We start from the raw sequence: 55,821 nt of genomic DNA on the forward strand, positions 1-55,821 counted from the left end.
GCGGAACGGGGCGGCGAACCCGCCTTCCCGTCGTCGTCGCCGTCCCCGCTCCGGCGCATCCGGTGCCGGCCAGGGCGGAGGCTACTCCACGCAGAGCGGCCAGTCCCGTCAGGGCGGCGGCCGGGGGCGCTGACGCGTCCCGCTCCACCCCTTTTCACGTCGAGGCCCCCTCAGCGCGTCGACGCCCCCTCTGACAGTCGTCAGTGTGAGGGGGCGTCGGCGGGCAGAGGGGGCCTCGACCGCTTACGGCCGCGCGCGGCCGAGACTCAGCGGGTCGGGAAAGAGCGCTCCGAGGATCCGGTGTACAGCTGCTGCGGGCGGCCGATCTTGGTCTGCGGGTCGAGCTGCAGCTCACGCCACTGCGCGAGCCAGCCGGGCAGACGTCCGATCGCGAAGAGCACGGTGAACATCCGCGTGGGGAAGCCCATCGCCTTGTAGATCACACCCGTGTAGAAGTCGACGTTCGGGTACAGGCGACGCTCGCGGAAGTAGTCGTCGGCGAGCGCGAGCTCCTCGAGCTCCTTGGCCAGGTCGAGGAGGGGGTCAGTGACGCCCAGCGAGGAGAGCACCTCGTCGGCCGCGTCCTTGACGAGCTTGGCGCGCGGATCGTAGTTCTTGTAGACCCGGTGCCCGAAGCCCATCAGCTTCACGCCCTCTTCCTTGTTCTTCACCCGCTCGACGAAGCGCGAAACGCTCTGACCGGAGTCACGGATCTGCCCGAGCATGGTCAGCACAGCCTCGTTCGCACCGCCGTGAAGGGGGCCGGAGAGAGCCTGGATGCCGGCGGAGATCGATGCGAACTGGTTCGCACCGGTGGAGCCCACGAGGCGGACGGTCGAGGTCGAGGCGTTCTGCTCGTGGTCTTCGTGCAGGATGAGGAGCAGCTCGAGAGCCTTCGACATCACCGGGTTGACCTCGTACTCCTCGCTGTGCACACCGAAGTTCAGCTTCAGGAAGTTGTCCACGAAGCTCAGCGAGTTGTCGGGGTAGAGGAAGGCCTGGCCGACGCTCTTCTTGTGCGCGTACGCCGCGATCACCGGAAGCTTGGCGAGCATGCGCACCATGTTGAGTTCGACGTGCTCGGGGTTGTGCGGGTCGGTCTGACCTTCGTAGTAGGTCGAGAGCGCCGCGACCGCCGACGACAGCACCGACATCGGGTGCGCCGTGTGCGGCAGGGCGGAGAAGAAGCGCTTGAGGTCTTCGTGCAGCAGCGTGTGGCGGCGGATCTTCTCGTCGAACTCCGCGAGCTCGGATGCCGAGGGCAGTTCGCCGTAGATCAGGAGCCAGGCGACCTCGAGATAGCTGGTCGATCCCGCCAGCTGTTCGATCGGGTATCCGCGATAGCGCAGGATGCCCTTGTCGCCGTCGATGAAGGTGATCTCGGACTTCGTCGACGCGGTGTTCACGAAGCCGTAGTCGAGGCCGGTGTAGCCGGTCTGACGGGTCAGCGTCGAGAAGTCGATGCTGTCGTGCCCCGCCGTGCCGCGCAGTACCGGGAATTCGGCGGTCGTCTCACCGATCGTCAGCTTCGCCGTCTGGTCTGCCGCTGCACTCACGCGGACCTCCTCCTGGTGTCCGCCCCCGCTCGTCGCGGTGGAGTCGGACATGATCTTGATCAAGTCGGAACTGGCGATCTCACGGCGCTGAGGCACCAGGTCGGGTCACGACCGAATCGCTTTTACAGCCTAGTAGGCACTCCGGCCTACTGTGACATCCGCCAAACAGACGGCCACTTCAAGGGGATAACCTACAGAGCTTCGACAGTGAGGCGTCGCGCCGCCTCGAGGATGCGCTCGGTCGGGGCGGTGAGGGCGAGCCGGACATGCTGCGCGGCGTCAGCACCGTAGAACGGCCCCGGGCCCGCGAGGATGCCGAGCTCAGCGAGCCTCGCCATCGAATCCCAGGCATCCCGTCCCTCCGTCGCCCACAGGTACAGCCCCGCTTCTGAACCATCGATACGGAAGCCGGCCGCTGCGAGCGCAGGACGCAGCGCATCCCGCCGAGCGCGATAGAGCTCCTTCTGCGCCGCGACGTGCGCGTCGTCGCCGAGGGCCACCGCCATGGCGTGCTGCACCGGAGCGGGCGGCATCAGGCCGAGATGCTTGCGCGCCGTGAGGAGGTCGCCGACCACGCGCGCACAGCCGGCGACGAACGCGGCGCGGTAGCCGGCGAGGTTCGACTGCTTGCTCAAGGAATACACGCTGAGCAGATTCGCGCGGCTGCCACCGGTCACCCGCGGGTCGAGGATCGACGGAATCGGCGAGGCGGCCCATTCGCCATCCCACCCGAGTTCGGCATAGCACTCGTCGCTCGCGAGCACGGCGCCGAGTTCACGGGCGCGACGCACGGCCGCGGCGAGCTCGTCCACCGTCCAGGTGCGGCCGTCCGGGTTGCCCGGGGTGTTGATCCAGATGAGCTTCGTGCCCTCCGGCCAGTCCGCGGGGTCGTCGGCGGGGAGCGGTGTCGCGCCGACGACGCGGGCGCCGACCTCGTAGGTCGGGTACGCCACTCGGGGGTGCACGACGATGTCGCCCTCCCCCAGACCGAGCAGCGTGGGCAGCAGCGCGACGAATTCCTTGGAGCCGATCGTGGGCAGGACGTTGTCGACGCGGAGGTCGGGCACACCGCGGCGGCGCGCGTACCAGTCGACGATCGCCTCGCGCAGGGTCGGCGTGCCGACCGTCTGCGGATAGGCGTGGGCGTCGGTCGCCTCGGCGAGAGCGCGCCGGATGATGTCGGGAGTCGGATCCACCGGCGAGCCGATGGAGAGATCCACGATCCCTTCCGGGTGGCGGGCCGCACGCTCGCGGAACGGGACGACGGCATCCCAGGGGTAGTCGTCGAGGTCTCGGACGCTCACAGCGCGCGCCTACTCGCCCTGCGGCGGGAGCGCGGCGACGATCGGGTGATCGAACGCGTAGACGCCGACCTTCGCCGCGCCTCCGGGAGATCCGATCTCGTCGAAGAACTCGACATTGGCCTTGTAGTAGTCCTGCCACTCGTCGGGCAGGTCATCCTCGTAGTAGATGGCTTCCACCGGACACACCGGCTCACAGGCGCCGCAGTCCACACACTCGTCGGGATGGATGTACAGCGAGCGTTCGCCCTCGTAGATGCAGTCAACGGGGCACTCGTCGATGCAGGCTCGATCCTTGACATCGACGCACGGGAGGGCGATCACATACGTCACCGCTCCAGTCTACGACTCGCGCGCCTCGGATTCCTGCGCGGCGGGTGCCTCCGTGCGCACCGGGACCCGCGAGAAGGAGGGCCAGGCGACGACCAGGAGCACGATTCCCGCGACCACGTACGTCCAGATCTGACCGCTCAGCGAGTCCGGCACGACCACGGACCCGCCGGGACCCACGCCGGAGATCAGCACCAGCATCCCGATCATCCCCAGTCCGGCGGCGACCGCTGCCCCTCGGTCGTGGGTGAGCGCGCGCACGGCGACGAGGATCGCTGCGCACGCGATCGCAGCGACGATCAGTCCGATCGGGATGGGCCCCCACATCACACTGTGGGCGATGGTGCCCGCCACGCCGTAGACGCCGCCCACCAGGGCTGCAGCCACCCAGGACAGCACTCTCGACAACCAGCTCACGCGCACCCGTTGAGCTTACCGGCGCCGGCGGTGTGCCGACGAGATCCGGGGTTCACGATGCGAGGCCGAAGACGCGCAGCAGGGCCGCCACCAGTGCAGCAGCCACCACGACGACGAGGAACGACTGCCGCAACCACAGGAGTCCCCCGGCGACCAGCAGAGCGGGCACACGCGCATCGACCATGATGGCCTGTCCGTCACCGAGGGTCTGCACGGCGACGAGCGCCGCGAGGAGGGCCACGGTCAGCAGATCGGAGATCCGGGCGACGCGGGGCTCTTCGAGTACCGAAGACGGCACGAGATAGCCGGCCGCCTTCATGGCGAGACAGATCACCGCCGCGAGGAGGATCGCGCTCCAGAGGCTCATGAGGGGGCCTCCGCGCCATCCAGCGGCTCCTCGGCCGGCGACACGGGTCGTCCGAGCCAGTTGAACCAGCCGACGGCGATCGCGACCACGGCCGCGACGAGCACCGGAAGGCCCGGCATGAGGAACGGAGTGAACGCGGCGGCGACCACGGCGGCCGCCACCCCCACCGCGATGGCCTGCCGCTGCCGGAGCCGCGGCCACAGCAGCGCGAGGAACGCCGCGGCGGCTGCAGCGTCCAGCCCCCACGTCTTCGGATCCCCCAGCACGTCACCCACGAGCGCGCCGACGAGGGTGGTGATGTTCCAGCCGACGAAGATACCGACGCCGGTCACCCAGAAGCCGATCTGCCGCAGCCGCGGGTCGCTCTGCGAGATCGCCACCGCCGTCGATTCGTCGATCGTGAAGTGCGCGGCCATCGCTTTGCGCCCGGGCCCTCCCCCGACGATCGGCGACATCCGCATTCCATAGGCGACGTTGCGCACCCCGAGAAGGGCCGCCGACGCGATGGCCGAAGGCAGGGCAGCGAGACCGCCGGCCGTGAAGACGCCGACGAACGCGAACTGCGAGCCGCCGGTGAACATCAGCAGGCTCAGGACGCAGGTCTGCCAGACATCCAGGCCGGATGCCACGGCCAACGCACCGAAGGAGACCCCATAGGCACTGGTCGCGAGCACGACACCGAGCGCCTCTCGCCAGACCTCACGCTCCGCGGTCATGGCGCCGATCGCATCGAGGTGTTCGCTTCAGTGAACGCATGACCATCATTCTGAACATTTCTGGATGCATAGTCAAGCGAACGATCGTTTGACATGATGAACACATGGAGGATCTCCGCACACGTCTCGCTCGAACCCTGCGCCGCGAAAGGGAGGCCGCGAGCCTGTCGGTCTCAGAGCTCGCCCGGCGAGCCGGGGTGTCCAAGGCCACTGTCTCGCAGCTCGAGAGCGGCTCCGGGAACCCCAGCGTCGAGACGCTGTGGGCACTCGGAGTGGCACTCGGCGTGCCGTTCGCGGTGCTCGTCGACCAGCAGGCCAACGCCCCGACCCTGATCCGTGCCGACGACCTGGCCGGCGTTCCCTCCTCCGCCGCGGCCTACAGTGCGACCCTGCTCTCTGCCAGCCCTCCGGGAGCACGCCGCGATGTGTACCTGATCCAGGCCGACCCGGGCGATCCCCGCCTATCGGACCCTCACCACCCGGGCACGATCGAGCACGTGATCCTGGTCGCCGGCGAGGCGCGGGTCGGACCCGCGGGCGAACCCGTGGCCCTCCACCCCGGCGACTACCTCACCTATGCCGGCGATGCCCCGCACATCTTCGAGGCGACGAAGCCCAACACGAGCGCCGTGCTCATCTCCGAATTGCGCTGAACGAGGGGCGACCGCGCCGGGTCAGTACCAGTTCACGGCCTGGGAATGCCCCCACGCGCTGCACGGGGTGCCGTACACCGAGGAGATGTACCCGAGCCCCCAGGCGACCTGGGTGGCGGCGTTGGTCTGCCAATCGGAACCGGCTGACGCCATCTTGCTACCGGGGAGCGCCTGCGGGATCCCGGTGGCGCCGCTCGGGTTGTACGCCTGGTAGTTCCACCCGGATTCCTTGTTCCACAGGGAGTCCAGGCAGGAGAACTGGTCACCACCCCATCCGTAGGTGCTCGACATGAGCTGCCGTGCGGTGGCCTTGGCACCCTCCGGCGTGTTGGCTGCGGCCAGGGCGGCCGCCGCCTGCTTCTCCGCCGCGGCCCGAGCGGCGGCCTCCTCTGCGGCGATCCTGGCCGCCTCTTCCGCTGCGCGCTTCTGCTCTGCAGCATCGAGCGCACTGCGCAGCTCTGCGGTCTCGGCGACGACATCTGCCGTCTCCCGCTTCGCCTCCTCGGCGACGGGGACGACCAGGAGCACCGGAGTCACGTCGAGCTCTTCGAGCTTGTCGATGTCGCTCTCCAGATCGGAGGTGTCGACGGACGACGTGGTCTCGAGGTCGAGGCCCGAGCTGACGACCTCGCCGTTCAGCGTCTCCGCCGCGACGACCGCGACCTTCGCCTGCGTCAGCGTCGCGGACGCGACCTTCGTGATCTGCGCCAGGGGCTCCGCACCGGAACGGACAGCCGAGGTGACGGCGGAGGGGATGTCCACCGCACCCGACGCGGGCACGGACGCGAGACCGACGCTCACGGTGATGCCGACGAGAGCGGCCGCCGCCACTCCGAGGACGGACAGGGGACGGTGGATCGCTGTGCGGGCTGAGGCCGCTGCGGAGGCGCGCCGAAGCGCACGAGTCTTCTGAAGCATGGGGTCGACTTTCGGGTTGTCGTACGCCGTTGCAGGAGACTCATCGGGAGCTCGTCCCCGGCGCAGTGAACCACCCTGACTCACGAACCTGAACGAAAACCATCCCTCACCTGGGATTTACATGAGAAGAGGGTCTCGCACGCGCCATCCGGCGGTGCGAGACCCTCTCACTCGGAGCGTGTCCGAGGCTGGTGTCAGACGTTCGCGTCCTGACGCTTCAGGCGAGCCGTCTCCCGTGCACGGGTGTTCGCATCGAGGTTCACCTTGCGGATGCGGACGACCTCCGGGGTCACCTCGACGCACTCGTCATCGCGGGCGAACTCCAGGCTCTCCTCGAGCGTCAGCTGACGCGGGGGCGTCATCGACTCGAACGTGTCGGAGCTGGCCGCACGCATGTTGGTGAGCTTCTTCTCCTTGGTGATGTTCACGTCCATGTCGTCGGCGCGCGAGTTCTCGCCGATGACCATGCCCTCGTAGACCTCCTGCGTGGGCTGCACGAAGAACGACATGCGCTCCTGCAGGGCGATCATCGCGAACGGGGTGACCACGCCCTGGCGATCGGCGACGATCGAGCCGTTCTGACGCGTCGTGATGGAGCCCGCCCACGGCTCGTAGCCGTGCGAGATCGCGTTCGCGATGCCGGTGCCGCGCGTGGTGGTGAGGAACTCGCTGCGGAAGCCGATCAGGCCGCGCGACGGGACGATGAACTCCATGCGCACCCAGCCGGTGCCGTGGTTGGTCATGTTCTCCATGCGACCCTTGCGGTTCGCGAGCAGCTGGGTGATCGCACCGAGGTGCTCTTCCGGGGTGTCGATGGTGAGGTGCTCGAAAGGCTCGTAGGTCTTGCCGTCGATCTTCTTCGTGACCACCTGCGGCTTGCCGACCGTGAGCTCGAAGCCCTCGCGACGCATGTTCTCGACGAGGATGGCGAGGGCCAGCTCTCCACGGCCCTGCACCTCCCAGGCGTCCGGGCGTCCGATGTCGACGACCTTGAGCGAGACGTTACCGATCAGCTCCTTGTCGAGACGGTCCTTGACCATGCGAGCGGTGAGCTTGTGGCCCTTGACCTTGCCCATGAGCGGCGAGGTGTTGGTGCCGATCGTCATCGAGATGGCGGGGTCGTCGACCGTGATGGCCGGCAGCGGACGCACATCCTCGGGGTCGGCGATGGTCTCACCGATCGTGATGTTCTCGAATCCGGCGATGGCGACGATGTCGCCGGGGCCGGCGGAGTCGGCCGGGTAGCGCTCGAGAGCACGGGTCTTCAAGAGCTCCGTGATGCGCGCGTTGCTGGTGGTGCCGTCGGCACGGACCCAGGCCACGGTCTGGCCCTTCTTCAGCGTGCCGTTGAAGACGCGGAGCAGAGCGAGACGACCGAGGAAGGGGCTGGAGTCGAGGTTCGTGACCCAGGCCTGCAGCGGGTGCTCGTCATCGTACTCCGGAGCAGGAACGTGCTCGAGGATCGCCTCGAACAGCGGCTCGAGGTCGTCGTTGTCCGGCAGCGAGCCGTCGGCGGGACGATTCTGCGATGCGGCACCGGCGCGACCGGAAGCGTAGACGACAGGCACGTCGAGCAGTGCGTCGACATCGAGGTCGGGCACGTCGTCGACCAGGTCGGAGGCGAGACCCAGGAGCAGGTCGTGTGCCTCCTCTTCGACCTCCGCGATACGGGCGTCGGGACGATCGGTCTTGTTGACCAGGAGGATCACGGGAAGCTTGGCCTCGAGCGCCTTGCGCAGCACGAAGCGCGTCTGCGGCAGCGGGCCCTCACTCGCGTCGACGAGCAGGACGACACCGTCGACCATGGACAGGCCACGCTCGACCTCGCCCCCGAAGTCGGCGTGACCGGGGGTGTCGATCACGTTGATCGTGATCTCCTCGCCGCCTGCGTGCTTGCCCTTGTACGTGATCGCCGTGTTCTTGGCGAGGATCGTGATGCCCTTCTCACGTTCCAGATCGTTCGAGTCCATGGCGCGCTCATCGACGTGGGCGTGTTCACCGAAGGAGCCCGTCTGACGCAACATGGCGTCGACGAGAGTGGTCTTGCCGTGGTCGACGTGCGCGACGATCGCGACGTTGCGGAGGTCAGAGCGAAGGGCGTGCGCCATGCAGGTGTCCTAAAAGATGTGGGGTTTCGCCGGGAAGCCGACGTTCCAGGATAACGCAAGCACAGAGCTTGTTCCTGAAAGCAGGTCGTAGCATCGAGATCGTGACCAGACCGCAGGCTCCGTGGGACCTCCCCGACCTCTCCCCCGCCCCGTCCCGTGCGCGACTGTGGTGGGAGATCGCGATCGTCCTGGCGCTCGGCCTCGGACAGTCCGCCGTGTATGCGATCGTGCAGCTCGTCTACCGGCTCACGGATGAGGTCCCGATCGCCGACCAGGTCGCGAAGCTGAACCCGTCCCGGAGCGACCGCGAGATCTTCGACCTCATCTACCAGGTGCTCGCGATCGGGTTCTCCCTGATCCCGGTGGTGCTGGTGTGCTTCCTGCTCTGGCAGTCACGGCGCCCGCATCTGGCACGGCTGGGTCTGGACGGCACCAGGTCAGGACGCGATGTCGGTCGCGGCATCCTGCTCGTCCTGGCGATCGGCATCCCCGGCCTCGGTCTCTACCTCGCCGGTCGCGCTCTGGGACTCACCGTGGCCATCGACCCCGCGGGGGTCGACGCGTATTGGTGGACCGTTCCCGTCCTGCTGCTGGCCGCGGCCCGCGCATCGCTGCAGGAGGAGTTCGTCCTGCTCGGCTATCTCTTCACCCGGCTCCGCCAACTCGGCTGGAGTCCGTGGACGATCATCGTCTCCACGGCGGTGCTGCGGGCGAGCTACCACCTCTATCAGGGGTATCCGGCGTTCCTCGGCAACCTGGCGATGGGCCTGCTCTTCGGCTGGCTGTATCAACGCAGCGGACGCCTCCTGCCGTTCCTGGTCGCACACTTCGTGATCGACGCCGCCGCATTCGTGGGGTACCCCTGGGCGGCGGCGACGTGGCCCGCACTGTTCGGGCTTCCCGGCTGAGTCGATCAGACCGAAGCGGAACCGGCGAGGAGGATCGCGACGACCGCCCAGATCACGATCACCACGAGCGCGATGACCGCCGGCCGATCCCACTCGCGTCGGATCGGCGCATCGGACGCGGGCGCGGCGTCCCAGAGGTCGCGGATGTCCGTGAGTGCGTGAAGGCCGGATGACGGCTTGGGTTCGGCGTCCTCCCCGCGACCGGGGCGGGGTGGCCGGGCGCGGGCGGGTCCGCCGTAACAGCTGACCTCGCGCCCGTCATCCAGGGAGAACAGCAGCTGCCACCGCAGGCCGACGTCGCGCACGCGACTCCAGTCGAAGCGCGTGCGGCGGAGCATGTTCTGGACGACGACACCGTGGGCATCCACGCGGACATGCGAGACGTAGCTGATCTCGTACACGATCCAGAGGGCGAGCAGCACCCACGGAGCGACGAGCAGCATCTGCCCCCAGCTTCCCCGAACGGCGGTGTCGCCGAGCAGGAACAAGGCCAGGAGGGCACTGAAGACGAGGACGACCACGCCCGAGGGCGCGCGGTATGTGCGCGCGCCCTCGGGTTGTTGCGATGAGGTCACGCTCCGGCGCCTCCGAGCGTGAGGGACGCACCCGGGATCGCCTGGAGGAGGCGCTCGGTGTACTCCTCCTGCGGATTCGCGAAGATCTCGTCGACGGTGCCCTGCTCGACGATCTTCCCCTTCTCCATGACGCAGACGAGGTCGCTCGACACGCGGACGACGGCGAGGTCGTGCGTGATGAACAGATACGTCAGGCCCAGCTCGGACTGGAGGTCCGCCAGGAGTTTCAGGATCTGATCCTGCACCAGCACGTCCAGCGCGGACACGGCCTCGTCGAGGACGATGATGTCCGGCTTGAGCGCCAGGGCCCTGGCGATCGCCACGCGCTGGCGCTGTCCGCCCGAGAGCTCGTTCGGATAGCGACTCGCAAGGGCCTGCGGGAGGGCGACCTGCTCCAGCAGTTCCTTGACACGAGCCCGCTGCGACGCCTTATCGCCGACACCGTGGATCTGCATGGGTTCGGCGATCGTGCTGCCGATGTTGCGCAGCGGATCGAGCGAGCCGTACGGGTCCTGGAAGACCGGCTGCATCCGACGACGGAGACCGAAGGACTGCGCGCGCGACAGGTTGGACACGTCGCGGCCGTCGATCTCGATCGTGCCGCTGGTGGGATCCTCCAGCTTGAGCACCATCTTCGCCACGGTCGACTTGCCCGAACCGGACTCGCCCACCAGCGCGAGGGTCTTGCCACGCGGGATCTCGAAGGACACATCGTCCACTGCACGGAAGGCTTCACTGCGGAAGTTCCCCTGGCGGATCTTGTAGTCCTTGGTCAGCCCTGCGACGCGAACGGTCGGCGGGATCGCGGCGAGGTCGTCGCGCGTCTCGATGCCGCGGTCCGCGACCACGGCCTGGATCCGCTTCGACGCCACACTCGGTGCCGCCGCGACCAGCCGCTTCGTGTACGGGTGCTGCGGATCCTCGAGGATCTGTCGGCTCGGACCCGCCTCGACGATGTTGCCGCCGTTCATCACGATGATCTTCTCGGCGCGTTCCGCCGCGAGTCCCAGATCGTGGGTGATCAGCAGCACCGAGGTGCCCTTGTCCCGCGTGAGCGTTGCCATGTGGTCCAGGATCACGCGCTGCACCGTCACATCGAGAGCCGATGTCGGCTCATCGGCGATCAGCAGCTTCGGATTGGCCGCGAGCCCGATCCCGATCAGCGCCCGCTGGCGCATGCCGCCGGAGAACTGATGCGGATACTGGTGCAGTCGGCGCTCAGCATCTGCGAGCCCCGCCTGCTGCAGCACCTCGACGGTCCGCGCCTTGACCGCGGCACGGCCCTGGGCGATGCCGTTGGCTCGGACGGCCTCCTTCACCTGGAAACCGATGCTCCACACCGGGTTCAGGCTCGACATCGGGTCCTGCGGCACGAATCCGATGTCGCGCCCACGCACCGACTCGATCTCCCGGCGGCCGAGGCTCGTGAGTTCACGTCCCTCCAGCGTGACGGATCCCTTCGTCACCACGCCGGTGCCGGGAAGCAGGTTCACGATGGCCGTGGCGGTGGTCGACTTGCCGGAGCCCGACTCACCGACGATCGCGACGGTCTCGCCGGGCATGACGTCGAAGCTCACGCCGTGGAGGACCTCGCGCATCCCCTCCTGAGAGCGGAAGGCGACCGTGAGGTCGCGCACGCTCAGCAGCGGGGTCTGATCAGCAATACGATCGCTCATCGCCGAGCCCTCGCCTTCGGGTCGAGGGCGTCTCGGATGAGCTCACCCAGAGTCACGAACGCGAGCACCGCCAGGGTGAGCGCGATCGACGGATAGATGAGCGCCATCGGAGCGACGCGCAACGAGGCCTGCGCCTTGCCGATGTCGAGGCCCCAGGACATCACATCACTGCCGAGACCGACACCGAGGTACGACAGGGTCGCCTCGGCGACGATCGCCGCCGCGAGCCCGAGGGTCGATACCACGAGCAGCGGCGCGAGGGCGTTCGGGATGACGTGGCTCACGAGGATCCGGAACTTCGACTGCCCCACGGCCTGTGACGCCATGACGAAGTCCGCTTGGCGGACCCTCAGCACTTCTGCGCGGACCACACGGGCTGTGGAAGCCCAGGCGAACCCGCCGATCGCGAAGGCGAGCGTCCACACGGAACGGGAGTCCCGGAAGACGGTCATCACGACCACGGCGGCGAGGATGTAGGGGATCGCGAAGAAGATGTCCCCGACGCGCGAGAGCACCGAGTCGAGCCATCCTCCGTAGAACCCCGCGAGCGCCCCCATGATGAGGCCGAGGATCGACGCGATCACCGTGGCGATCAGGCCGACCGCGAGCGACGTCTGCGACCCCCAGACGATTCGGGAGTAGATGTCGCAGCCCTGGAAGGTGAAACCCAGCGGGTGCCCCTCGGTCGGGCCGCCGTTGCTGTTGGACAGCAGACAGTCGCGGTTCGGCGGCACCTGTGTGAACAGCGTGGGCCACAGCGCCATCAGCAGGAAGACGAGCGCCAGCACCACCGAGAACCAGAACAGCGGGCGCTTGCGCAGGTCACGCCAGGCGTCACGCCACAGGTTGCTGGGCTTGTCGGCGATGCGCACGGCGTCGACGTTGACGGATTCCGTCTCGACGGGAGCAACATAGTGCTTCTGAGTGGTGGGATCAGGCATAGCGAATCCTCGGGTCGAGCAGACCGTAGAGCAGGTCGATGACAAGGTTGACCAAGACGTAAAGGATCACGAAGACCGTCACGAACGAGACGACGGTCGGACCCTCACCGCGCTGAATCGCCTGGAACAGCGTGTTTCCGACGCCCGGGACGTTGAAGATGCCCTCGGTCACGGTCGCGCCGACCAGCAGCACTCCGAAGTTGGTGGCGGAGTTGGTGATGACGGGGATCAGCGAGTTGCGCAGCACGTGCACGGGCAGCACGCGATTGCGTGACAGCCCCTTGCTGTACGCCGTGCGCACCCAGTCCTGGTTAAGCGTGTCGATCACGGAGCTGCGCATCAGACGCATGCTGACCGCATAGAGACTGAAACCGAGGACTATGGCCGGAAGCCACAGACCTCCCCAGTCGTTGTCCGCGCCCACGGTCGGTTTGAACCAGCCGAGCTGGATCGCCAGGAAGTACTGGGCGAGGAAGGCGACGACGAAGATCGGGATCGCGATCGCGACGAGCGCGATCATGAGCGAGACGTTGTCGAAGAACTTTCCCTTGCGCAGCGCCGAGATCGTGCCGATGACGATGGCGAGGAAGAACTCGATGCCGATCGCCATGACGGCCAGGCGCCCCGTCACAGGAAGCGTCGCCGCGAGAACCGCGGAGACGGGCCTCCCGGAGTAGGTGGTGCCGAGGTCACCCTGGAATACGCCGGTGATGTAGTACCAGTACTGCACCAGGAACGGCTGGTCGAGGTGATACTGCGCGCGCAGCTGTTCGATGACCGCCGGGTTCGGGGTCTTGTCACCGAAGAGCGCGAGGATCGGGTCGCCAGGCATGGCGAACACGAGGAAATAGATGAGCAGGGTGGCTCCGAAGAAGACCGGGATCACCTGCAGAAGACGTCTCAGAATGTAACCGAGCATCCGCTTGTCCCTTCTTGAGGGCAAAGAAAGCGAGGCGAACACAGCCCATGAGGCGGTGACGAAGAATCGTCACCGCCTCATGGGTGAAGTGCCGTCAGACTTTACTCGCCGGCCTTCGTGATCTCGTAGTACAGCGGGACCGAGTTCCAGCCGAACGTCACGTTGTCGACGTTCTCGCTGAACCCACCGGTCACGTTCGAGTACCACAGCGGGATCGCAGGCAGATCCTGGAACAGGATCTCCTGTGCCTTGGTGAAGTCCTCGAGCTGCGCGTCGGGGTCAGGGTTGCTGATGCCCGCCGAGATGAGGTCGTCGAACTCGGGGTTCGAGTAGTCACCGTCGTTGGAACCGGCGCCCGTCGCGTAGAGCGGTCCGAGGAAGTTGTACAGACCCGGGTAGTCGGCCTGCCAGCCCGAACGTGCCGCCGTGGTGATGGTGCGGTCGTTGATCTTGGTGCGCAGGTCCTGGAAGGTCGGGTACGGGTCGCCCGATGCCTCGATGCCGAGCGTGTTCTTGATGCTGTTGCTCACTGCGTCGACCCAGGCGTCGTGTCCGCCGTCGGAGTTGTAGGCGATCTTGAAGTCGCCCTCCCAGGGAGCGATGGCGTCAGCCTCGGCCCAGAGTTCCTTGGCCTTCTCGGGGTCGTAGCTGAGGACCTCGTTGCCGGGGATCGAGTCGGACCAGCCGGCGATGACCGGGGACGTGAAGTCCGCCGCCGGGGTGCGGGTGCCGGAGAAGATCGTCTCGGTGATCTCCTCGCGGTTGATCGCCATCGACAGCGCCTGACGACGCAGCTTGCCCTCTTCGCCGCTGAAGTGCGGGAGGAACTGGCCGATGGTGAACGACTGGAAGACAGCCGAGGGCTGGTTGACGGCCCGGTCCTCGAGCTCGTCCTGGAAGACGGGCAACGAGCTGGTCGGGATCTGGTCGATCACATCGACGTCATTGCCCTGCAGGTCAGCGTAGGAGGCTTCCTGCGTGGCGTAGAACTTGATCGTCAGACCGCCGTTGGCCGGCTTGCGCCCGCCCTCGTAGTCGTCGTTGCGGACGAGGTCGATCTGCACGTCGTGCTGCCATGCGTCTTCGCCGTCGATCATGTACGGGCCGTTGCCGATGGGGTTCTGGCCGAACGCGTCCATGTCCTCGAAAGCGACGTCGGGAAGCGGGTAGTAGGCCGAGTAGCCGAGACGCAGCGCGAAGTCCGAGGCCGGCTTGTTGAGCGCGATCGTGAACGTGTAGTCGTCCACCTGCTCCAGACCGGTGAGCTCGGAGTCCTCGTCGTAGCTGAAGCCCTCGATGTCCTCGAAGAAGTAGCTGGAGAGGTGAGCGTTGGAGGCCTTCGCGCCCTCGTTCCACGCCTTGATGAAGTTGTCGGCGGTGACCTCTTCACCGTTGGTGAACGTCTGCCCCTCCTTCAGCTTCACGGTGAGGTGCTGAGGGTCTTCGGTGGTGATCTCCTCGGCCATGTCGTTGACCGGCTCGCCATCGGCGTCGTAGTAGACCAGACCCGCGAAGATCTCGTCGAGGATCTTGCCTCCGCCGACCTCGTTGGTGTTGGTCGGGATCAACGGGTTCTCGGGCTCGGAGCCGTTCGTGGTGATGATGGCGTCGGGATCGGCGTTCGAGCCGTTGCCACCGTCACCGTTGTTGCCGGATCCGCTTGCGCAGCCCGCGAGCGACAGAGCGCCGACCGCGAACAGCGCGACGCCCGCGAGGGCGATCTTGTTGCGCTTCACTTTGTGTCCTCCTGTGGACGTGGGAATTCTGCGCACTCACCATCGAGCGAGCAGGGATACCTGAGCGTAACCCGCACCTTCGCCCCCGCCGCGCTCAGCTAACGAACCGTTACTGAGTGGTGACCATCCGTAATCTCGCCGAAACACGCGCAGACACGAAGACGGTGCCGCACCCCACGGAGGTGCGGCACCGTCTGCTCACATGAGCACGAGAACTCAGGCGAACGCCTCCACCGGCGGGCACGCGCACATGAGATTGCGGTCACCGTAGGCCTGGTCGATCCGGCGCACGGGCGGCCAGTACTTGCCTGCGACGAGGGCAGGCACGGGATAGGCCGCCTCCTCTCGCGTGTAGGCGTGGTCCCACTCCCCCGCGATCAGCGAGACCGCGGTGTGGGGTGCACGCACGAGCGGGTTGTCGTCGGCGGGCCAGCGTCCTGCGGCCACGGCGTCCGCTTCCGCCTTGATCAGGATCATCGCCTCGATGAAGCGCTCGATCTCGTCCAGGTCCTCCGACTCGGTCGGCTCGACCATGAGTGTGCCGGCGACCGGGAACGACATGGTCGGCGCGTGGAAGCCGTAGTCGATGAGGCGCTTGGCGACGTCGTCGACCGTGATGCCGGTCGCCTCCTTGAGCGGACGCAGATCGAGGATGCACTCGTGCGCGACCCGGTCGTTCTCACCCGTGTACAGGACGGGGAAGTGAGCCGAGAGGCGCTCCGCGATGTAGTTGGCCGAGAGCACGGCTGCCGCGGTCGCCCGTCGCAACCCGTCAGCGCCCATCATGCGCACGTATGCCCAGGAGATCGGCAGGATGCCGGCGGAGCCGTAGGGAGCAGCAGAGATCACCCCGCCGTCGAACGTGAAGCCGCCGAAGTGCTCGGCGCGCTGCGCGAGAGGGTGCGAGGGGAGGAACGGCGCGAGGTGGGACTTCGCCGCCACCGGTCCGATGCCAGGTCCACCGCCGCCGTGCGGGATGGCGAACGTCTTGTGCAGGTTGAGGTGCGAGACGTCGCCGCCCAGATCACCGAAGCGCGCATAGCCGAGCAGCGCGTTGAGGTTCGCACCGTCGACGTACACCTGCCCACCCGCGTCGTGCACGGCGGCCGTGATCTCGACGACCTGCTCCTCGTAGACACCGTGTGTGGAGGGGTAGGTGATCATCAGGGCCGACAGGGAGTCGGCGTGCAGGGCGATCTTCGCGCGCAGATCGTCGAGGTCGACGTTGCCGAGCTCATCGGTCGCGACGACCACGACCTTCATACCCGCGAGCACGGCCGAGGCCGCATTCGTGCCGTGGGCGGACGACGGGATGAGGCACACCGTGCGGTGCTGGTCGCCGTTCGCGTGGTGGTATCCGCGGATCGCCAGCAGACCGGCGAGCTCACCCTGCGAACCGGCGTTCGGCTGCAGCGAGACGGCGTCGTATCCGGTGACCTCGGCGAGCCAGCCCTCGAGCTGCTCGATGAGCTCGAGGTAGCCCTGCACGTCGGAGGCCGGCGCGAACGGGTGGATACCGGCGAACTCGGGCCACGTGATCGCCGCCATCTCGGTCGCCGCATTGAGCTTCATCGTGCACGAACCCAGCGGGATCATGCCTCGATCGAGCGCGTAGTCGCGGTCGGCCAGGCTCTTGAGGTACCGCATCATGGCGGTCTCCGAACGGTGCGAGTGGAACACGGGGTGCGTGAGGTACTCGTCCTGACGGAGCAGGTCGACCGGAAGCGCCCGCAGCTTCTCGGCGCCGAAATTCCCGAAAGCCCGCTCGTTCTTGCCACCGAAGACGCGGGTGACCTGGTGCAGCTCTCCGAGGGTCGTGGTCTCATCGACCGCGATCCCGACCGTGTCGGCGTCTGCGACATGGAGCAGGATGCCGTAGCCGTCGTGCGCCTGCGCGGCGTACTCGGCCGCACGTCCGGGGACCCGCACCTGCAGGGTGTCGAAGAACTGGGCATGCACGATGTCGACGCCCGCCTCAGTCAGCCAGTCGCGCAGCAATGCGGCCTTCGCGGCCGTCTGCGTCGCGATCTCGCGGAGCCCGTCCGGACCGTGATAGACCGCATACATCGACGCCATGACGGCCAACAGCACCTGGGCCGTGCAGATGTTCGACGTCGCCTTCTCGCGACGGATGTGCTGCTCTCGCGTCTGCAACGAGAGGCGGTAGGCGGGCTTGCCGTCGGCATCCACGGACACCCCGACGAGTCGGCCGGGCAGCTGACGCTCCAGACCGGCGCGAACCGCCATGTAGCCCGCGTGCGGCCCGCCGAACCCCATCGGCACGCCGAAGCGCTGGGTCGTGCCGACCGCGACGTCGGCACCGAGCGAGCCCGGCGATGCGATCAGGGTGAGGGCGAGCAGGTCGGCCGCGGCGACCGCGAGTCCGCCCGCGAGGTGCGCAGCATCGAACACGGCGGTCGGATCCCAGAGCCGACCCGATGCTCCCGGATACTGGACGAACACGCCGAACAACTCGGCGGGCAGCTCCTCCCCCGCAGCGAAGTCGACGAAGACGAGCTCGATTCCGAGGGCCTCGGCGCGCGTCGCGAGCATCGCCTTGGTCTGCGGAAGCGCGTCCGCGTCGACGGCGAACACCGTGGAGGTCGACTTCGAGGCGCGTCGCGCGAGCAGCATCCCCTCGACGACAGCCGTGGACTCGTCGAGCATCGAGGCGTTGGCCGTGGTGAGCCCGGTGAGTTCGGCGACCATCGTCTGGAAGTTGATGAGAGCTTCCAGGCGCCCCTGGGAGATCTCCGGCTGATAGGGCGTGTACGCCGTGTACCAGGAGGGGTTCTCGAGCACGTTGCGCTGGATCACCTGCGGCGTGATGGTGCCGTAGTAGCCCAGGCCGATCATCGGACGGTTCACCGTGTTGCGCGAGGCGAGGTCCCGCAACTCGGCGAGCGCCTCGGTCTCGCTCGCGGCAGCAGGGATCCGCGACGTCGCGCTCCCGGCGTCGGACGACGGGCCGGTGTAGATCGACGCGGGGACGGCCTGACGCATCAGCGTCTCGACCGGACTCAGAGCGTCGTCTGCTCCGGAGATGTCCAGACCGAGAGCGCTGAGCATGGTGTGCTGCGCGGCATCCGTCGGTCCGATGTGACGATCGGCGAAAGTGACCACTGCGCGATCAGCCCTCCGTCAGTGCGACGTAGGCGTCGCGGTCGAGCAGTCCGTCCAGCGCGCCGGCAGCGACGGACACCTTGAGCAGCCAGCCGCCCTCGAACGGCGCCGCATTGACGAGCGAGGGATCGTCGACGGCCGCATCGTTGATCTCGACGACCGTTCCCGAGACCGGCGCGTACAGCTCGCCGACCGACTTGGTGGATTCGATCTCACCGACGACCGCTCCCGCGGTGACCTCGGTGCCGACCGCGGGAAGCTCGACGAACACGACGTCACCCAGCTTCTCTGCGGCGTAATCGGTGATGCCGATCGTCACGGTGTCGCCGTCAGCGGCGATCCACTCGTGTTCTTCGGTGTAGTGGAGTGCGGCGAGGTCGGTCATTTGGTCCTCCGGTAGAAAGGCAGGGCGGTCACGGTCGCGGGGATTCTGGTCCCCCGCACATCAAGGAATACTGCGGTTCCCGCGTCAGCGGAAGAAGGGTGCACATAGGCCATCGCGATCGGATGTCCGAGTGTCGGGCTGAGGGCCCCGCTGGTGATCTCACCGAGCGTGGTCCCGTCGCCGTCGACCACGGCGTATCCGGCTCGCCCGGCACGTTTGCCCTCGGCGACGAGGCCGACCAGCACCGGTGCATCGGAGGTCTCGTCCTGCTCAGCGGTGAGGAGTGCCTCCTTGCCCACGAACCGCTCCTTCGCCGTCACGACGACGCGACCGAGGCCGGCCTGCGCCGGACGGGTCTCGAGGGTCAGCTCGTGGCCGTAGAGCGGCATGCCCGCTTCGAGGCGCAGCGTGTCGCGCGCCGCGAGTCCGGCGGGAACGAGTCCGTGCGGAGCGCCCGCTGCGAGCAGGGCGTCCCAGAGGGCGACCGCGTCGTCGGCTGCGACGAGCAGCTCGAAGCCGTCCTCGCCGGTATAGCCGGTGCGCGCGAGGAGAACGGGCTTGCCGGCGTATCCGGCCGACGCCCAGGCGTAGTACTTCTGCTCATCCCAGGGGGTGCTGACATCGGTGAGGTCGGTGGTCGCCGCGAGGACGGCCTCCGCGTGCGGGCCCTGCACGGCGATGAGGGCGTAGTCGTCGGACACGTCCTGCACGACGACCCCGAAGCCCTCGGTGCGAGCGCTCAACGCAGCGGACACCGCGTCTCGATTGCCCGCGTTCGAGATGATGAGGTAGTCGTCCTCGGCCAGGCGGTAGACGATCACGTCGTCGATGATCCCGCCGGACTCGGCGAGCAGCAGCGAGTACTTCGCCTTGCCGACCGCCAGCGCCGACAGACGACCGGCTAGCGCATGGTCGAGGAACGCCCCGGCTCCGTCGCCACGCACGGTGAACTCGGCCATGTGCGAGATGTCGAACATCCCCGCGCTCTGGCGCACCGCATGATGCTCGGCGAGGTCGGACGTGTAGCGGACCGGCATCTGCCAGCCGCCGAAGTCGGTGAACGAGGCGCCGAGCGCCTCGTGGCGTTCACGCAACGGGGTGTAGCGAGGTTCGGACATGGAGTTCTCCCGGGCTGTGTCGGGCGGAACGGCGGCGGGCCGTCCCTCGGAACTCCCCCTCTGTCATAGGCCTGAGAGTTTCACCCGTGCACAGAGGCGGGGCTTTCACCGTCGGCGGATCCGCACGGTCGCGGGATCGCTTTTCAGAGTGGCCGGACCCGCGCGGTACGCATACCTGAGAGATTGGCGGGGAGGCTTGCTCCTTCGGTGCCCGGCTGCGTTCGCCGGGGCTCTCCCGCGTGGGTCATACGGCCTGTCTTCAGTTGTGGGTCCAGTCTAGCCGGTCGGATTCTCGGTGCCGGATCCTCCGGAACGGCCTTCGAATCACGCGAATGGTCCCGTTCTGGGCTCCGATGCAACCATTCACGCGATTCGAAGGCAGCCATTCACGCGATGTGAAGGCGGAGTGCCGACCGTCAGTGCACGATGCCGAGTTCGCGGCGGACCTCGTCACGGAGACGTCCGAGGTTGTCCGGCTCGGGCGCCGCGCCCAGAAGGGTCTTGGTGTACTCGTGCTGCGGGTTCAGGATGACCTCGTCCGCCGGCCCCCGTTCGACGACATCGCCCTTATAGAGCACCATGATCTCGTCGGAGAAGTGCCTCGCCGTCGCCAGGTCGTGCGTGATGTAGAGCACTCCCAGGTTCTCCTCGCGCTGCAGTTCCGCCAGCAGGTTCAGGACCCCGAGACGGATCGACACATCCAGCATCGAGACCGGCTCGTCCGCCACGATGAACCGCGCCCCGGGCGCGAGAGCCCGCGCGATCGCGACGCGCTGCCGCTGTCCACCGGACAGCTCATGCGGACGACGCTCGGCGAAACTCTCCCCCGGCGTCAACCGCACACGCTCGAGGAGCTCCACGGCGCGCTCCCGCACCTGCGTGCGCGACAGCTCCGGGTGGTGCAGGCGCAGCGGCCGCTCCAGGTGGTGCACGATCGTGTGGAACGGGTTCAGCGAGGCGAACGGGTCCTGGAAGACCATCTGCACATCCGAGCGATAGGCCTCCAGCGCCCGACCTCCGGTCCCCGACGGCTTCCCGTCGAGGAGGATCTCCCCGCTGGTGGGAGTCTCCAGCTTCATGAGCATCCGCGCGATCGTCGACTTCCCCGACCCGGACTCCCCCACCAGAGCGACCGTCTTGCCCGCTTCGATCGTGAAGGACACATCCTTCACCGCATGCAGGACGCTCGATCGGAACCCCGAACGCAGATGGAAGTCCTTCACCAGGTTCCGCGCCTCCAACGTCGCCGTCCCCCCGGCGCCGGTCGCGGCCTCTGTGGTGGTGTTCGCGTTCATCGCACGCCCTCCTGGCTGACGCCGGTGCGGACGAAGTCGCCCCGCTCGCCCTTGAGCGACGGGAAGCTCGACAGCAACCGCCGCGTGTATTCGTGCTGCGGGGTGCGGTAGATCTCTTCCGCCGTCCCCTCCTCGACGATCTGCCCCTGCAGCATGATCGCGATCCGGTCACTGATCTCGATCAGCATCGGGAGGTCATGCGTGATGAAGATCACCGCGAACCCCAGCTTCTCGCGAAGACGCATGATCTCCCGGATGATGCCGCGCTGCACGACCACGTCGAGCGCGGTGGTCGGCTCATCCATGATCATGACCTGCGGGTCGAGTGCCAGGGCCATCGCGATCATCATGCGCTGCCGCATACCGCCCGAGAGTTCGTGCGGGAAGCTCGTGAGCCGACTCGGATCGACTCCGACCAGTGTCAGCAGTTCCTCGGCGCGCTCCTGCTTGGCCTTCTTGCTCATGCCAGGGCGGTGCGTGTCGAAGATGTCGAAGATCTGCGCCTTGACGCTGATCACCGGGTTCAAGGAGTTCATCGCTCCTTGGAAGACCATGGAGATCTTGTCCCAGCGGAAGGCTCGGAGCCCTTCGCCATCGAGCCCGACGACGTCGATGTCCTGACCGTCTCGGTCATGGAACACGATCTCCCCGGCCGTCATCAGCGCGGGTGCCTTGAGAAGGCGGTTCATCCCGTACGCCAGCGTCGTCTTCCCGCAGCCCGACTCCCCGGCGAGGCCGAGGATCTCCCCGCGGTTCAGGGTGAGCGAGACATCACGCACCGCCTTCACCGGCGGGTCGACTTCGTACTCGATCGACACGTTCCGTGCCGTCAGCACCGGCTCGCTCATGCGGTGACTCCCTTGGTCTTGGCGGCCTTGCGCACACGACGCGCGGCCTCCGGCGCATTGCGCAGCTTCGGGTTGATGACCTCGTCGATCGCGAAGTTGATGAGCGACAGCCCGGCGCCGAGCAACGCGATCATGAGTCCGGGCGGCACGAACCACCACCACGCTCCGCGACCGAGCGCCTGCCCCGATTGGGCGTCGTTCAGGATCGATCCCCACGTGATCGAAGAATTGGGGCCCAGGCCGAGATAGGACAGACCCGCCTCACCGAGGATCGCGAAGATGATGGCGAAGAGGAACTGTGCCGCGAGCAGAGGGAGCAGGTTCGGCATGATCTCCACGAGGATCACGCGGAAAGAGCGCTCCCCCGCGACCTTCGAGGCGTAGACGTAGTCCCTCGTGCGCAGCGACCTCGTCTGCAGCCGCAGAACGTAGGCGGCGCCGGCCCATGACGTGATACCGAGCACGAACGCGACGAGCTGCCAGCTGCGCTGCGGCACGAAGGAGGCGATCACCATCACGAGCGGCAACCCGGGGATCACGATCATCACGTTGGTGAGGAGCGCGAGTCCGTCTTCCCGCCATCCGCCCAGATAGCCCGCCAGGACACCGAACAAGAGGGAGAGGATGATCGCGATGCCGCCGGCGGTGACGCCGATGAGCAGGGAGCCCTGAGCACCGATGGCGAGCTGGGCGAACATGTCGTTGCCGAGCTTGGTCGTACCGAGCCAGTGCTCCGCGGAGGGCGGCTGGAGCGCGGGGTTCGCGGTGCTGCGCGGATCCTGCGTGAAGAAGGGCGCGATGATCGCGAAGAGCACGATCGCGACCACGATGCTCGCGCCGACGATGAACTTGGGTGAGGTGCTGGGCAGGATACGGCGCCGCTTGCGTCCTTGCTGAGTGGCCAAGGAGATCGTGCTGGCCGGTGCCGTGATCGGCGGCTCCTGCGTCAGGAGCGGGTTCTTCGTGTCAGACATTCTGGCGAGCCCTCGGGTCGATGAAGCCATAGACGAGGTCCATGATGAAGTTGGCGGCGAGCACCGTCAGGGTGATGACGAGGAACAGTCCCTGCATCAGCGCGTAGTCGTTGTTGGTCACGGCCTGGAACATCAGCTTGCCGATGCCGGGGTAGGTGAACACCTGCTCCATGACGATGGAACCGGCGACCACGAAGCCGAGTGTGATCGAGAACCCCGCGATCGAGGGGATCGCCGCGTTGCGAGCCGCGTACGTCGTCATGATGCGTCGCGGACGAAGCCCCTTGGCCTCCGCCGTGAGCACGTAGTCCTCGGCGAGGGTCGACACCATCATGTTGCGCATGCCGAACATCCAGCCACCGACCGAACTGATCACGATCGTGATCGCCGGGAGGATCGCATGCGCCACGGCATCGGTGAAGAACGCCCACGTCGGTTCGGGGCCGTCCGGATAGTCGAACACGTCGTAGCCGCCGAAGATCGGGAACCAGCCGAGGCCGACCGCGAACACGGCGACCAGGATCAGGGCCATCCAGAAGTACGGGATCGACTGGAGGACGGTGGTCGCGGGGATCAGGTGGTCGACCCAGGTGCCGCGCTTCCATCCGGCCCAGGCGCCGAGCACGACGCCGAGGACGAAGGAGATGACGGTCGCGGTGCCGACCAGGACGAGCGTCCACGGAAGAGCGCCGGCGATGAGCTCCGTCACCGGAGTGGGGAACTTTGTGACCGAGACGCCGAGGTCGCCCTGGAACATGCGTCCCCAGTACGCCAGGTACTGCTCCCACAGGGAGGAGTCGTCGCCGCCGAGCAGGAGCTTGATGTTGCGGATGGCTGTCTCGGAGACCTCGCCGCCGGCCCGCTGCATCTTGGCGATCATGATGTCGGCCGGGTTCCCCGGCATGAGCCGGGGAAGAAGGAAGTTGATGGAGATCGCGGCCCAGAGCGTGAACGCGTAGAACCCGATTCTTCGTGCATAGAACTTCATGTCACTGTGTCCTGACTTCCTTCTTCCCCGACTCCTCTCGGTTACTTGACCGGCTGCAGCTGCGTCAGGACGTAGCCTGCCGCGATCGGACCCCAGGACGGCGGGAAGGCGTAGAGGTCTTCCTCGGTCGGCCAGCCCGTGAAGTCCTTCGTGTTGTAGAAGGTCTGCGTCGCGTTGATGACGAGCGGGATGTAGGGCAGGTCACGCACGATCTCGGTCTGGATCGTGCCGTAGAGCTCCTTCTTCTCCGCCTCGTCGTTCGTGCTGATGGCCGACTGGATCGCCTCGTCGACGACGGGGTTGTCGTAGCGGCTGAAGTTCCAGCGGCCCGCCGGAACCTCTGTGCCCACGGGGCTGGTCGACTGGACGGTGGTGCCGCCGAACCAGTCACGGTAGATCTGGAACGGGTCCGCCACGGAGGTGCCGACGACCCCACCGACGATCAGCTGGAACTCGCCACCCTGCCGAGCGTCGGAGAACTCCTGCCACTGCACCGTCGACGCGGTGATCTTGATTCCGGCGGCCTCGGCCTGCTCGGCGATCAGCTTCGCGGCGTCGTTGTAGTCCGTCCACCCGTCGACCGAGGTGAGGGTCAGCTCGAGGGGCACGCCGTCCTTCTCGTAGATGCCGCTCGAACCCTTGGTGTAGCCCGCCGCCTCGAGGATCTCCCCCGCCTCGGCGACGTTCGCCTCCTGCGGGCTGACCTCGTTGGCGGGGTCCGCGACCCACTTCTCGTCGCGCGGCAGCAGGGCGAACGTCGGCGAGATGTCACCGGTCAGACCGACGAACGCCTTGTCCTTGATGGTGGCGCGGTCGATCGCGACGTTGAGGGCCTGGCGCACGGCGACGTCGGTCTGTGGACCGGTGCAGCCGAGGTCGGCGTTCGAGCAGGTGTACAGGACGGTCGGGTCCTGCGGGGTGTTGATCCAGTCGATCTTCCCGTTGCCGGTCACGTCGTCCGGGTTCGGGATGAACATGCCCGTCCAGTCGAGCTTGCCGGCGGCCAGCAGATCCTGAGCGGTCTGGTTGTTGTCGACGGCGATGTACTGGACCTTCTTGACGCCGAGCTTGTCGGCATCGCGGAAGTTCTCGTTCGCGACGAGCGTGTACGACTCGCTCGTGGTCTTGTCGACGACGTAGGCCCCGGAGCCGACGGGCTCCTCGTTCGTGAAGTTCGCGAAGTCGGTGATGTCCGCCCAGATGTGCTCCGGGAGGATGTAGGTCGAGCCCAGACGCTGGAACTCGGTCGTGTACTGCGCCGAGGAGTAGGTCAGCACGACGGTGGTGTCGTCCGTGGCCTCGGCGGAGACCAGGCCGTTGCCCTCGGGGTTGTTGGCCTCGTAGTTGAAGGAGAACGCGACGTCCTCCGCGGTGAGCGGCTCGCCGTCGCTCCACTTGAGGTCGGGCTTGATGGTGATCGTGATCGCCGTGCCGTCCTCGTTGTACTCGAACGTGTCGCCGATGAGTCCGACGGGCTCGGAGTCAGCCGTCTTGTTGAAGAAGAACAGCGGCTCGTAGATCGGCCCGAGCGCGCCGTGGAGCACGGTCGGTGCGAACGGGTTGTAGTTCACGGCGATCGGCGTCTGGCTGCCGGCCCAGACACGAAGGGCGCGGTCGCTGTCGGCGTTGTCATCGCCGCTGCCGCCGGTGCCACAGGCGGTGAGGCCCAGGGCGAGGACGGATGCTCCGGCGATGGCGGTGAGCGCGAGCTTGCGCTTTCCGTTTCGGATCATTTCTCTTGTTTCCTCTCGGTGCTGCACTGCAGGAGGGATCGCTCCGGATGGAGCAGAACCCCGGGTCTGGGGTTCGCGGGCCCCGGGAGGCGACCGGCTGGCCACCACGAAGGGGTTTGTTAGGACAGTAACCTAACAAACCCGTATGCCGATAAACAAGGCTCCTTGCGCTCGCTGGATAACGTTTCGGACTCGGCGACGGATCGCGTCACACGTGCGCACTAAGGGTCCGCATGACACTAAGATCGTTCTCGGAGGTTAAGGTGTCTATGACTCAAAGCAGTGACATCCGGGTCGCCGTCTCGACGGTGATCCTGACGCTGCGGCGCACGGATGACGGGCGGGCGCGGCTCGCGCTGCCACTCGTGCTGCGCACCCGCGAGCCCTTCGCACAGCAGTGGGCGCTTCCCGGCGGCTGGCTGACCGTGGCCGAGTCCCCCGTCGATGCGGCAGCGCGCACACTCGCGGAGACCACCGGCCTCGCGCCCAGCTACCTGGAGCAGCTCTACGCCTTCGGTGCGGTCGACCGCTCCCCCACCCGTGTCGTCTCGATCGTGTACTGGGCGCTGCTCCGCCAGGACGACGTGACCGCCCAGATCGCGGCGCACCAGGCTTCCGGCCGCGCCCCCGAGAACGTGCGCTGGTTCGATGTGGATCAGCTGCCCCGACTGGCTTTCGATCACTCCGAGATCGTCGAATACGCGCTGTGGCGACTCCGCAACAAGGTCGGATACAGCCGGGTCGCCCAAGGCTTCCTCCCCGAGGAGTTCACGCTCGCCGAGCTCCGGGAGGCCTACGAGTCGATCCTCGGCCGGACCCTCGACCCGGCGAACTTCCGCCGCCAGGTCGAGGCCGCCGGAAACCTCCTCCCCACCGACCGCTTCCGCACCGGAAGCCATCGTCCTGCACGTCTGTACCGCGACAACACCGATGTCGAGCTGGCCGACCGCGGCCCGCTCGGTCCCGAAGAAACGAGCACCCGATGAGCATCACCTTCGTACCCGCTCCCGCCGTTCCACCGCTGGACCCCTCCGTGGACCATGCGATCCAGGCGATCGTCACCGGCGCGTCGACCGACGCCACCTGCGCCACGGACCTCGCCGCCGGCCCCTGGGACTTCGACGCGCGCCCCGGATACGGTCCCGGTTCCTCGATGGGCGACGTCATCCCGACCGGAGCCCCGCGGCAGGGCGAGCTGCCCGCCGAGTACCGGGAGGCATCCGAGGAAGAGCTCGACGGACGGATCCGCGCGGCCAAGGAGACGCTCGGCGACCGGGTCGTCATCCTCGGTCACTTCTATCAGCGCGAAGAGGTCGTCCAGCACGCGGACTACGTCGGCGACTCGTTCCAGCTCGCCACCGCCGCCAAAGGCCGGGCCGACGCCGAGGCGATCGTGTTCTGCGGGGTGCACTTCATGGCCGAGACCGCCGACCTGCTCTCCCAGCCCGACCAGGCCGTGATCCTCCCGAACCTCGCCGCCGGCTGCTCGATGGCCGACATGGCCGACATCGACCAGGTCGAGGAGTGTTGGGAACAGCTCGAGGAGGTCTTCGGCGACCTCGAGGCCACGGACACCGAAGGCCGGGTACCGGTGATCCCGGTGACCTACATGAACTCCTCCGCCGCGATCAAGGGCTTCGTCGGGCGTCACGGCGGGATCGTCTGCACATCGTCGAACGCCCAGACCGTGCTCGAGTGGGCCTTCGAGCGCGGCCGTCGCGTGCTGTTCTTCCCCGACCAGCATCTGGGGCGCAACACCGCCAAGGCGATGGGCGTACCGCTCGAGCAGATGCCGATGTGGAACCCGCGGCGAGCGCTCGGTGGTTCGTCCGCCGAGCAGCTCCTCGACTCCCGGGTGATCCTGTGGCACGGCTTCTGCTCGGTGCACCGGCGCTTCACCGTCGGCCAGATCGAGCAGGCCCGCGCCGAACACCCCGGCGTGCGCGTGATCGTGCACCCCGAATGCCCGATGGAGGTCGTCGACGCCGCCGACGAGGCCGGCTCGACCGAGTACATCCGGCGGGCGATCGACTCGGCGACCGAGCCTTCCGTCTTCGCGATCGGCACCGAGATCAACCTCGTCCGACGACTCGCGGCGCAGTATCCGCAGCACGAGATCTTCTGTCTCGACCCCGTCGTGTGCCCCTGTTCGACGATGTACCGCATCCACCCCGGCTACCTGGCCTGGGTACTGGAGGAACTCGTGGCGGGCCGCACCCCGAACCGGATCACGGTCTCCGGCGACGTCGCCGATCCCGCGCGAGTGGCGCTGGAGCGGATGCTCGCCGCCAAGCCACCGGTGGCCGCAGGCGTGCGATGAACGTCGTCGTCGTCGGATCGGGCATCGCGGGCCTCACCGCTGCGCTCCACGCCGAGGAGGCCGGTCACTCGGTGACGGTGGTCACCAAGGGTGCGCTCGGAGACGGATGCACCGCGCTCGCGCAGGGCGGTGTGGCCGGGATCTACGGGCCCGGAGACTCGGCAGAGCAGCACGCGGACGACACGATGGACGCGGGTGCAGGACTCGCCGACCCCGCTGCGGTGCGGGCGCTCGTCGCCGACGCGGCAGAGCGGATCGCGGAGCTGATCAGCCGAGGTGTCGCCTTCGACAGGACGGCAGACGGCGAGCTGCAGCTTGGGCGGGAGGCCGCGCACGGCCACGCCCGCATCGTGCACGCGGGCGGAGACGCCACCGGAGCCGCGATCTCCGCAGCGCTCGTCGCCGCTGCCCGCCGGGCGTCCATGAGCATCGTGGAGCACGCGCTCCTGACCGAGGTGATCGTCGCGGATCACGCCGCGCGCGGCGTCGTCCTCCTCATCGGCGGGGAAACCGTCGAGCTCCTCGCCGATGCCGTGATCCTCGCCACCGGCGGTGCCGGGCATCTCTACGCGCACACGACGCACCCCCGCGGAGCGACGGGCGACGGCATCGCCGCGGCGCTGCGCGCGGGAGCCGCCGTCGCCGATCTGGAGTTCGTCCAGTTCCATCCGACGATCCTGGCGTCGGGACCGGCATTCCTCATCTCGGAGGCTGTGCGCGGGGAGGGGGCGACACTGATCGATGACCGCGGCCGTCGTTTCACCTTCGACAGTCACCCGGACGGTGAACTCGCTCCGCGGGATGTCGTGTCGCGCGCCATCGCGAGGCACGCAGCGATCCAGGCGACACCCGTGCGTCTCGATGCCACCATGCTGGACGCCGAGAAGCTGGCGGCACGGTTCCCGACCATCGATCGTGTGACGAGGGAACGCGGATACGACTGGTCACGCGAGCCCATCCCCGTCACTCCGGCCGCCCACTACCTGATGGGCGGCATCGTCACCGACCTCGATGGCCGCACGACGATCCCCGGGCTCTATGCGGTCGGCGAGGTCGCACGCACCGGCGTCCACGGCGCGAATCGACTCGCCTCCAACTCCCTGTTGGAAGGGGCCGTGTTCGGGGCCCGAGCCGCGGCCGCGCTCGGGACTCCCTGGCGCCCGATCTCACCGGAACCGTCTCCCGCGGCCGTCCACGAGCCCGCGCCCCTTTCGTCTGCGCCGCCCGCCTTCACCCGCACCGCCTTGCAGCAGCTGATGTGGGAGGACGTCGGGTTGCTGCGCTCCGGCGCGCAACTCGCCCGAGCCTGGGCCACCGTGCGTGCATGGGCCGCCGCCGTCCCCGCTCCGGCCACGGCCACGGCCACGGAGCACGAAGACGCGAACCTGCTGCTGCTCGCCGAGGCCACTGCTGCCGCCGCCCTCGCCCGCACCGACTCGGTGGGGGCACACCATCGCGTCGACGCCCCCACCCCTGAAGCGCTCCCGTCGTCCCGCGACCGCTCATCGATCCTGGAGGCCGTCTGATGCTCACCCGCGCCACCCTCACCCGCGTCGTCGGAGCAGCCCTCGAAGAAGACGCCCCCTGGGGAGACCTCACCAGCACCACCCTGCTCCCGGCGGAGGCGACGGCCACGGCTGATCTCGTGGCCCGCGAACCCGGCGTGTTCAGCGGTGGCGCGGTCTTCGCGGCCGCCTTCGCCCTCACCGATGACGAGCTCATCGTCGACGTGCACGTCGGCGACGGCGACGAGTTCGCCGCGGGCGATGTCCTCGCTTCGGTGTCGGGCTCGGCACGCAGCATCCTGACGGCCGAACGGGTGGCGCTGAACTTCGCGCAGCGGATGAGCGGCATCGCGAGCCTCACCGCGGCGTACGTCAGCGCGATCGAGGGCACGTCTGCGCGCATCGCCGACACACGCAAGACCACGCCGGGGCTGCGCGCCTTCGAGCGGCATGCGGTCGAATCGGGCGGCGGCCGCAACCACCGCTATTCCCTGTCGGACGCGGTGATGGCGAAGGACAACCACCTGGCCGTGCTCACCCGATCGGGTCTCGACCTCGCGACCGCTCTGCGTCAGGCACTGTCGCGGCTTCCGCACACCACGCACGTCGTCGTCGAAGTCGACCGTCTCGACCAGATCCCGGCCGTCCTCGACGGCGGTGCCCACACGGTGCTGCTCGACAACTTCTCCCTCGACGATCTGCGTGCGGGCGTCGCCCTGATCGGCGGGCGAGCGACGGTCGAAGCCTCCGGTGGAGTGAACCTCGACACCGTCGGCGACATCGCCCGCACCGGGGTGGACGTGATCTCAGTCGGGGCTCTGACCCACTCGGCCCGCGCCCTCGACCTCGGCCTGGATCTGCGGATCGACTGAACATCGTGCTCTACCTCGACCATGCAGCGACCTCTCCGGTGCGTCCGGAGGTGCTCGACGCGATGCGTCCGTACCTCACCGGAGTGTTCGGCAATCCCTCGAGCCATCACACGGCAGGCGAAGCGGCGGCGAGCGCACTCGACGACGCCCGCGTCCGGGTCGCGCGGGTGCTGGGACTGCGCACCGGCGATGTGGTCTTCACCGCGGGCGGGACGGAGGCGAACAACCTCGCAGTGAAGGGCATCACGCTCGCGGCCCTCGAGACCGGGAAGCGGCATCTCGTCATCTCCCCGATCGAACACGAGTCGATCCTGGAATCCGCCGCGTATCTGCGACGCTTCCACGGGGTCGAGGTGACGATGCTTCCCGTCGACGACGCCGGTCGGATCGCACCGGATGCGCTCGCGTCGGCGATCAGAGACGACACGGCACTGATCTCCGTCGGCCACGCGAACAACGAGGTGGGCACGGTCCAGGACGCGACGGCGCTGGCGTCGGTAGCCCGGGCTTCTCGCGTACCCCTCCACCTGGATGCGGTGCAATCGGCGGGGTGGCTTCCGCTTGCCGGGCTCGGCGCCGACGCCGTCTCCATCGCCGGTCACAAGCTCGGCGCTCCCAAAGGCATCGGCGCTCTGGCCGTGCGAGGTCGCATACCCCTGGAACCGGTGCTGCACGGGGGCGGTCAGGAACGCGGGCGTCGGTCGGGCACGGAGAACGTCGCCGGAGCCGTCGCACTGGCGACCGCCCTGGAAGTCGCGGAGAGCGAGCGGGAGGTCCTGGCACCCCGTGTCGCGGCGACCACGGCACGGTTCATCTCCCTCGTGCTCTCCGGCATCCCTGAAGCTTCACTCACCGGCGATCCCGCGAACCGCCTGCCCGGCACAGCGAGCTTCACCTTCGCGGGCACCAGCGGTGAATCGGTGCTCCTCGAGCTTGAACGCCGGGGGATCATCTCCTCGAGCGGCTCGGCCTGCGCGGCGGGCAGCGACGACCCCTCGCACGTCCTCCTCGCGTGCGGCGTGCCCCCCGGGGTGGCGCAGACCTCGGTCCGATTCACCTTCGGCAGGGAGGCACTGCCCGATGGCGCACCCGAACGACTCGCGGAACTCGTCACCAACTCCGTGCACGCGGCCCGAGGCTGATGCCCGGCCATAGACTCAGCTGGTGACTGCCTCCGACCCGATCGTGACGCTGGTCGTCCCCGGACGCGATATCGCCGCCTTCGCCCCCGCAGCCCTCGACTCCCTGCGTGCGCAGACCGAGCGCCGGTGGCGGGCGATCCTCATCGACGACGGGTCCACCGACGACACGGGAGCGATCTTCGATGCGGCTGCGGCCGCGGACCGACGCTTCACGGCGATCCACCACCCGGCCTCCCGCGGCCTCGGAGCCGCGCGCAACCTCGGACTCGACCGCGTCGACACCCGGTACCTCGGATTCCTCGACGGCGACGATGAGCTCCTCCCCGATGCGCTCGCACGGATGACCCGCACGCTCGACCACACCGGAAGCGACTTCGTGGCCGGTGCGTACGTGCGTTCCCGCCCGGAGGGGTCCGGCTACGTCGCAGGGCGGGTGCAGCCCTGGGTGGCGGCCGCGACCTCTCCGGAGCGACTCGGCACGACCCTCACCGCGCACCCGCAGGCGGTGTCGAACATCGTCGCGTGGTCGAAGGTGAGCCGCACCGCCTTCTGGCGGGACCTCCGATTCCCCGAGGGTGTCGCGTACGAAGATCAGGTGGTCGCGCAGCTGATGTACACCCGGGCGCGCGCCTTCGACGTGATCCCCGATGTCGTCGTGCGATGGCGCCTCCGCGCCGACGGCACGTCGATCACGCAGAGCAAGTCGCAGCTGTCCGTCCTGCGCGACTACCTCGCGGCGTTGCGTGGCGGCATCCGCGTCCTGCACGACGCGGGTGCCCGCGCATCCGTCACCGCCCGCCTCGACCTGATCCTCGCGATGGACATCGCACCCCTGCTCGAGATCGCGAGCACCCACCCCGACCCGGCCTACGCGGCCGAGGTCGATGCGTTCATCGCGGAGCTCCGGGCACTCCCCGAGTTCGCCGACGCCGCGCCCGACCCCGCCATCGCCGCCGCGCTCGCGTGGTGACGCACGCCCTCCGACCGAACAGGTACCCACGACATGCACGACTACCTCTCCTCTCTCTTCTCCCTCGACGGCCGCACGGCGGTCGTGACGGGCGGCAGCTCCGGGATCGGCCGGGGCATCGCCACCGCGCTCGCCCGCGCCGGTGCCGCGACCGTCATCGTCGCCCGCGGTGAGGCGCGCATCGACGAGACCGTCGAAGAGCTCCGCGCGCACGGATGCCGCGCCGCGGGGGTCGTCGGCGATCTCCGCACCCGTGCGGGCATCCACGCGGTCGCAGAGGCGGCCACGGAGCCGTTCGGCGAACCGGACATCCTCGTGAACTCCGCCGGGATCAACATCCGCCCTCCGTTCCCGGAGATCACCGAGGACGACTGGGATGCGACCATGACGGTCAACGCGCTCGCTCCCTTCCTCCTCGGACAGCGATACGCACCCGGCATGGTGGAACGCGGCTACGGCCGACTCATCCACATCAGTTCCCAGCAGGCCCACCGCGCCTTCGTCGGCAGCGGGATCTACGGTGCGTCCAAGGGAGCTGTGGAGTCGCTCATGCGTTCTGAGGCGGAGGCATGGGGCGGCACCGGCGTGACCAGCAACACCCTGGTGCCCGGGTTCGTGCTCACCCCACTGAACGCCCGCCTTCAGGAGGATCCTGCGAAGATCGCCGAGCTCGCGGCACGCACCATGATCGGCCGCAACGGTCTTCCGAGCGACTTCGCCGGTGCTGCCGTCTTCCTCGCCGGCGCAGGCTCGGCCTACGTGACCGGACACTCGCTGTTCGTCGACGGAGGCCTCTCGGTGCACTGAGGCCGAACACAGCGGCTCAGGACTCCGGCGGGTAGATCGGCTCATCGGGCCGAGGCTCCGCGAGCAACGGCACCGCCGCCGTGATCGTCGCGACCGCATCGGCACCCGCAGAGTCGGCGGGCGCCCTGTCCGCACGACGATCGGCGAGCGGGGCGGGGGCTCCGCCGGTCACGGCCTGTTCGACTGCGGCCTCGGTATCGAGCACGCGGGACGCCGCGACCTGTTCCGCTGCGAGCTCGGCATAGAGGCCGCCGAGCGCGAGCAGCTCGGTGTGCGTGCCGGACTCGACGATGCGCCCGGCTTCGAGGACGTGGATCACATCCGCCCCCATCACGGTCGACAGTCGATGCGCGATCGACAGCGTGGTCCGTCCCTTCGCGGCCTCATCCAGCGCCTCCTGCACGACACGTTCCGAGACGGTGTCGAGAGCGGAGGTCGCCTCGTCGAGGAGCAGGACCGGCGGATCCTTGAGCAGCACGCGGGCGATCGCGATGCGTTGCTTCTCGCCACCGGAGAGCCGGTACCCGCGCTCGCCCACGACGGTGTCGTAGCCCTGCTCGAACCCGGCGATGATGTGGTGGATGTTGGCAGCCGTGCAGGCCGCGATCAGTTCGTCCTCGGTCGCATCCGGCTTGGCATAGCGAAGGTTCTCGCGGATGGTGGCGTGGAAGAGATACGTCTCCTGCGACACGATGCCCACGTGGTCGATGATCGACTCCTGGGAGAGTTCCCGGACATCGGCACCGGCGAACAGCACGGCGCCCCCCTTGGCTTCATACAGACGCGGAGCCAGGTAGAGGATCGTGGTCTTGCCTGCGCCGGACGGTCCGACGAAGGCGACGTGCTGTCCCGGTTCCGCGACGAACGAGACCCCGTCCAAGGTCGCACGTGCCTCGGCGGACGCGTCCGGGTAACGGAAGACGACGTCGGCGAATTCGAGCCTTCCGCGCGGACCCGGAGCCTCGTCGACTGTGATCGCGTCGGGGGCATCCTGGATCTCGGGCACCAGGTCGAGGTACTCGAAGATGCGCGCGAACAATGCCGAAGAGGTCTGCACGTCCAGGGAGACACGCATCAGTCCCATCAACGGCATGAGCAGTCGCGCCTGCACCGTCGTGAACGCGACCACGGTTCCTGCGGTGATGGCCCCGGTTCCGCCCGCGATCAGATACCCCGAGACGAGGTAGATGACGGCGGGCACACTGGCCATGAGCACCTGCACGACCGCGAAGAAGCCCTGACCGCTCATCGCCCTCCGCACCTGCAGGACGACCTGGTTGCGGTTCTCCGCCTGATAGCGCTCGGACTCCGTGCGCTGGCGGTTGAACGCCTTCGACAGCAGCATCCCCGACACGCTCAGCGTCTCCTGCGTGATCGAGGTCAGTTCGGAGAGGGATTCCTGCGTCTCGCCGGCGATCCGCGCACGCACCTGGCCCACACGGCGCTGGACGAAGATGAGGAACGGCATCATGACGACGGCGATGAGCGTCAGACGCCAATCGATCAGGATCATGGCGACGAGCGAGGCGATCACGGTGACGACGTTGCCCAGGATGCTGGTGACGGTGTTGGTCAGCACGCCCGAGACCCCGCCGACGTCGTTCTGCAGCCGGGACTGGATGACCCCCGTCTTGGTGCGGGTGAAGAAGCCGAGTTCCATCGCTTGCAGGTGCTCGAAGAGTTTGACCCGCAGATCGCCCGTCACGTTGTTGCCGACCGTGGACGTCAGCCAGGTCTGGGCGACACCGAGCACCGCGGAGAGCAGGAACAGGCCGACCATCGCGGCGACGAGCCAGGCCAGCAGCTCGAGGTGCGGGCCTCCCCCGGCGACGGGGAACAGCGCGTCGTCGAAGATGCGCTGCACGATCAGGGGCGGGACGACGGCGATCGCGGCGCCGACGATGACGAGGATCCCCGTGAAGAAGATGCGCCAGCGATAGGCGCTGAAGAGCGAGACCACCCGCGAACCCAGCCCGGCGATCCGTGGCGCCTCGGCGTTCAGCTTCCGCTGCGCGTCTTCGTCGACTCCGCGGAACCCACCGCGGTGTCCGCCGCCCATGCCGCCGCCCATGCTCATGGCGCCAGCGTACCCACGCGCGGGGACATCACGGCCCGCGCACCCGTCCTCCACGGATATCTGTGAGTTCGGAATGAAATGTCGGCGATTGCCGTTACGCTGATTGACTCTTGCGAACTCTCGCGAATTCCGTTTCTTCTTCGCCCTGGAGGCCGCCCATGTCTGCCGTCGATACCGGCTCCATCTCGACGACCCCCGCGACGGCAGGGGGCGAGATCTCCCGCACCGACATGCGCGTGATCTGGCTGCTGCTCGTCGCCGCCTTCGTCGCGATCCTCAACGAGACCACGATGGGGATCGCGATCCCCCACCTGAACACCGACCTGGGCATCCCGCCCGAGCTCGGCCAGTGGCTCACGAGCGCGTTCATGCTCACGATGGCAGTCGTGATCCCGACCACGGGCTTCATCCTGCAGCGGTTCACCACGCGCCAGGTCTTCATCGCCGCGATGACCGCGTTCTCGCTCGGCACCCTCGTGGCCCTCGTCGCACCCGGCTTCACCGTGCTGCTGGTCGGTCGCGTTATCCAGGCCGCCGGCACCGGCATCATGATGCCGCTGCTGATGACGACGATCATGAACGTCGTGCCACCGCAGTCGCGTGGCCGCATGATGGGCCGTGTCGGCCTCGTGATCTCGCTCGCTCCGGCGATCGGTCCGACCCTCGCCGGTGCCGTGCTCGAGTTCGCCAGCTGGCGCGCACTCTTCGGGATCATCCTGCCGATCTCGCTGATCGCCCTCCTCATGGGAGTGAAGTGGATGACGAACCTGGGTGAGACCCGGTCCGTCCCGCTCGACATCCTCTCGATCCCGCTCGCAGCGCTCGGCTTCGGCGGCGTCGTGTTCGGGCTCAGCCAGTTCGGTGCCGAGGGCGGATCGGGTGAGACCGCCGGCATCATCTCGCTGATCGTCGGTGCGCTGTCGCTGGGGCTGTTCGTCTGGCGTCAGCTCCTGCTGCAGCGCATCGATGACGCACTGCTCGATCTGCGCGTCTTCCGCTCCCGCAACTTCACGCTGTCCGTGATCATCATGTCGATCCTGGCGCTGTCGATGTTCGGCACCCTGACGCTCCTGCCGCAGTACCTGCAGAACGTCGCCGGGCTCAACCCGCTCCAGTCCGGCCTGATCCTCCTCCCCGGTTCCCTGCTGATGGGACTGCTCGGGCCGATCATGGGCCGTGTCTACGACGCCCGCGGCACTCGCCCGCTGCTCATCCCCGGCACGATCCTGGTCTCGTCGTCGCTGTTCTTCTACTCGACGGTCGGCGAACACACCATCTGGTGGGCGCTCATCATCGTCCAGGCGGCCATGTCGGTCGGGCTCGCGATGTCGTTCACGCCGCTGTTCTCCGCCTCGCTGGGTTCGCTGCAGCGCTCCCTGTACTCCCACGGTTCCGCGGTGTTGAACACCCTGCAGCAGGTTGCCGGGGCCACCGGAGTCGCCCTGCTGCTGGTGACCTACTCCACGATCCTGCATGCCGGAGAGCAGGAGGGCCTGTCGACCGCGGTCGCGGGTGCTCCCGGTGCTCGCACGGCGTTCCTGATCGCGGCGTTCATCTCGCTCGCGGCCGTGACGCTGAGCCCGTTCGTCCGCAAGCCTTCCGACGATGCCGGCGAGGCACTGCCCGCCGGACACTGATCGTTCGGAGGCTGCCCGCGATGGCGTCTGTCTCTTACTCGCTCTTCGGCGCGGGGAACTGGCAGACGCCATTGCTGCAGTAGCCCGCAGCTTCGCCCTCGAGCAGGTTCAGGGAATCCAGGAGCGGTTTCAGCCCGACGGGCTCGTCCTGCTGCACGGAATCCTGCCGCGTGTTCTTCATCCCTCGATGCTACGCCTGTCGGGAAGGGGTGGCGCCGGATCCGCACGGTCGGACATGCCCGCAGATCGACCGCGGTTCTCCCGTACGGTTGAGGGATGGTCAAACGACTCCTCGCCCGCATGTTCTGGGCGTTCAGCAGATGGACGCTCGTGAGCGAGGCAGCGCCGACGCGGCCGACCGTTCTGGTCGGCGCTCCGCATACGTCCAACTGGGACTTCGTGCTGATGCTCGCGATCGCCTGGCGACTCGGCATCGACGTTCATTGGCTCGGCAAGAAGAGCCTCTTCCGTGGATGGCGCGGGCCGATCATGCGTGGGCTCGGCGGAATCCCCGTCGACCGTGCCGACCCCGCGAGGGTGGTCAACGACGTCGTGGGCCAGGTGCACGCGGGTACCGTCTTCGGGCTCGTCGTGACACCTGACGGCACCCGAGGCGGCAACGAGTACTGGAAGTCGGGGTTCTATCGGATCGCTCGCGAGACAGGTATGCCGGTGACGCTCGGCTTCGTGGATCGCACGACCATGACGAGCGGGCTCGGTCCGACCATCGATCTGACCGGCGATGTGTCGGCCGACATGGATCGGATCCGAGCGTTCTACGCGGACAAGGCCGGCGCGCGGCCCGAGCGTCGCACCGAACCGCGACTGCGTGAGGAAGGCGCCGAGACCACGGAGCCCGACACCGCGTAAGCGCGGGTTCCGGCGATCAGCCCGCCTTCGCGGGGTGTGCACGGGCGTACTCGAGATCCTCGTCACTCAAGGACTCCACCATCCCGACGACTGCACCGGTGATCACGCGGATCTCCTCGCGCACCGCCTCGTCGAGGTGCGGACTGTCGGCGTCGAGCACGGCCCGTCGCCCGTCTTCGGAGAGTTCAGGCCACCAGTCGCGGATCGGAGGGAGCGTCATCATGCCTTCTTTCGTTCCACGGATGCAAGCGTCTGGACAGCGGCCGAGCGGGGAAACCACACTGAGACCATGACATCAGATCCTTCGGGTGGAGGGAACGGTCTCGACGGCCGTGACGAGACCGCGAACGAGCGGGCCGATCGCAACTGGGAAGAGCTTCTCCAGGAGCTTCGCGTCATGCAGACGGGGACCCAGATCCTCACCGGCTTCCTCCTCGCGGTCGCCTTCCAGCCACGCTTCACCGACATGGACGCGCTCCAGCGCGATCTCTACGTCGTGCTCGTCGCGCTCGCGGCGGTGGCGACGATTCTCGCCCTCGCACCCGTGGGGATGCACCGCGCACTGTTCGGTCGGCGTCGCAAGCCGGAGCTGGTGCGGATCGCGGCGCGGATCGTCCGCATCGACCTCGTCGTGATCGGCGCGCTGACCATCGGCGTGACGACGCTGATCATCGACTTCACGGTCAACCGCGTCGCCGGCATCATCGCGCTCATCGCGGCGCTGGTCCTCGTGACGGCGCTGTGGGCGGCGCTTCCGCGGATCATGCGCGGCAGCGCCCACGCCCGCGGAGCCGCCACCGAGTGACGGCCCCGCGGTACCCGCAGTCAGCGTCCTGCTGGGCTCCGGTTCTCTGCGCTGACCATCCATGCGAACTGCTCGAGCCGTTCGATGATGGCGTGCAAGAGGTCCGCAGAGGTCGGGTCCTCCTCGTCGACGGCGTCATGCACGTCTCGTGCTGTTCCGACCGCCGCCTCCAGTCGCTCCGTGACGAGGTCGATCGTCTCGGTGGTCGAGACCTCGCCGGCGGGGAACTCGGGAAGCGAGCTCGTCTTCGCGATGGTCGCACTGCGCCCGTCGGGGACGGCATGCAAGGCTCGCATGCGCTCCGCGATCGTGTCGCTGAAGGTGCGTGCATCGTCGATGATCTCGTCGAGCTGGCGGTGCGTGTCGCGGAAGTTGCGCCCCACGACGTTCCAGTGCGCCTGCTTTCCCTGGATCGCGAGATCGAGCAGATCGACGAGCACGGCCTGCAGGTTGTCCGCAAGGGTCTTCGAGGCGGTGAAGCCCTTCTCCGCGTTCTGCTGCCTGGTCGTCTTCGCCGCGTGCTTCGTCGAGTCGCCGGTCTTCTTGGTGGTCGTGCTTTTCGCCATGATGTACCTCCTGTGGCTGACGCTAATCCGGCGCGCAACCGAGAGCGAGGGGGTTGACACCGCGGGGGCGGAACCCGGAATCTGACACGCGTGAGTGACGCGGACATCGTGAACGAAGACCAGGAAAAGACGCAATCGGAGATCGTCATCTCTCCGATCAGCGATGAGGACGCCGGCGAGGTGCTGACGGTGCAACGCGCTGCCTTCGTCTCGGAAGCCGCCATCTACGGCAGTGTCGACATGCCGCCCCTGACCCAGACGCTCTCCGAGTTGGAAGCAGAGCTGCGCTCCGAGTCGGGACTGACCGCGCGCATCGACGGGCGCCTCGTCGGCGCCATCCGCTACGTCGAGAGAGACGGTCTGCTGCTGATCGGCAGGATCGCGATCGCACCGGACGTGCAGGGCGAGGGAATCGGCAGACTACTGCTCGAGAGCGCCGAGAGGGCGTCCGGAGCGGACGTCGCGGAGCTGTTCACGGGGAGCTTGAGCGAAGCGAACATCCGCCTCTACCGATCGTGCGGGTATGAGGAGCACGAGCGCGTTCCGGACGGCGACGGCACCGCGCAGGTGTTCCTCCGCAAGAACCTGCGAGCAGGGTAAGAGTCTCCTCCGAGGACGCGCAAGGGGGTTGAGAGCATTCCCGACGTCGGGCATCGTAGCCAGGACATGTCGCGACCGCGGCATGCCCCAACCGGAAGGAGAGTCTCGTGCTCACCCTCACCGACAACGCCTCCGCAATCGTGACGACTCTCGTCAGCCGTCAGACGGACGCCCCGGACGCCGGGCTCCGCATCCACTCGACCGAGGCCCAGGGCCCGGAGGGCAGTGCACGTCTCGCCGTGCTCGTCGCCACCGACCCGGAGCCGCAGGACCAGGTCGTGGAGGTCGCCGGTACCCGGCTGTTCCTCGACGAGTCCGCTGTCGCCGCCCTCGACGACAAGATCCTCGATGCCGGCGTCGACGACGAAGGCTCCGTGTCGTTCGCCGTCACACCGCAGGTCGCCTGACCGAAGGATTCCGGATGCCGCGGCCGACTCGGCCGCGGCATCCGTCTGTCTGCACCGCGTAACCTGGAGCGAGCTCGCACGCCCGTGTGCGCAGTCGAAAGGCCATCGTGAAGATTTCCCTGCTCCGCCGCTTCGTCGTCCTCGCGGACGAACTGCACTTCCCGCGCGCGGCGGAGAAGCTCGGCATCCCGCTGGCTTCTCTCTACACTTCGATCGACAAACTCGAGGCCGAGGTGGGTCACCCGATCGTCCATCGCGACGGGCCCACGCGTTTGACGCCCGTCGGCGAACTTCTGCTGGTGGAGGCGCGGGCCGAGGTGGCCGCCGCACCGGAGCCGGTGCGCAGCGCCCCTGCCCCGGCCGGAGGCAAGGCCAAAGCCTCGAAGGGCAAGGGCCGGGCGCCCGCGGTGAAGGGGCAGCCGAAGCCGTACAAGAAGCGTCAGGGGCGCTGAGCGCCCGTCAGGGGCTCAATCCCAGTCGAGGTACTCCTCGATGACGACCGCGGTCTCGATCGGGTGCGTCATCGGGAACAGGTGATCAGCGCCGTCGATGCTCTTGACGCTCGCGCGCTCGGGTGCCGTGGACTGCAGCTGCTCACCGTTGGCGAACCGATTGGCGAGGTCCTTGGTGCCCTGGATGATCAGCACGGGCATCACCGGCGCGAGAGGCAGGTCGTTCTCTTCGACACCGAGCAGTGCGAGACCGTTCACCCGGTCGGCGTGCGCCAAGGCGAAGGCCCGTGCGACCGTGCCGCCGAAGCCGTGCCCGCCGATCCAGGTATCACCCAACCCGACGTGGTCGATCACGGCGAGGGCGTCCTCGACCCGATCGTCGAGGGAGACCTCTTCGCGCTTGGCCTCGGCTCGATGGCCGATGCGCAGCACGTGGAATCCCGCTTCCTCGGCGAGGTAGTGCGCCACGACACCGAGGACGTCCGCCGCCAGATCGCGCTCCTGGATCAGGACGAGCTTGACAGGACCGTCGCCTTCATCGACGAACGGGATCGCGCGACCGTCGGGTTCGAAGATCTGGGTGTCGGTCATCGGCGTGAATCTCCTCGTGCCGTCGGTGTCAGGAACTCAGGCGGGACGTCCACGGCGGACGCCAGCGGCCGGACCGCGGCCGGAGCCGCCGTCCTCCAGCCTAGCCGCATGTGCTCTCCGGCCGACGCTGCCGCTCAGACCTCCGTCACCTGCCCGGCCTCCACCCGCCAGTGCCGGTCGGTCTTCACGGTCGCGAGCATCCGACGGTCATGGGTGACGAGCAGCAGAGTGCCCTCGTAGGACTCGAGCGCCTGTTCGAGCTGCTCGATCGCGGGCAGGTCGAGGTGGTTCGTCGGCTCGTCGAGCACGAGCAGGTTGACGCCCCGCGCCTGCAGCAGCGCCAGTCCTGCGCGGGTGCGTTCCCCGGGCGAGAGCTCATCGACGGCGCGCATCACGTGATCGGCTTTGAGACCGAACTTCGCGAGGAGCGTGCGCACCTCCCCGGACGCCATCTCCGGCACGAGCTCCTCGAAGGCGCCGGCGAGCGGCTGCGTGCCGACGAGCTGCGCACGGGCCTGGTCGATCTCGCCGATCTGCACGCTCACACCGAGGCTCGCCGTTCCCTCATCGGGGAGTTGCCGCCCGAGCAGCCCGCGCAGCAGCGTCGATTTCCCGGCGCCGTTCGGTCCGGTGATGCCGATCCGCTCCCCCGCGTTCACCTGGAGCGACACCGGGCCGAGCTGGACGGATCCCTGTCGGAAGACGGCGGAACTCAGCGTGGATACCACCGAGCTGGAACGCGGCGCCGAACCGATCGTGAACTCGAGCTGCCATTCCTTGCGCGGCTCCTCGACCTCTTCGAGCCGAGCGATCCTGCTCTCCATCTGACGCACCTTCTGCGCCTGCTTCTCACTCGACTCCGCAGACGCCTTGCGTTTGATCTTGTCGTTGTCGGGCGCCTTCTTCATCGCGTTGCGCACGCCCTGGCTCGACCACTCACGCTGGGTGCGGGCACGGGCGACGAGGTCGGCCTTCTTGTCCGCGAACTCGTCGTACTTCTCGCGCTGGTGTCGACGGATCGTCGCCCGCTCCTCCAAGTACGAGTCGTAGCCGCCGCCGAACACGCGGTTGCTCCCCTGCGCGAGATCGAGCTCCAGGACGCGGGTGACGCATCGGGCGAGGAACTCGCGATCGTGGCTGACCACGACGACACCTCCGCGGAGGCCGCGCACGAACGCCTCCAGCCGCTCGATGCCGTCGAGGTCGAGATCGTTCGTCGGCTCGTCCAGCAGCGCGATGTCGAAGCGCGACAGCAGCAGTGCGGCCAGACCGACGCGCGCCGCTTGTCCGCCCGACAGCGATGTCATCAGCGTGTGGGCCGGATCCTCGCCCAGATCGAGGCCGAGGTCGGCGAGCACTGCCGGAAGCCGCTCTTCGAGGTCTGCCGCCCCGCTGGCCAGCCAACGATCCAGCGCGGCCGAGTAGGTGTCGGCGGGGTCTGTGCCAGGCGCAGCGAGAGACGGATCCCCGAGGGCCGCTGCGGCAGCATCCATGTCTCTGGTCGCCGCCGCACACCCGGTCCGGCGTCCGATGTAGCCGACCACGCTCTCATCCGCGACGCGCTCGTGTTCCTGCGGGAGCCATCCGACGAAGGCATCCGCCGGCGAGAGCCGAATGGTCCCGGCCTGCGGCTCGTCGACACCGGCCAGCAGCTTCAGGAGGGTCGACTTCCCTGCACCGTTGGCCCCGACGAGGCCCACGACATCACCCGCGGTGACGGTCAGGTCGAGGGAGTCGAACAGGGTGCGGTGGCCGTACCCGCCGGCCAGCCCTTGGGCCACGAGTGTTGCGGTCATCCGTCAATCCTGTCACCCGTGCGAATGGTGCACGGACGCGGTTCCTCCGACAGCGGTGACGACATTCGATCTCTCGAGTCGTCGCGTCAGCACGAGTGCGATCGTGAGAGGCACGGCAGCCACGACCCCGAAGGAGATGTCGATGAGCTGCCAACCGATCGGCAGACCACGGATGGCTCCGGCGATCACCGCCAGCGGGACGATACCCGCGCACATGATGAGGCCCCAGATGGTCACCCACACGTTGCGCACTGGATCGATGAGCGGACCGATGAAGGCCACCGCGATGGCCAAGTGCGCGAACGCCAGCCAATCCGTGCCATAGGCCAGGAACGGATAGTCGTTCCCGGTGACGTCGAGCCCTTCCGCTACCCGCTGCACCCAGAAGGCGACGTCGGGGAAGGTCGCGCTGAGGCCCGTGTTGTTCAGGATGTCGCGCCCGAGCGACAACTCTTCACGGAGCGGGAAGGCGGTGACCCCGCTCACCACGAGCCCGACGATGACGATGACCAGGCAGACACGGATGACCAGCGCGCGGCGTCTCCCGAGCGCGGCGGGATACGAATCCGGTGTCTCGACTTCCATCACTACCTCCCGGTTTCGCCGAGCTCCGGTGTCGGCCGGGTCTCATCGATCACCATGGGTCCTCCGACCGGTGGGAGTCAGTTGTGGTGGCGGAACCCCACCGAGTTCCACCACCAAAGGCTGCGCTACGCAGCCTGAAGTGGTTTGATCGCCGCGATCTGCTCGGCGGCACGATCCTCAGCCAGATCCAGTTCGTAGCGCGTCTGAAGATTGAGCCAGAACTGTGCCGAGACACCGAAGTATCGCGCAAGCCGCAGGGCGGTATCAGCCGAGATCCCCCGCTTGCCGTGCACGATCTCATTGATCCGACGCGGCGGCACACCGATGGCGACAGCGAGCTTGTTCTGCGTGATCTCGAAACCCTTGATGAAGTCCTCCATGAGGACCTCACCCGGGTGAATCGGGGGAATCTTGTCAGTGGTAGTCAACGATCTCCACCTCCTCTGGGCCAGCGTCGGTCCACACGAAGCAGATCCGCCACTGGTCATTGGCTCTGATGCTGTATTGGCCGGCTCGATCACCCTTCATAGCTTCCAGCCGGTTTCCTGGCGGGAGACGAAGATCGTCAATCGATTCTGCAGACCCCACTTGCCGAAGCTTGCGCAACGCCACCGAGAGGATCCGAGGATCGACCGACGGTACGCGCTCACGACGCCACAGACGTTCGGTCGCCTTGCTCCCGAACGATCTGATCACACCCAAGAATATAACGGACCCCGTTAATGATGCTAGACGTTATACCGGGACCCCACGACGTGCCATAACCAAGCAGCCTCATAGGATCGCCAGATTCGCGGCACACCGGCGAGCACGAAATGAAGTCGGCACAAAGCTGTGCCGCACCCCATCCGGACATGTCCTGAAAGCGCTCAGGCCTCTCCGCGATGATTCATGTGATCTGTCACATGGAAGCGAAACGGTGGCATACCACCGCGATCAGGCCAACAGAACCTGTCACTGTCACGCCGGTGTCGAAATGAGCCGCGCCCGTTCGTGGTCCTGATAGCCGGATGCAACGATTCCGGCCCGATCAGGAAGGGCCTCCTCCATGTTTATGGATCCGATGTTGACGATCATCTATCACCAGGCCGAGACCCGGCGGGCCATGGTTGAGGCGGAGCGACGTCGCGTTGCCGCTGAACGCAGGGCGGCCGCCGAGGCCGAGGGCCCGCGGCGAAAGTCTTCCGACCGCACACCGATCCGGCGGCTTTTCCGGAAGACTGTCGCAAGCTGAACGGCCCGCTCGGAGTATATGTAGCGAGGAGATGATGGCCATGCCGGAACCCCGGGACGACACTCAGGATGTCGCGACGGTGATCACGCGCACGCATCGGGAGGAGTGGGCGCGGATCGTCGCGGGACTCACGCGGCGGTTCGGAGACCTCGACCTGGCCGAGGAGATGACCGCGGAGGCGTTCGCGACCGCTGTCGAGCATTGGCCAGCACATGGCATACCGCGGAACCCTGCCGGGTGGGTGACCACGACAGCGAATCGCAGGGCGATCGACCGGCTGCGACGTGAGGCGCGTCGAGACGAGAAGCACTGGGAGGCGCTGCGGCTGCACGATCCGGAACCCGCCGCCCCGACCGGCGCCATCGAGGATGATCGGCTTCGGCTGCTGTTCATCTGCTGCCATCCGGCGCTCTCGCTCGACGCGCGCGTCGCGCTGACCTTGAGGATCGTCGGCGGGCTCACCGTCGCCGAGATCGCCCACGCGTTCCTCGTGCAGGACACGACCATGGGTCAGCGGATCAGCCGGGCCAAAGCGAAGCTCAAGGCGGCCGGCGTCCCCTTCGCGATCCCCACGGCGGAGGACCTCCCCGAGCGCATCGATGCCGTCCTCGTTGTGCTGTATCTCGTCTTCAACGAGGGATACCTCGCTTCCGGCCCCGACACGCCCGCGATCCGGCGCGAGCTGACCGCCGAGGGGATCCGACTCACCCGGCTCGCACAGGGACTCCGTCCTGACGATGCCGAGGTGGTCGGTCTGCTCGCGTTGATGCTGCTCACCGACGCCCGCTCTCAGGCCCGCGTCTCGGTCGACGGTGAGCTGGTGCGGCTCGATGAGCAGGATCGGGGGTCCTGGGATCGAGAGTTGATCGCTGAGGGTCTGCAATTGCTCGGATCACGGGAGGCTGATGAGCCCTCCGGCAGATACCGGCTACTCGCGGAGATCAATGCCGCCCACGTGACCGCCCCGCACCCGCGTGACACCGACTGGGCGCGCATCGCGAGCCTCTACTCCCGGCTCGAGGAGATCGACCCGAGTCCACTCGTCACCCTCAACAAGGCCATCGCGATCTCCGAACACGACTCACCCGACCTCGCTCTCGCGATCATCGACCGACTCGCCGACGCGCTCGACAGCCACCACGCCTTCCACGTCACCCGTGCGGAACTGCTGCGCGCGACCGGCCGCTCCGCCGACGCCCGAGCGGCCTATGACCGCGCAATCGGTCTGGCCGCGAACACCGCCGAGACCACTCACCTCATCCGCCGACGGAATCAGCTCGCACCATCGAATGGAGAACTCTCATGAGCAGCAAGTACCTCGTCATCCACATGTCCGACCCCACCGGCACCGATCTGACCCAATCCGAGGACCAGGCGATGCTCGAACGCTGGGCTGCCGAGGGCGAAGCGGCGGGACGTCTGGGCGAGGGGGCACCTGTCGCGGGTCCCGAGCAGGCGAAGTCCGTCGTCGTCCGTGACGGCCGCGCCCTGATCACCGACGGCCCGTTCCCCGAGTTCAAGGAGTGGTTCGCCGGCTACGACCTCATCACCGCCGATTCGATCGACGAAGCCGCCGAGTACATGACTAGGCATCCGGTCGCGACCCTCGGCCGCATCTACATCCTGCCGCAGGTGAGGCTGCCGTGGGATCAGGAGTGATCGTCACCAAGAATGACGCTAGTTGTTGAAGCGGAACTCCACGACGTCGCCGTCCTGCATGACGTAGTCCTTGCCTTCGAGGCGCGCCTTGCCCTTGGCGCGGGCTTCCACGACGGAGCCCGTCTCGACCAGGTCGTCGAACGAGACGATCTCCGCCTTGATGAAGCCCTTCTCGAAGTCGGTGTGGATGACACCGGCCGCCTGCGGCGCCTTCGAACCCTTGGGGATCGTCCACGCACGAGCCTCCTTCGGACCGGCCGTGAGGTAGGTCTGCAGGCCGAGGGTGTCGAAGCCGATGCGGGCGAGCTGGTCCAGGCCCGACTCGTCCTGGCCGGTCGACGCGAGCAGTTCTGCCGCATCCTCCGGATCGAGGTCGATGAGCTCGGACTCGATCTTCGCGTCGAGGAAGATCGCCTTCGCGGGAGCGACGAGACCGGCGAGCTCCGCCTTGCGCGCATCGTCGGTCAGCACGGCCTCGTCGACGTTGAACACGAAGATGACGGGCTTCGAGGTGAGCAGACCGAGTTCCCGGATCGGCGTCAGATCGATGCCGGCGACCGACAGCAGCACGCCACGCTCCAGAGCGTCCTTCGCCGCCTTCGCGGTCTCGAGCACGACGGGCTCGATCTTCTTGCCGCGGACTTCCTTCTCATACCGGGTGATCGCCTTGTCGACGGTCTCCAGGTCGGCGAGCATGAGCTCGGCGTTGATCGTCTCCATGTCGGACGCGGGATTCACCGTGCCGTCGACGTGGACGACGTCGTCGTCGGCGAACCCACGGACGACCTGCGCGATGGCATCGGCCTCGCGGATGTTCGCCAGGAACTTGTTGCCGAGTCCCTCTCCCTCGCTCGCGCCGCGCACGATGCCGGCGATGTCGACGAACGACACCGCAGCCGGGAGGATCCGCTCGCTGCCGAAGATCTCGGCGAGCTTCTCCAGACGCGGGTCGGGCAGGTTCACCACGCCGACGTTGGGCTCGATCGTCGCGAACGGATAGTTCGCCGCGAGCACGTCGTTCTTGGTGAGTGCGTTGAAGAGAGTGGACTTGCCGACGTTGGGCAGGCCGACGATGCCGATAGTGAGAGCCACGGGGCATAAGTCTACCTCGCCCCGCCTGACGGGATCGCCGGAACCAGGCGCTTCCGTCGCGAGCGGCTCAGTCCCGGATCGCTCGGAACGCCCTGGTCACATAGGGCAGATCGATCGTGCTCTCGCCGTCGAGTCCGAGTTCGTCGAAGAGGTCGTCCATCTCTCGCCGGATCCGCGCCTTCTCTTCGGCGGGGGCGGTGATGACGAAGCTGCGCGAGGACGCCATCCGGTGCAGGTGGTCGCGCGAGATCGGACGCACCCACTCCCACGACTCCTCCTCCAACGGCCCGAACGGCGCGGCGACCTCGGGCCCGCCGTCGGCCAGCATGACCTCGGCATTGCTGCCGTGCATGATCTCGGTGAGGCGCCGCACCCAAGAGACGCGCTCGTCGCGGATGTTCCAGATCAAGCCGAGCACTCCCCCACTGCGCACCGTGCGACCGATCTCGGCCGAGCCGGTGACCGGATCCACCCAGTGCCAGGCCTGCCCGAGCACCACGGCGTCCAGGCTGGAATCAGGGAGCGGAAGGGATTCCGCTGTGCCCGCGAACGTCGGCACGCCGGGCACAGCGAGCCGAAGCGCGGCGAGCATCTTCGGATCCGGATCGATCGCGACGATCTCCGCGTCCGGCGCCCCGGCCAGGACCCTGGTGAGTTTCCCCGTGCCCGCGCCGACGTCGGCGATCCGCCGCGAGCCGACCGGCATCTTCTCCAGCATCCACGCGACCGCATCGAAAGGGTACTCAGGCCGTCCGACCTCGTAGTCCCCGGCCTGTGCTCCGAACGACGTCGCCATCTCCTCAGCCATGCCGCCAGCCTACGGCGAGTCTGCGTGCTGCTCGGCGCGCTCGGAGGGAGAGTGGTTGTGTGCCCTTGGACTTCACTGCGATCGACTTCGAGACCGCGAACTCCAGTCCTGCCTCGGCCTGCTCCGTCGGACTCGTCCGTGTGCGCGGAGGCGAGGTCGTCGCCACCACGGGATGGCTGATCCAGCCACCGCCCGGGCACGACGAGTTCCAGGAGTGGAACGTTCGCATCCACGGCATCCAGCCCGAGGATGTGCTTTCGGCCGCCACGTGGGTCGACCAGTTCGACCGCCTGTGCGCGTTCGCCGGAGCCGACGTGCTGGTCGCCCACAACGCCGGGTTCGACCTCAACGTCCTGCGCCGCGCCTCCGAGGCCACGGGGCAGAGTTGCCCGCCTTACCGTTCACTGTGCAGCCTTCAGGTCGCTCGCAAGACGTACGAGCTCGAGTCCTATCGCCTGCCCGTGGCCGCAGCCGCCGCCGGCTTCGCGGAGTTCGCACATCACGACGCTCTCGCAGACGCCCGCGCATGCGCACAGATCGTGATCGACGCGGCAGCCCGAGCGGGCGCCGCCGACGTCTTCGCCCTCGCCGATGCCCTGAGTCTGCGCGTGACCGCCCCTGTCCCCCCTGTCGCGCCCGCACTGGAGCGCGCGGTCGCCTGATCCACCGCTCATCCGCGTGCGCGGCGACCTCGGAATGTCGGACGCCGGGAGCATCATGAACACATGGATGCACTCTCTGTCGTTCTCGTCCTCGTCGCCCTCGCGACGGGCGTCACGGTGGGCTGGTTGCTGCGGGCCGGCCGCGGAGCCGCGGAGCTCGCCCGTGCGCAGGCCGAACTCGCGGCTGCGCGCGACGACCGTGACCGCCAATATGACCTCTACCGCGACGCCGTCGAGCATGCCAGGACCGAGCAGCGCGCCGAAGCCCAGAGAGTCCAGCAGCAGAATGCCGTCCTGACCGCCCTCGCGCCGGTGCGGGAGAGTCTGCAGCAGATGCAGACCAAGGTCGCCGCGATCGAGCGGGAGCGTCACGCGCAGTTCGGCACGCTCGAGGAGCAGCTGCGTCGCGCCCAGGAGTCCGACGAGGCACTGCGGGCAACCACGGAATCACTCGCGGGAGCCCTGCGCTCGACCGCCACGCGCGGTGTCTGGGGCGAGACTCAGCTCCGCCGTGTGGTCGAAGCCGCCGGCCTCACTCGGCACATCGACTTCGACCTGCAGGCGACGATCTCCTCCGACCGCGGACAGGGACGACCCGACATGGTCATTCGTCTCGCGGGCGGCAGCTCGATCGCCGTCGATGCCAAGGTGCCCCTCGACGCCTATCTCGAGGCCTCCGCACTTCCCCAGGGAGACGCACACGAATCACAGCGCCGCGCGCACATGCAGAAGCACGTCAGGGCGGTCCGCGCGCACATCGACGCGCTGGCGAAGAAGGCGTACTGGACCGGCCTCGACGCGAGCCCGGAGTTCGTGATCTGCTTCCTACCGAGCGAATCGCTTCTGGCCGCCGCCATCGATGAGGATCCGACGCTGCTCGACTACGCATTCAGCCGCCGCGTCGCACTCGCGTCACCCGTCAACCTGTGGGCGGTCCTGAAGACGGTGGCCTTCACCTGGACGCAACAGGAAGTGTCCACCGAGGCCCGCACCCTGCTCGCGCTCGGCACGCAGCTGTACGACCGCCTGGGAACCCTCGCCGGGCACGCCGACGATCTGCGCCGCGCTCTGGAGCGGACGGTCGACAGCTACAACCGCTTCGCCGGCTCCCTCGAGACGCGTGTGCTGGTCACGGCCCGACAGTTCCCGGGGGTCGACGAAACCGCGCTCGCCTCCGTGCCCCCGTCGACCGCGGCGAGCGCACGCCGCTTCACGGCTCCCGAGCTGCTCGCCGCAGACGATCTTCCCGAGAGCGCCGATGTCACGGTGGAGCGCGTGAGCGACGCGGCAGTCACCGCTGACGTCGGCGACGTGCGAGCACGCCTGGCAGAAGACGAGAGGTCGACGCCGTGACCGAGTGCGTCGGGGGTGCGACAGACGAGGTCAGGCGATGCCGGGGACGCCGCTGAGAAGCAGAATGACCAGGCCGCTGGTCGCGAGGAAGGCTCCGATCATCCACCAGGCGCTGATCTCGTGACCCTCGTCGCGACGGACCCGGAACAGGACGTCAGCGCGACGCGCGGGATCCACCAGAGCTGCGGGTGGAGGTGTCACGGGAGGAGTGGCACCGAGACCGGGTTCGGCATCGGCACTCACCCGGAGAATACGCCCCGTGTTCGTGGTGACTATCTTCGTCGCGGCGGCCTTCGAGCCGCTCGTGTGCTGCGTTGTCATCCGTTCGCCCTCCTGTGCCTGCGGTGCCTTGCGGCTCCGTCCACGGCGACAAACCCAGTGACAATTGTGACACGGCGCTCCCGAAAGCGTGGCTCACGCCACTCGGAACCGATACCGGCTCGATAACGATGACCCGATGCGCCGCGTGGCCGTCACCGCGAGGCCGCGGCCTCAGACCGGGCGGAAACCGGGGACACGCAAGCTCAGAGCCACTTCGAGACGAGGTGCTCCGAGGCGATACGACGCAGTGTTCCGGAGGCACCGCGAAGCACGACGCTCTCGGTGTACACGTATCCCCGCTCACGCCGTACCCCGGCGACGAGCTGCCCGTCCGTGACACCGGTCGCGACGAAGATCGTGTTGCTCCCCTGCACCAGGTCATCGGCCTCGTAGACCTTGTCCATGTCGAGGCCGGCGTCGATCCCCCGCTGGCGCTCCTCGTCGTCGCGCGGCCAGAGGCGTCCCTGGATGTGTCCGCCCAGGGCCTTGATGGCGCACGCGGTGACGATTCCCTCCGGGCTCCCCCCGACGCCGACGCACATGTCGGTGCGGGCATCGTGCCGAGCTGCGTTGATCCCGCCGGCGACGTCGCCGTCGCTCATCAGGCGGGTACCGGCCCCGGCATCGCGGATCTCCTGGATCAACCGCTCGTGACGCGGACGGTTGAGCACGGAGACGACGATCTCATCGACGGGCTTGTCGAGCGCACCGGCCAGCTTGCGGATGTTCTCGCCGATCGGAAGGCGGATGTCGACGACTCCGACGCCGGCGGGCCCCGTGACCAGCTTGTCCATGTAGAAGACGGAGGAGGCGTCCAGCATCGTCCCCCGGTCCGAGACCGCGATCACGGAGAGTGCGTTCTGGCGACCGGCTGCGGTCAGCGAGGTGCCGTCGATGGGATCCACGGCGATGTCGCACAGCGGGCCGCGGCCGGTGCCGACGACCTCGCCGTTGAAGAGCATGGGCGCGTTGTCCTTCTCGCCCTCACCGATCACGACACGGCCCTGGAAGTCGACGGTGCCGAGGAACGCGCGCATCGCATCGACGGCGGCACCGTCCGCGGCTTCCTTCGCACCCCGCCCGATGAAGGGGACCGCGCGGATGGCTGCGGCCTCGGTCGCACGGACCAACTCCATCGCGAGGTTTCGATCGGGACGAAGAGGGCTCAGATCCGCTGTCAGACTCACCATGCGGTCAGCCTAGCGAGCGGAGAAGCGGAACTGCCCGGTTTTCCTGCCCGTGACAACGAAGGAATCTCGATTCTTAACGTCACCGCAGAAGCTGGGCCGCCCGCGCCCCGTCACGTCTGCGGCAAGTCCGTATGCGCCCCGATAGAGTGGCACCTGTCCCGGCTTCACCTACCGCAGGAGTTCATATGCCCGTCGCCACCCCGGATCAGTACGCCGAAATGCTCGACCGCGCGAAGGCCGGCGGCTTCGCATACCCCGCTTTCAACGTCTCGAGCTCGCAGACGATCAACGCCGTCCTCCAGGGGCTGACCGAGGCCGGCTCCGACGGCATCATCCAGGTCACCACCGGCGGTGCCGACTACTTCGCCGGCCACACCGTCAAGGCCCGCGCCACCGGTGCGCTCGCGTTCGCCCGATACGCCACCGAGGTGGCGAAGAACTACCCGGTCACGGTGGCTCTGCACACGGACCACTGCCCGAAGGACGCTCTGGCCGGCTTCGTGGAGCCGCTGATCGCCGCCTCCGAGGAAGAGGTCAAGGCCGGGCGCAACCCGATCTTCCAGTCGCACATGTGGGACGGCTCGGCGGTTCCCCTCGCGGAGAACATCGAGATCGCGAAGGACCTCCTCCCCCGCATGAAGAACATCAACGCCATCCTCGAGGTCGAGATCGGCGTCGTGGGCGGCGAAGAGGACGGTGTGCAGCACGAGGGCTCGAACGAAGCCCTCTACACGACGTTCGCCGACGTCGACCAGGCTGTGCAGGCACTCGGCCTCGGCGAGCAGGGTCGCTACATCGCCGCCCTCACGTTCGGCAACGTGCACGGTGTGTACAAGCCCGGTGGCGTGAAGCTTCGCCCGGAGCTCCTCGGCGAGATCCAGGCGCAGGTCGCGGCGAAGTACAACACGGGCGCGAAGCCGCTCGACCTGGTCTTCCACGGCGGATCCGGCTCGACCGATGATGAGATCGCGCTGGCTGTCGCCAACGGCGTGATCAAGATGAACATCGACACCGACACGCAGTACGCGTACACGCGCGCGATCGCCGACTACATGTTCAAGAACTACGACGGCGTGCTCAAGGTCGACGGCGAGGTCGGAAACAAGAAGCAGTACGACCCGCGTGCCTGGGGCAAGATCGCGGAGACGGCGATGGCCGCCCGCGTGGTGGAGTCGACCCGTCAGCTCGGCTCGTACGGTCAGTCCCAGAGCTGACCTTTCCGCGTCGAAAGAGATGCCCCGGCCGCGACGGCCGGGGCATCTCTCGTCTGGGGGTCGGTCCGGCTGCCGGACGACCTATCCCTGGCGTCCGCGACGGATGCGTGTGATCCAGATCGCGAGATCGATCAGCGCGTCCACGACGAGCAGGACGCCGAACGACCTGCCGCCTCCGCGCGTCCGTGAGGTCAGCCACATTCCGGCCGAGAACTCCGCCAGTGCCAGCGCGATCCCGACCACCGGCCGCCGCCGAATCGCGTCTCCGAGGCGTGCGAGGGGTCGGTCCCGACGGGTCAGAGCCGTGAACTCTCCAACGCCGGCGATGGCCGTCTCCCGCACCGTCGCCCACGGCCCCAGAGGCAGGAACCGTCGGTTCGGACGCGCAGTCTGACCGCCGAACGCCGCGTCGATCAAGTCGGGCGCGATCCCGAACGCTGCCAGGAACGCACGCTGACGAGCTTCGGTACCGACCACTCCCCCCAGCGACTCCGGCATCAGCGCGCGATGGGCCGCATCCACATCGAGCCGCACCATCGCGGCGAGCTCGAGGAGTTCATCACGGCTTCCGTCCCCCTCAGCGAGCAGCCGTCGGCAGATCTCCGCCGTCTCGGGGATACGGATGGCTTCGATGTCGAGAACGGGTCGGGTGCCGCGCTCGGCATCGATCCAGAACGGGATCGGGCCTCCCTTCGGTGGCGTCACTTCGATCCAGGCGTCGGAGTCGACGCGGTTCAGCTCGATCACGGGCAGCTCCGCCCGGGAGGTGGTCCAATCGCCCGTCGGCTCCGAGGTCTCGAACTGCTGGAGAGACCATTCCCCGGACTCCTGGTGATCCACCACCATCCGACGAATCGACGAGAGCAGGCGCGCGACGGCGGGACCCCGATGCGAGAAGGCGCAGACCTGCACGGTGGGGAGGGTGAAGGTCGAGGTGTCCGAGTCGAGCTCCTCGTCTTCCAGATCTTCCTCGTCTTCCACGACTTCGGCGTCGTCGGCGTCTTCGGCGTCGAATCCGTCGTCGTCAGGATCGGTGCCGTCCTCCAGCCAGAGCGTGAGCCCCTGAGATCGGAAGGCCTCGCGCAGGTCGACGACAGAGAGCGTCGACGCGATCCGGTCCTCCTCGGTGAGCGTCAGCACATGCCCATCGTCGGTCACCGGGATCGCGAGCAGGGCGGCGGAATCATCATCCCACTCGTCCTCCGCATCCCGCACGCCCGCGGGGACACGCAGACCGGCCAGGATGTCGTGCGCGAGCGACCGAGGGTCGGAGCCATCGCCGCGATCGACGGACGCAGAAGAGATGTGGACGCCGAAGCTGTTCTGAAGCATCCTTCGACAGTACCGGGGCGTCGGCCGCCGCTATGGCCCGACCGACGTGAGGTAGGCCGTGAACGCCGGGTCGCTCATCATCGGGACGGCGATGCACATCGAGACGATGATCCCCGTCACGATCGCACCCACGATCGGCAGCCACCACGCGAGACGCCCGCGACGCAGGCGACGAATGGAGAGTGCAGCTGTGATCGCCCACCCGACGGCCAGGACGATCGCACCGATCGTGCCCCACGTGCGTCCCTGCGCGAAGTTCGTGAACTCCCCGTCGATGCCGAGGATCCTCATGGTCTCGTTCATCACGTTCGGAAGGTCGAGATACGACAGCCCCGTGACGATGACGTTCACCAAGCCGTACGCGAGAAGCGCGATCGTCACGAGCCGATCCACGGGGCGCCGACGCGTGGTCGAGCCATCACCCGGTGCCGGGGACGCAGCGGCGGCGGTCGGTGCGACGGAAGGCGTCGGCGGCGCGACGGCGACCTCGTCCAGCGGCGGCAAGCCGGCGGCTCGGCGCTGCTCCTCCGGCGTTGCGAGTTCGCCGTACTGCGGACGTTGATCGGTCATCCCGCCATGCTAACCGTCCCGGCTTCGCACGGCTCACAGCGAAGCGGCCGGACAGCGTGACACCGCATCACGCCCGGATACGATAGCGGCCCCGGAGAAGTGGGGACTCCTCGGGGCCGCGGACGTGAAGCGCTGGGGACGCATCTCATCCATAGTGACCGCCTGCGCTGGGGACGCTCGGACGATCAGTAGCGATCTCGTATGGCGCTACTCCCCTGATCATAGGAAAACGCATGCCGCGGCACCAGGGGTCTCTGTTCAGATAGTGAACTCCGGGCCTGCATCGCCATCGAGAGAAGCGGCGCCGAGCTGCAGGGACAGTCGCCGCGCCTCGCGCTGCAGCGTCGTGACCAGCGCGCGGTCGACCACGGCGCGGTCCGTGGGCAGGGAGATCGCCAAGGAGGCGGTGACCCCGGGCGCGATCACCGGCACGGCCACACACGTCGCGCCGATCGCGTACTCCTCCTGATCCACCGTCCACCCCGGGGAGTGCTCCAGCTGCGTCAAGAGGGTCCGGCGATCGCTGATCGTGCGCGGTGTGAGCTCCTCCAGGCGATGTCGCGAGAGGTAGTCGAGCCTCTCGTCATCCGGGAGGTCCGCGAGGATCTGCTTGCCCAGCGCCGTCGCGTGGGCACTGGACTGCAACCCCACCCACAGCTCGACGCGCGGGTTGCGGATCGCATCGACGATGTCGACGAGGTGCATCTCACCGTCGTGGAAACGGGAGAGGTAGGCGGTGGCTCCCACGACCTCCGTCACGTCGCGAAGAGCCGCCCGGACGCGCGCGAGGAAGACTCCC

58 protein-coding genes and 2 riboswitches (2 of these 60 running past the window's edge) are annotated in these 55,821 nt (G+C 67.6%); of the genes, 21 read left to right on the plus strand and 37 right to left on the minus strand.

Going from position 1 to position 55,821, the window contains the following annotated elements; all coding sequences use genetic code 11:
* A protein-coding gene (locus KV397_RS10820) for a DEAD/DEAH box helicase (protein ID WP_261811262.1) crosses the window boundary here: on the plus strand, positions 1-133 show its end. Its footprint begins 1,244 nt before the window's first position; the window shows 133 of its 1,377 coding nt (coding positions 1,245-1,377); its start codon lies beyond the left edge, outside the window; the stop codon is at positions 131-133.
* A 133-nt stretch (positions 134-266) separates the two neighbouring features.
* Here the strand turns inward: KV397_RS10820 and KV397_RS10825 are convergent, their stop codons facing one another.
* The 6 genes from KV397_RS10825 to KV397_RS10850 all read right to left on the minus strand — a co-directional run bounded on the left by KV397_RS10825 (position 267) and on the right by KV397_RS10850 (position 4,687).
* Positions 267-1,607 carry a citrate synthase gene (locus KV397_RS10825; protein ID WP_372491360.1) on the minus strand — a complete coding sequence of 447 codons (1,341 nt, stop codon included), beginning with the start codon at positions 1,605-1,607 and terminating at the stop codon, positions 267-269.
* A 140-nt stretch (positions 1,608-1,747) separates the two neighbouring features.
* Complete coding sequence (dapC, locus tag KV397_RS10830; protein WP_248569603.1) at positions 1,748-2,860, minus strand: succinyldiaminopimelate transaminase; 1,113 nt, start codon at positions 2,858-2,860, stop codon at positions 1,748-1,750.
* Between the two features lie 9 nt (positions 2,861-2,869).
* On the minus strand, positions 2,870-3,190 hold the full coding sequence (gene fdxA / locus KV397_RS10835; protein ID WP_131491902.1) for a ferredoxin: 321 nt from the start codon (positions 3,188-3,190) through the stop codon (positions 2,870-2,872).
* A gap of 9 nt (positions 3,191-3,199) precedes the next feature.
* The gene (locus KV397_RS10840; RefSeq protein ID WP_227991515.1) at positions 3,200-3,604 is read right to left on the minus strand and encodes a histidinol dehydrogenase; all 405 of its coding nucleotides are present in this window, start codon (positions 3,602-3,604) and stop codon (positions 3,200-3,202) included.
* 52 nt (positions 3,605-3,656) lie between these two features.
* Positions 3,657-3,971, minus strand: coding sequence for an AzlD domain-containing protein (locus KV397_RS10845; RefSeq protein WP_047523077.1), 315 nt, complete (start codon positions 3,969-3,971; stop codon positions 3,657-3,659).
* The gene (locus KV397_RS10850; RefSeq protein WP_131491900.1) at positions 3,968-4,687 is read right to left on the minus strand and encodes an AzlC family ABC transporter permease; all 720 of its coding nucleotides are present in this window, start codon (positions 4,685-4,687) and stop codon (positions 3,968-3,970) included. The genes KV397_RS10845 and KV397_RS10850 overlap by 4 nt, the downstream gene beginning before the upstream one ends.
* A gap of 104 nt (positions 4,688-4,791) precedes the next feature.
* Between KV397_RS10850 and KV397_RS10855 the strand changes: the two genes are divergently transcribed.
* Positions 4,792-5,340 (plus strand): helix-turn-helix domain-containing protein, encoded by a 549-nt coding sequence (locus KV397_RS10855; RefSeq protein WP_153243837.1) that lies wholly within the window; start codon positions 4,792-4,794, stop codon positions 5,338-5,340.
* 21 nt (positions 5,341-5,361) lie between these two features.
* Here KV397_RS10855 and KV397_RS10860 read toward each other — a convergent pair whose 3' ends face one another.
* Entirely contained in the window at positions 5,362-6,258 is an 897-nt protein-coding gene (locus KV397_RS10860; RefSeq protein WP_194239201.1) for an aggregation-promoting factor C-terminal-like domain-containing protein, read from the minus strand.
* Positions 6,259-6,452: 194 nt separating this feature from the next.
* Positions 6,453-8,366, minus strand: a complete 1,914-nt coding sequence (typA, locus tag KV397_RS10865) for a translational GTPase TypA (protein WP_047522661.1) — start codon at positions 8,364-8,366, stop codon at positions 6,453-6,455.
* A gap of 101 nt (positions 8,367-8,467) precedes the next feature.
* Here typA and KV397_RS10870 point away from each other — a divergent pair, with 101 nt between their 5' ends.
* Positions 8,468-9,274 carry a CPBP family intramembrane glutamic endopeptidase gene (locus tag KV397_RS10870; RefSeq protein ID WP_248569604.1) on the plus strand — a complete coding sequence of 269 codons (807 nt, stop codon included), beginning with the start codon at positions 8,468-8,470 and terminating at the stop codon, positions 9,272-9,274.
* Between the two features lie 5 nt (positions 9,275-9,279).
* Here the strand turns inward: KV397_RS10870 and KV397_RS10875 are convergent, their stop codons facing one another.
* The 13 genes from KV397_RS10875 to KV397_RS10935 form a co-directional block, all read right to left on the minus strand.
* Positions 9,280-9,849 (minus strand): PH domain-containing protein, encoded by a 570-nt coding sequence (locus KV397_RS10875; protein ID WP_261811263.1) that lies wholly within the window; start codon positions 9,847-9,849, stop codon positions 9,280-9,282.
* Positions 9,846-11,525, minus strand: coding sequence for a dipeptide ABC transporter ATP-binding protein (locus tag KV397_RS10880; RefSeq protein ID WP_131491896.1), 1,680 nt, complete (start codon positions 11,523-11,525; stop codon positions 9,846-9,848). The genes KV397_RS10875 and KV397_RS10880 overlap by 4 nt, the downstream gene beginning before the upstream one ends.
* Positions 11,522-12,466 (minus strand): ABC transporter permease, encoded by a 945-nt coding sequence (locus tag KV397_RS10885; RefSeq protein ID WP_131491895.1) that lies wholly within the window; start codon positions 12,464-12,466, stop codon positions 11,522-11,524. The genes KV397_RS10880 and KV397_RS10885 overlap by 4 nt, the downstream gene beginning before the upstream one ends.
* On the minus strand, positions 12,459-13,385 hold the full coding sequence (locus KV397_RS10890; protein ID WP_131491894.1) for an ABC transporter permease: 927 nt from the start codon (positions 13,383-13,385) through the stop codon (positions 12,459-12,461). Before KV397_RS10890 ends, KV397_RS10885 begins: the two co-directional genes overlap by 8 nt.
* 101 nt (positions 13,386-13,486) lie before the next feature.
* Complete coding sequence (locus KV397_RS10895; RefSeq protein ID WP_134353353.1) at positions 13,487-15,121, minus strand: peptide ABC transporter substrate-binding protein; 1,635 nt, start codon at positions 15,119-15,121, stop codon at positions 13,487-13,489.
* Between the two features lie 216 nt (positions 15,122-15,337).
* Entirely contained in the window at positions 15,338-18,190 is a 2,853-nt protein-coding gene (gene gcvP, locus KV397_RS10900; RefSeq protein WP_407665300.1) for an aminomethyl-transferring glycine dehydrogenase, read from the minus strand.
* Between the two features lie 61 nt (positions 18,191-18,251).
* A complete protein-coding gene (gcvH, locus tag KV397_RS10905) occupies positions 18,252-18,629 on the minus strand; it encodes a glycine cleavage system protein GcvH (protein ID WP_046749583.1) in 378 nt (125 codons plus the stop codon).
* Positions 18,626-19,747: a glycine cleavage system aminomethyltransferase GcvT gene (gene gcvT / locus KV397_RS10910; protein WP_261811265.1), complete on the minus strand. Its 1,122-nt coding sequence runs from the start codon at positions 19,745-19,747 to the stop codon at positions 18,626-18,628. Before gcvT ends, gcvH begins: the two co-directional genes overlap by 4 nt.
* A 53-nt stretch (positions 19,748-19,800) precedes the next feature.
* Positions 19,801-19,899, minus strand: a riboswitch (glycine riboswitch).
* A gap of 1 nt (position 19,900) precedes the next feature.
* A riboswitch (glycine riboswitch) is annotated at positions 19,901-19,995 on the minus strand.
* A gap of 168 nt (positions 19,996-20,163) precedes the next feature.
* Positions 20,164-21,042, minus strand: coding sequence for an ABC transporter ATP-binding protein (locus KV397_RS10915; RefSeq protein WP_131491890.1), 879 nt, complete (start codon positions 21,040-21,042; stop codon positions 20,164-20,166).
* On the minus strand, positions 21,039-21,890 hold the full coding sequence (locus KV397_RS10920; RefSeq protein WP_047523249.1) for an ABC transporter ATP-binding protein: 852 nt from the start codon (positions 21,888-21,890) through the stop codon (positions 21,039-21,041). Before KV397_RS10920 ends, KV397_RS10915 begins: the two co-directional genes overlap by 4 nt.
* Positions 21,887-22,864: an ABC transporter permease gene (locus tag KV397_RS10925; protein ID WP_047523248.1), complete on the minus strand. Its 978-nt coding sequence runs from the start codon at positions 22,862-22,864 to the stop codon at positions 21,887-21,889. Before KV397_RS10925 ends, KV397_RS10920 begins: the two co-directional genes overlap by 4 nt.
* Complete coding sequence (locus tag KV397_RS10930) at positions 22,857-23,852, minus strand: ABC transporter permease (protein ID WP_047523247.1); 996 nt, start codon at positions 23,850-23,852, stop codon at positions 22,857-22,859. Before KV397_RS10930 ends, KV397_RS10925 begins: the two co-directional genes overlap by 8 nt.
* 41 nt (positions 23,853-23,893) lie before the next feature.
* Entirely contained in the window at positions 23,894-25,585 is a 1,692-nt protein-coding gene (locus tag KV397_RS10935; RefSeq protein ID WP_261811266.1) for an ABC transporter substrate-binding protein, read from the minus strand.
* 269 nt (positions 25,586-25,854) lie between these two features.
* Between KV397_RS10935 and KV397_RS10940 the strand changes: the two genes are divergently transcribed.
* Genes KV397_RS10940 through KV397_RS10970 form a run of 7 tightly spaced genes read left to right on the plus strand, consistent with a single transcriptional unit; the run spans position 25,855 to position 33,201 of the window.
* Positions 25,855-26,571 (plus strand): NUDIX hydrolase, encoded by a 717-nt coding sequence (locus tag KV397_RS10940; protein WP_047523245.1) that lies wholly within the window; start codon positions 25,855-25,857, stop codon positions 26,569-26,571.
* Complete coding sequence (gene nadA, locus KV397_RS10945) at positions 26,568-27,905, plus strand: quinolinate synthase NadA (RefSeq protein ID WP_261811267.1); 1,338 nt, start codon at positions 26,568-26,570, stop codon at positions 27,903-27,905. The genes KV397_RS10940 and nadA overlap by 4 nt, the downstream gene beginning before the upstream one ends.
* Positions 27,902-29,431, plus strand: a complete 1,530-nt coding sequence (gene nadB, locus KV397_RS10950) for an L-aspartate oxidase (RefSeq protein ID WP_261811268.1) — start codon at positions 27,902-27,904, stop codon at positions 29,429-29,431. Before nadA ends, nadB begins: the two co-directional genes overlap by 4 nt.
* Positions 29,431-30,282 (plus strand): carboxylating nicotinate-nucleotide diphosphorylase, encoded by an 852-nt coding sequence (gene nadC, locus KV397_RS10955; RefSeq protein ID WP_261811269.1) that lies wholly within the window; start codon positions 29,431-29,433, stop codon positions 30,280-30,282. Before nadB ends, nadC begins: the two co-directional genes overlap by 1 nt.
* 5 nt (positions 30,283-30,287) lie before the next feature.
* The gene (locus KV397_RS10960) at positions 30,288-31,424 is read left to right on the plus strand and encodes a cysteine desulfurase family protein (RefSeq protein ID WP_261811270.1); all 1,137 of its coding nucleotides are present in this window, start codon (positions 30,288-30,290) and stop codon (positions 31,422-31,424) included.
* Between the two features lie 22 nt (positions 31,425-31,446).
* A complete protein-coding gene (locus KV397_RS10965; RefSeq protein WP_134353334.1) occupies positions 31,447-32,394 on the plus strand; it encodes a glycosyltransferase family 2 protein in 948 nt (315 codons plus the stop codon).
* A gap of 33 nt (positions 32,395-32,427) precedes the next feature.
* Entirely contained in the window at positions 32,428-33,201 is a 774-nt protein-coding gene (locus KV397_RS10970) for an SDR family NAD(P)-dependent oxidoreductase (protein ID WP_261811271.1), read from the plus strand.
* A gap of 16 nt (positions 33,202-33,217) precedes the next feature.
* Here the strand turns inward: KV397_RS10970 and KV397_RS10975 are convergent, their stop codons facing one another.
* Entirely contained in the window at positions 33,218-35,272 is a 2,055-nt protein-coding gene (locus KV397_RS10975; RefSeq protein WP_261812669.1) for an ABC transporter ATP-binding protein, read from the minus strand.
* 164 nt (positions 35,273-35,436) lie between these two features.
* Between KV397_RS10975 and KV397_RS10980 the strand changes: the two genes are divergently transcribed.
* Positions 35,437-36,915: a DHA2 family efflux MFS transporter permease subunit gene (locus KV397_RS10980; protein WP_261811272.1), complete on the plus strand. Its 1,479-nt coding sequence runs from the start codon at positions 35,437-35,439 to the stop codon at positions 36,913-36,915.
* A gap of 34 nt (positions 36,916-36,949) precedes the next feature.
* Here KV397_RS10980 and KV397_RS10985 read toward each other — a convergent pair whose 3' ends face one another.
* Complete coding sequence (locus tag KV397_RS10985; RefSeq protein ID WP_165875417.1) at positions 36,950-37,096, minus strand: hypothetical protein; 147 nt, start codon at positions 37,094-37,096, stop codon at positions 36,950-36,952.
* Between the two features lie 95 nt (positions 37,097-37,191).
* On the opposite strand from KV397_RS10985, the gene KV397_RS10990 reads away from it, so the two are divergent.
* Positions 37,192-37,785, plus strand: a complete 594-nt coding sequence (locus KV397_RS10990) for a 1-acyl-sn-glycerol-3-phosphate acyltransferase (RefSeq protein ID WP_131491880.1) — start codon at positions 37,192-37,194, stop codon at positions 37,783-37,785.
* 16 nt (positions 37,786-37,801) lie between these two features.
* Here the strand turns inward: KV397_RS10990 and KV397_RS10995 are convergent, their stop codons facing one another.
* Positions 37,802-38,008: a hypothetical protein gene (locus KV397_RS10995; RefSeq protein ID WP_131491879.1), complete on the minus strand. Its 207-nt coding sequence runs from the start codon at positions 38,006-38,008 to the stop codon at positions 37,802-37,804.
* A gap of 66 nt (positions 38,009-38,074) precedes the next feature.
* On the opposite strand from KV397_RS10995, the gene KV397_RS11000 reads away from it, so the two are divergent.
* Complete coding sequence (locus tag KV397_RS11000; RefSeq protein ID WP_131491878.1) at positions 38,075-38,590, plus strand: DUF6328 family protein; 516 nt, start codon at positions 38,075-38,077, stop codon at positions 38,588-38,590.
* Positions 38,591-38,610: 20 nt separating this feature from the next.
* On the opposite strand, the gene KV397_RS11005 is transcribed toward KV397_RS11000, so the two are convergent.
* Positions 38,611-39,156, minus strand: a complete 546-nt coding sequence (locus KV397_RS11005; protein ID WP_131491877.1) for a Dps family protein — start codon at positions 39,154-39,156, stop codon at positions 38,611-38,613.
* Positions 39,157-39,246: 90 nt separating this feature from the next.
* On the opposite strand from KV397_RS11005, the gene KV397_RS11010 reads away from it, so the two are divergent.
* The 3 genes from KV397_RS11010 (at position 39,247) to KV397_RS11020 (ending at position 40,615) form a co-directional block, all read left to right on the plus strand.
* Complete coding sequence (locus tag KV397_RS11010) at positions 39,247-39,756, plus strand: GNAT family N-acetyltransferase (protein ID WP_227991513.1); 510 nt, start codon at positions 39,247-39,249, stop codon at positions 39,754-39,756.
* A gap of 107 nt (positions 39,757-39,863) precedes the next feature.
* Positions 39,864-40,163: a Fe-S cluster assembly protein HesB gene (locus KV397_RS11015; RefSeq protein WP_047523232.1), complete on the plus strand. Its 300-nt coding sequence runs from the start codon at positions 39,864-39,866 to the stop codon at positions 40,161-40,163.
* Between the two features lie 107 nt (positions 40,164-40,270).
* Positions 40,271-40,615 carry a helix-turn-helix domain-containing protein gene (locus KV397_RS11020; RefSeq protein WP_153243823.1) on the plus strand — a complete coding sequence of 115 codons (345 nt, stop codon included), beginning with the start codon at positions 40,271-40,273 and terminating at the stop codon, positions 40,613-40,615.
* Positions 40,616-40,630: 15 nt separating this feature from the next.
* Here KV397_RS11020 and KV397_RS11025 read toward each other — a convergent pair whose 3' ends face one another.
* The 5 genes from KV397_RS11025 to KV397_RS11045 all read right to left on the minus strand — a co-directional run bounded on the left by KV397_RS11025 (position 40,631) and on the right by KV397_RS11045 (position 44,283).
* Positions 40,631-41,206: an alpha/beta fold hydrolase gene (locus KV397_RS11025; protein ID WP_131491875.1), complete on the minus strand. Its 576-nt coding sequence runs from the start codon at positions 41,204-41,206 to the stop codon at positions 40,631-40,633.
* 134 nt (positions 41,207-41,340) lie between these two features.
* Positions 41,341-43,002: an ABC-F family ATP-binding cassette domain-containing protein gene (locus KV397_RS11030; protein WP_261811273.1), complete on the minus strand. Its 1,662-nt coding sequence runs from the start codon at positions 43,000-43,002 to the stop codon at positions 41,341-41,343.
* A gap of 12 nt (positions 43,003-43,014) precedes the next feature.
* A complete protein-coding gene (locus KV397_RS11035) occupies positions 43,015-43,587 on the minus strand; it encodes a hypothetical protein (RefSeq protein WP_261811274.1) in 573 nt (190 codons plus the stop codon).
* A gap of 125 nt (positions 43,588-43,712) precedes the next feature.
* Positions 43,713-44,015, minus strand: a complete 303-nt coding sequence (locus KV397_RS11040) for a HigA family addiction module antitoxin (protein ID WP_131491872.1) — start codon at positions 44,013-44,015, stop codon at positions 43,713-43,715.
* Positions 44,002-44,283: a type II toxin-antitoxin system RelE/ParE family toxin gene (locus KV397_RS11045; RefSeq protein WP_315972127.1), complete on the minus strand. Its 282-nt coding sequence runs from the start codon at positions 44,281-44,283 to the stop codon at positions 44,002-44,004. Before KV397_RS11045 ends, KV397_RS11040 begins: the two co-directional genes overlap by 14 nt.
* A 578-nt stretch (positions 44,284-44,861) precedes the next feature.
* Between KV397_RS11045 and KV397_RS11050 the strand changes: the two genes are divergently transcribed.
* Complete coding sequence (locus tag KV397_RS11050; RefSeq protein ID WP_261811275.1) at positions 44,862-46,127, plus strand: RNA polymerase sigma factor; 1,266 nt, start codon at positions 44,862-44,864, stop codon at positions 46,125-46,127.
* Entirely contained in the window at positions 46,124-46,480 is a 357-nt protein-coding gene (locus KV397_RS11055) for a YciI family protein (RefSeq protein WP_131491869.1), read from the plus strand. The genes KV397_RS11050 and KV397_RS11055 overlap by 4 nt, the downstream gene beginning before the upstream one ends.
* Before the next feature lie 18 nt (positions 46,481-46,498).
* On the opposite strand, the gene ychF is transcribed toward KV397_RS11055, so the two are convergent.
* On the minus strand, positions 46,499-47,572 hold the full coding sequence (gene ychF / locus KV397_RS11060) for a redox-regulated ATPase YchF (RefSeq protein ID WP_261811276.1): 1,074 nt from the start codon (positions 47,570-47,572) through the stop codon (positions 46,499-46,501).
* Between the two features lie 67 nt (positions 47,573-47,639).
* On the minus strand, positions 47,640-48,380 hold the full coding sequence (locus tag KV397_RS11065; protein WP_131491867.1) for a class I SAM-dependent methyltransferase: 741 nt from the start codon (positions 48,378-48,380) through the stop codon (positions 47,640-47,642).
* A 59-nt stretch (positions 48,381-48,439) separates the two neighbouring features.
* On the opposite strand from KV397_RS11065, the gene KV397_RS11070 reads away from it, so the two are divergent.
* Both KV397_RS11070 and KV397_RS11075 read left to right on the plus strand, forming a co-directional pair.
* Positions 48,440-49,042, plus strand: a complete 603-nt coding sequence (locus tag KV397_RS11070) for a 3'-5' exonuclease (RefSeq protein WP_134353299.1) — start codon at positions 48,440-48,442, stop codon at positions 49,040-49,042.
* A 63-nt stretch (positions 49,043-49,105) separates the two neighbouring features.
* A complete protein-coding gene (locus KV397_RS11075) occupies positions 49,106-50,395 on the plus strand; it encodes a DNA recombination protein RmuC (RefSeq protein WP_261811277.1) in 1,290 nt (429 codons plus the stop codon).
* Positions 50,396-50,425: 30 nt separating this feature from the next.
* Here the strand turns inward: KV397_RS11075 and KV397_RS11080 are convergent, their stop codons facing one another.
* Both KV397_RS11080 and glpX read right to left on the minus strand, forming a co-directional pair.
* Positions 50,426-50,716: a hypothetical protein gene (locus tag KV397_RS11080; RefSeq protein WP_261811278.1), complete on the minus strand. Its 291-nt coding sequence runs from the start codon at positions 50,714-50,716 to the stop codon at positions 50,426-50,428.
* 203 nt (positions 50,717-50,919) lie between these two features.
* A complete protein-coding gene (gene glpX, locus KV397_RS11085) occupies positions 50,920-51,906 on the minus strand; it encodes a class II fructose-bisphosphatase (protein ID WP_047523222.1) in 987 nt (328 codons plus the stop codon).
* A gap of 185 nt (positions 51,907-52,091) precedes the next feature.
* Between glpX and fbaA the strand changes: the two genes are divergently transcribed.
* A complete protein-coding gene (gene fbaA / locus KV397_RS11090; RefSeq protein ID WP_047523221.1) occupies positions 52,092-53,120 on the plus strand; it encodes a class II fructose-bisphosphate aldolase in 1,029 nt (342 codons plus the stop codon).
* An 81-nt stretch (positions 53,121-53,201) separates the two neighbouring features.
* On the opposite strand, the gene KV397_RS11095 is transcribed toward fbaA, so the two are convergent.
* From KV397_RS11095 to KV397_RS11105, 3 genes are all read right to left on the minus strand, one after another.
* Positions 53,202-54,452, minus strand: coding sequence for a hypothetical protein (locus tag KV397_RS11095; RefSeq protein WP_261811279.1), 1,251 nt, complete (start codon positions 54,450-54,452; stop codon positions 53,202-53,204).
* Between the two features lie 30 nt (positions 54,453-54,482).
* The gene (locus KV397_RS11100; protein WP_261811280.1) at positions 54,483-55,022 is read right to left on the minus strand and encodes a DUF6264 family protein; all 540 of its coding nucleotides are present in this window, start codon (positions 55,020-55,022) and stop codon (positions 54,483-54,485) included.
* 258 nt (positions 55,023-55,280) lie between these two features.
* Positions 55,281-55,821, minus strand: partial view of an IclR family transcriptional regulator gene (locus tag KV397_RS11105; protein ID WP_131491861.1) — the 3' portion only. 248 nt of this gene lie beyond the right edge of the window; 541 of the gene's 789 nt are visible here — the last part of the coding sequence; its start codon lies off the right edge, out of view — the gene reads right to left on this strand; it ends in the stop codon at positions 55,281-55,283.

The organism is Microbacterium aurugineum, assembly GCF_023101205.1.
GTDB lineage: Bacteria > Actinomycetota > Actinomycetes > Actinomycetales > Microbacteriaceae > Microbacterium > Microbacterium aurugineum.

Coding starts and splice junctions, on each gene's coding strand:
- KV397_RS10890 (WP_131491894.1), bottom strand. CDS start 13,385: ATGCTCGGTTACATTCTGAGACGTCTTCTGCAGGTGATCCCGGTCTTC.
- KV397_RS10970 (WP_261811271.1), top strand. CDS start 32,428: ATGCACGACTACCTCTCCTCTCTCTTCTCCCTCGACGGCCGCACGGCG.
- KV397_RS10975 (WP_261812669.1), bottom strand. CDS start 35,272: ATGGGCGGCGGCATGGGCGGCGGACACCGCGGTGGGTTCCGCGGAGTC.
- KV397_RS10995 (WP_131491879.1), bottom strand. CDS start 38,008: ATGATGACGCTCCCTCCGATCCGCGACTGGTGGCCTGAACTCTCCGAA.
- KV397_RS11000 (WP_131491878.1), top strand. CDS start 38,075: ATGACATCAGATCCTTCGGGTGGAGGGAACGGTCTCGACGGCCGTGAC.
- KV397_RS11035 (WP_261811274.1), bottom strand. CDS start 43,587: ATGGAAGTCGAGACACCGGATTCGTATCCCGCCGCGCTCGGGAGACGC.
- KV397_RS11050 (WP_261811275.1), top strand. CDS start 44,862: ATGCCGGAACCCCGGGACGACACTCAGGATGTCGCGACGGTGATCACG.
- KV397_RS10845 (WP_047523077.1), bottom strand. CDS start 3,971: ATGAGCCTCTGGAGCGCGATCCTCCTCGCGGCGGTGATCTGTCTCGCC.
- KV397_RS10985 (WP_165875417.1), bottom strand. CDS start 37,096: ATGAAGAACACGCGGCAGGATTCCGTGCAGCAGGACGAGCCCGTCGGG.
- KV397_RS11025 (WP_131491875.1), bottom strand. CDS start 41,206: ATGACCGACACCCAGATCTTCGAACCCGACGGTCGCGCGATCCCGTTC.
- KV397_RS10930 (WP_047523247.1), bottom strand. CDS start 23,852: ATGAAGTTCTATGCACGAAGAATCGGGTTCTACGCGTTCACGCTCTGG.
- KV397_RS10850 (WP_131491900.1), bottom strand. CDS start 4,687: ATGACCGCGGAGCGTGAGGTCTGGCGAGAGGCGCTCGGTGTCGTGCTC.
- KV397_RS10920 (WP_047523249.1), bottom strand. CDS start 21,890: ATGAGCGAGCCGGTGCTGACGGCACGGAACGTGTCGATCGAGTACGAA.
- KV397_RS10925 (WP_047523248.1), bottom strand. CDS start 22,864: ATGTCTGACACGAAGAACCCGCTCCTGACGCAGGAGCCGCCGATCACG.
- KV397_RS11075 (WP_261811277.1), top strand. CDS start 49,106: ATGGATGCACTCTCTGTCGTTCTCGTCCTCGTCGCCCTCGCGACGGGC.
- KV397_RS10825 (WP_372491360.1), bottom strand. CDS start 1,607: ATGTCCGACTCCACCGCGACGAGCGGGGGCGGACACCAGGAGGAGGTC.
- KV397_RS10935 (WP_261811266.1), bottom strand. CDS start 25,585: ATGATCCGAAACGGAAAGCGCAAGCTCGCGCTCACCGCCATCGCCGGA.
- KV397_RS10915 (WP_131491890.1), bottom strand. CDS start 21,042: ATGAACGCGAACACCACCACAGAGGCCGCGACCGGCGCCGGGGGGACG.
- glpX (WP_047523222.1), bottom strand. CDS start 51,906: ATGGTGAGTCTGACAGCGGATCTGAGCCCTCTTCGTCCCGATCGAAAC.
- nadA (WP_261811267.1), top strand. CDS start 26,568: ATGAGCATCACCTTCGTACCCGCTCCCGCCGTTCCACCGCTGGACCCC.
- nadC (WP_261811269.1), top strand. CDS start 29,431: ATGCTCACCCGCGCCACCCTCACCCGCGTCGTCGGAGCAGCCCTCGAA.
- KV397_RS11100 (WP_261811280.1), bottom strand. CDS start 55,022: ATGACCGATCAACGTCCGCAGTACGGCGAACTCGCAACGCCGGAGGAG.
- typA (WP_047522661.1), bottom strand. CDS start 8,366: ATGGCGCACGCCCTTCGCTCTGACCTCCGCAACGTCGCGATCGTCGCG.
- gcvT (WP_261811265.1), bottom strand. CDS start 19,747: ATGTCCGAACCTCGCTACACCCCGTTGCGTGAACGCCACGAGGCGCTC.
- fbaA (WP_047523221.1), top strand. CDS start 52,092: ATGCCCGTCGCCACCCCGGATCAGTACGCCGAAATGCTCGACCGCGCG.
- gcvP (WP_407665300.1), bottom strand. CDS start 18,190: ATGCTCAGCGCTCTCGGTCTGGACATCTCCGGAGCAGACGACGCTCTG.
- KV397_RS10980 (WP_261811272.1), top strand. CDS start 35,437: ATGTCTGCCGTCGATACCGGCTCCATCTCGACGACCCCCGCGACGGCA.
- KV397_RS10990 (WP_131491880.1), top strand. CDS start 37,192: ATGGTCAAACGACTCCTCGCCCGCATGTTCTGGGCGTTCAGCAGATGG.
- KV397_RS10885 (WP_131491895.1), bottom strand. CDS start 12,466: ATGCCTGATCCCACCACTCAGAAGCACTATGTTGCTCCCGTCGAGACG.
- KV397_RS11065 (WP_131491867.1), bottom strand. CDS start 48,380: ATGGCTGAGGAGATGGCGACGTCGTTCGGAGCACAGGCCGGGGACTAC.
- KV397_RS11080 (WP_261811278.1), bottom strand. CDS start 50,716: ATGACAACGCAGCACACGAGCGGCTCGAAGGCCGCCGCGACGAAGATA.
- KV397_RS10940 (WP_047523245.1), top strand. CDS start 25,855: ATGACTCAAAGCAGTGACATCCGGGTCGCCGTCTCGACGGTGATCCTG.
- KV397_RS11030 (WP_261811273.1), bottom strand. CDS start 43,002: ATGACCGCAACACTCGTGGCCCAAGGGCTGGCCGGCGGGTACGGCCAC.
- KV397_RS10880 (WP_131491896.1), bottom strand. CDS start 11,525: ATGAGCGATCGTATTGCTGATCAGACCCCGCTGCTGAGCGTGCGCGAC.
- KV397_RS11055 (WP_131491869.1), top strand. CDS start 46,124: ATGAGCAGCAAGTACCTCGTCATCCACATGTCCGACCCCACCGGCACC.
- KV397_RS11095 (WP_261811279.1), bottom strand. CDS start 54,452: ATGCTTCAGAACAGCTTCGGCGTCCACATCTCTTCTGCGTCCGTCGAT.
- KV397_RS11005 (WP_131491877.1), bottom strand. CDS start 39,156: ATGGCGAAAAGCACGACCACCAAGAAGACCGGCGACTCGACGAAGCAC.
- nadB (WP_261811268.1), top strand. CDS start 27,902: ATGAACGTCGTCGTCGTCGGATCGGGCATCGCGGGCCTCACCGCTGCG.
- KV397_RS10855 (WP_153243837.1), top strand. CDS start 4,792: ATGGAGGATCTCCGCACACGTCTCGCTCGAACCCTGCGCCGCGAAAGG.
- gcvH (WP_046749583.1), bottom strand. CDS start 18,629: ATGACCGACCTCGCCGCACTCCACTACACCGAAGAACACGAGTGGATC.
- KV397_RS10860 (WP_194239201.1), bottom strand. CDS start 6,258: ATGCTTCAGAAGACTCGTGCGCTTCGGCGCGCCTCCGCAGCGGCCTCA.